The following is a 57,178-nucleotide window of genomic DNA, read 5'->3' on the forward strand; positions in this document are numbered from 1 at the left end:
TTCTTCGCGGATCCCGATGTGGTGAAGGCCCTGGCCGCCAAGGGCTACACCGTGAAGACCGAGGCCTCCGGGTCCTGGGCCATGGAAGGGCTGGACCTCAAGGGGTACGACTTCGCCTTTCCGGGGAGCCAGGCGCCGGCCGACGCGCTGGCCGCGAAGTTCCACGCGCAGGAGCCCCTGCCCCGGCCGTTCTACTCGCCGCTGGTCGTCGTGGCGCACCGGAGTGCCGCCGAGGTACTCGCGGCGAACGGGCTGGCCGTACTCGACGGCAAGAACCGCGGCACGCTCAGGATGGCCGCGTACCTGGACGCCGCCCGGCACGACCGGACCTGGCAGCAGCTCGAGGGGGCGAAGGCGCACGGGGAGTTGACCGGCACGCTCTACATCGCGAGCACCGATCCCGAGACCTCCAACTCCGGTGCGCTGTACCTCGCCGCCGCCTCCTACGTCGCCAACGGCGGCAAGGTGGTCGCGAGCCGGGCCGACGTCGACCGCACCGCGCCCCTGCTGCACAAGCTGGTCAGCGTCCAGGGCGCCCAGCAGTCCAGCAGCGACGCGGTGTACCGGGACTTCGTCAGCGGCGCCGGAAACCCGCTGGTGCTGGTGTACGAGGCGCAGGTCGCCTCCCTGCTCATCCAGCAGCACGGCACCGGGCCCGACGACCTCGTGGTCCTCTACCCCGACACCACCGTCAACAGCGACCACACCGTCGTACCGCTCGACGCGACCGGTCGTGCGCTGGGTGAACTGCTCAGCAGCGACCCGACGTTGCGCAAGCTCGCCGTCCGGCACGGATTCCGGCCGCAGGGCGACGCCGCCGAGTTCGTCGCGGCCACCGGCGGAAAGTCCGCATACCTGAACCAGACGCTCACCGGTGTCCGGCAGGCACCCGTGCCCACCTCCCAGGTGCTGCACGAGATGGCCCGCCGGGCGCGCGGATGACGGGGGGAAGCAACAAGTGATCAGCAACGGCAGTGAGTTCAGTCTTTCGCCGCCGGAGCCCGTGGCTGCCGTGCCGCGGGACAGGGCCGGCGGGCTGGTGCCCGTCGAGGACACGGTGCGCGAGGAGATGGCGCGCAAGGCCGCCGCCCACGTCGCCTCGCTCGCCTCGCTCGACGCCCGCTCACCCGAGTTCGCGGGCAAGGTCGGCGAGATCACCGCGCTCGGTTCCGGCGAGCTGCGCACCGCCGCCGCCCAGTCCAACCGGATGCTGGAGCGGACCCTGCGCAGCCTGCCCGACCGGGGCGGAGACGCCCAGGCGAAGGTCGCCGGCTCGCTCGTGGAGCTGCGCCGGGTCGTGGAGGACCTGGACCCGCGCGACCTGCCCGCGAGCAGGGGAAGGAAGCTGCTGTCCCGGCTGCCCGGCGGCAACAGGCTGCGCGACCACGTCGCCAAATTCTCCTCCGCACAGGGCGTGTTGAACGGGATCGTGGAGGCGCTGCGCGGCGGCCAGGACGAACTGCGGCGCGACAACGCCGCGTTGCAGACCGAGCGGGTCCGGCTGTGGGAGACCATGGGCAGGCTCCAGGAGTGCGTCGTCCTCACCGAGGCCCTGGACGGCACCGTGGAGGAGCACATCGCCTCTGTCGGCGACCCCCGGCAGGCCGACGCCCTCCGCGCCGACGTGCTCTTCCCCCTCCGGCAGAAGCACCAGGACCTGCTCACCCAGCTCGCGGTGTGCGCCCAGGGCTACCTGGCCATGGACGTCGTACGCCGCAACAACAACGAGCTGATCAAGGGCGTCGACCGGGCGGCCACGACCACCCTGTCCGCGCTGCGCGTCTCGGTGATCCTGGCCTCCGCGCTGGACCGGCAGAAGAAGGTGATCGAGCAGGTCGACGCCCTGCGCGGGACCACAGAGGAACTCATCCGGGGCAACGCCGAGATGCTCTCCTCGCAGGGCGAGGAGATCCAGCGGATCGCCGCCGACCCGGCCGTCGGCGCGGAGACGCTGCGCAGCGCGTTCCAGCAGATCTACCGCACGCTCGATGCGATCGACAGCTACAAGGCGCAGGCGACCGAGGTGATGGCCTCGACGGTCGCTTCGCTGACCGACGAACTGCACAGCGCCACCGCATACTTGGAGCGCAGCAGGTCCCAGGGCGCACTGGAGGGCCCGCCGGCATGAGACGACGACGTTCCGCACCCGCCCTGCTCGCCGTGACGGCCGTGACAGCGGCCCTGCTCGGCGGCTGCACGTCCGCGGACCACAAGGACGACCCGGCCGCGCCGCAGCCCGGCACCCTGCGCGTGCTCGCCTCCAGCGAGCTCAGCGACATGACCGCCGTCCTCGACCGGGTCCGCAGGGACACCGGCATCACCGTCCGGCCCACCTACATGGGCACCCTGGACGCCGTCGACCTGCTCGCCAGGGGCAAGGCCGACGGCCGTTACGACGCGCTGTGGCTGTCCTCGGACGACTATCTGCGGCTGCGGCCCGACGCGGCGAGGAAGGTGGTGTCCGAGACCCCGGTGATGTCCAGCCCGGTCGCCATCGGCGTCAAGCCGGCCACCGTAAGGGCGCTCGGCTGGCAGCCCCAGCAGGTGACGTGGGGGCAGATCGAGCAGGCCGTACAGGACGGGAAGCTGACCTACGGCATGACCGACCCGGCCCGCTCCAACTCCGGCTTCTCCACACTGATCTCGGTCGCCTCGGCCCTCTCGGGCGCCCAGTCCGCACTCACGGACGCCGATGTCGCCAAGGCCACACCGAAGCTGAAGGAGTTCTTCAAGGGCCAGAAGCTGACCTCGGGTTCCTCGGGCTGGCTGGCCACCGCCTACAAACGGCGCGGCACCGTCGACGCCCTGCTCAACTACGAGTCGGTGCTCAAGGGCATCCCGGGCCTCACCGTGATCCGCCCCCGCGACGGCGTCGTCACCGCCGACTACCCGCTCTCCTCGCTCGCCTCCACCGGCGCACGCACCCGCGAGGACGTCCGCAAGGTCACCGAGGACCTGCGCACCGACGCCGTGCAGAGGCTCATCACCGGCACCACCCACCGCCGCCCGGTCGTCGCCTCGGTCCCGCCCGCGCCCGGCCTGGACACCGGCCGCCGCCGCGAACTCCCCTTCCCCGGCAGCCGTTCCGTGGCCGACGGGCTGCTGCACGCCTACGAGAACGAACTGCGCCGCCCCTCCCGCACGGTGTACGTCCTCGACACCTCCGGCTCGATGGCGGGCGACCGGCTGAAGGCGCTGAAGAAGGCGCTGACCGGCCTCACCGGTGACTTCCGCGAACGCGAGGAGGTGACACTGATGCCGTTCGGCTCGGACGTGAAGAGCGTGCGCACCCATGTCGTCGACCCCAAGGACCCGAAGGCGGGCCTGGACGCCATCCGCCGGGACACCGACGCCCTCGGCGCCGACGGCGGCACCGCGATCTACACCTCGCTGGAGGAGGCGTACGACCATCTCGGCGACGGCAAGGACACGTTCACCTCGATCGTGCTGATGACCGACGGCGAGAACACCGCCGGCGCCGGGGCCGGCGACTTCGACGGCTTCTACCGCTCGCTCACCGGCATCCGGCGGGACACCCCCGTCTTTCCGGTCCTCTTCGGCGACTCCTCCCGTACGGAGCTGCAGCACATCGCCGACCTGACCGGCGGCCGTCTCTTCGACGCCCGGCAGGGCTCGCTGGACGGCGCCTTCGAGGAGATCCGTGGCTACCAGTAGGTTCCTCGGCTACCTGGAGTCCCGCAAGAACCTCACCGGCGGCGCCTGCGGGCTCGTCGGGCTGGTGCTGACGTTCACCGGGACCGCGGGAGCGTACTGGCCGGCCGTGGTCGCGGGCCTGTACGGCGCGGGCGCGCTGATCGCCCCGCCGGAACGGCCCGCCGTGCCCGACTTCCCGGGCCCGTCGGCCCAGCTGGACGCGATCCGGGCCGACTTCGGGAAGCTGCGCGGCTATCTCGGGGACGTCGAGCTGCCGGCCACGTCCGCCGACTGGCTCGCGGAGATCACCGAGCTGCTGACCGCGCTGCTGGAACCGGGCTGGGTCGCCGAGGCCCTGGCCCAGGACCCGGAGGGCGTGCACACGGTGTCCCGCGCGGTACGGCAGGACATCCCGGAGGCCGTCGACGCCTACGTGCACACCCGCTGGTGGACCCGGCTGACTCCGGGCACCGAGTCACCGGACGCGCACCTGGACCGCCAGCTGGCCCTGCTCCGCGAGGAGGCCGAACACCTGGCCTCGGCCCTGCGGGACAGGGAGGCGCGCAGACAGGAGTCGCACACGCGGTATCTGGAGGAGCGCAACAACTGAGGCCGGGGCCCCGCACGCCTTTCTGCGGGGCCCCGGTGGGTGGTCACCACGGCCGGTCGTGACGATCGCTGGTCAGGGCATCCGGACCGGCCGTGGAGTCTTCGACGGACTGTTCAGCCCAGGCGCTCCACCAGCGCGTGGTACTGGTCCCACAGCTCCTTCGGGGTGTGGTCGCCGAAGGTGTTGAGGTGCTCGGGGACGAGTGCCGCCTCCTCGCGCCAGACCTCCTTGTCGACCGTCAGCAGGAAGTCGAGGTCCGACTCGGAGAGTTCGAGGCCGTTGGTGTCCAGGGCCTCCTTGGCCGGAAGGATGCCGATCGGCGTCTCGACGCCCTCGGCCCTGCCGTCCAGGCGCTCCACGATCCACTTCAGGACGCGGGAGTTCTCGCCGAAGCCGGGCCAGACGAACTTGCCCTCGTCGTTCTTGCGGAACCAGTTGACGTAGTAGATCTTCGGCAGCTTGGACTGGTCCTTGTCCTTGGCCACGTCGATCCAGTGGGCCATGTAGTCGCCCATGTTGTAGCCGCAGAACGGCAGCATCGCGAACGGGTCGCGGCGCAGCTCGCCGACCTTGCCCTCGGCGGCGGCGGTCTTCTCGGAGGCCACGTTGGCGCCGAGGAAGACGCCGTGGTTCCAGTCGAAGGACTCGGTCACCAGCGGGACCGCACTGGCGCGGCGGCCTCCGAAGAGGATCGCCGAGATCGGCACGCCCTTGGGGTCCTCCCACTCGGGCGCGATGATCGGGCACTGGGAGGCGGGGGTGGTGAAGCGGGCGTTGGGGTGGGCGGCCGGGGTCCCGGACGCCGGCGTCCAGTCGTTGCCCTTCCAGTCCGTCAGGTGGGCCGGGGTCTCCTCCGTCATGCCCTCCCACCACACGTCGCCGTCGTCGGTGAGGGCGACGTTGGTGAAGACGGAGTTGCCCCACAGGGTCTTCATCGCGTTGGCGTTGGTGTGCTCGCCGGTGCCGGGCGCGACGCCGAAGAAGCCGGCCTCGGGGTTGATCGCGTACAGGCGGCCGTCCTCGCCGAAGCGCATCCAGGCGATGTCGTCGCCGATGGTCTCCACGGTCCAGCCGGAGACCGTGGGCTCCAGCATGGCGAGGTTGGTCTTGCCGCAGGCGCTCGGGAAGGCGGCGGCGACGTACTTGGACTCGCCCTGCGGCGGGGTGAGCTTGAGGATCAGCATGTGCTCGGCCAGCCAGCCCTCGTCACGCGCCATGACCGAGGCGATACGCAGCGCGTAGCACTTCTTGCCGAGCAGGGCGTTGCCGCCGTAGCCGGAGCCGTAGGACCAGATCTCGCGCGACTCGGGGAAGTGCGAGATGTACTTGGTGGAGTTGCACGGCCACGCAACGTCCTCCTGGCCCTCCTCCAGCGGGGCGCCGAGGGAGTGGACGGCCTTCACGAAGAAGCCGTTGTCGCCGAGTTCGTCCAGGACGGCCTGGCCCATGCGCGTCATCGTGCGCATCGAGACGGCGACGTAGGCGGAGTCGGTGATCTCCACGCCGGTCGCGGACAGCGGGGAGCCGAGCGGGCCCATGCAGAACGGGACGACGTACATGGTGCGGCCCCGCATGGAGCCCCGGAACAGGCCCTTCTCGCCGCTGAAGATCTCCCGCATCTCGGCGGGGGCCTTCCAGTGGTTGGTCGGGCCCGCGTCCTCCTCCTTCTCGGAGCAGATGAAGGTGCGGTCCTCCACGCGCGCGACGTCGGTCGGGTCGGAGGCGGCGTAGTAGGAGTTCGGGCGCTTGATCGGGTCGAGCTTCTTGAAGGTGCCCTTGGCCACGAGCTCGTCGCAGAGCCGCTCGTACTCCGCCTCGGAGCCGTCACACCAGACCACACTGTCCGGCTGCGTCAGTTCGGCGATCTCGTTGACCCAGGAGATCAGTTCCTGGTGGTTGGTGGGAACGCTGGAAGCCGAGTTGTCGCGCGCCACGGTTGCTCCTAAGTGAGGGATTTTGTCCTTGTGGCCCCGTGGGGGCTGCGACCCGGATGCTTCATGGTGCTCATCCGGTGCCGACCGCACTCATTTGATCATCCGTCGTGCATGCGCATATGTCCAGGGGGCCTCACAGGTGAGCGGAGTGAGGAAGACCACGGTTTCCAGGCCTGTTTGCGTTCCCTTTACGTCCAGGTTTGTGTCACCTGAAGGTCTTTTTGCGTTCGATCGACCAAGACCCGCGCTGACACCCGACTTACGGTGCCGTAGGTACCATGCCCCGCATGACTGCGTCCGTCCCCGACGCGCCCACGGACACGCCGGCCCCCGGCCGCGGTCCCGCGCTCTCGCTGCCGCAACAGGTCAAGCCGAAACTCCGCGGCTGGCTGCACCTCGGTATGTTTCCGGCCGTGCTCACAGCGGGCCTCGTGCTCACCGCCCTCGCCGACTCCACCAGAGGCCGCATCGCCTGCGGGATCTACGTCCTGACGGCCTGCCTGCTCTTCGGCGTCAGCGCGCTGTACCACCGGGGCAACTGGAGCCCCCGGATGGACGGCGTCCTGCGCCGCCTGGATCACGCCAACATCTTCCTGATCATCGCGGGCACGTACACCCCGCTGACCATGCTGCTCCTGCCCGCAGCCAAGGGCCAGTGGCTGCTGTGGGGCATCTGGGCCGCCGCCGCGGCCGGCATCGTCTTCCGCGTCTTCTGGGTGGGCGCCCCGCGCTGGCTCTACACGCCCTGCTACATCGCGATGGGCTGGGCGGCCGTGTTCTTCCTGCCCGACTTCCTGCGCACCGGCGGCATCGCGGTCCTGGTCCTGGTCGTCGTCGGCGGCCTGCTCTACAGCGCCGGCGGCGTGGTCTACGGCATCAAGCGCCCCAACCCGTCACCGCGCTGGTTCGGCTTCCACGAGGTCTTCCACTCCTTCACCCTCGCGGCGTTCGTCGTCCACTACGTCGGCATCTCGCTGGTGGCCTACCAGCACGCGTAGGCCCGACTCCCTCCCCCTCGCGGCCACGGCTCACCAGCCGTGGCCGTTTTCGTATGCCTGAAAGCAACCGAAGTCAACTGTCCATTGACAGTCGTGTGCTTTTGAGATCTACTCTCATTTCATGGTTACTGTCACTCACGCCGACGACGAGACGCGGCGCGACCCCCGCCGCTGGTGGGCCCTCGGAGCCCTGGTCGCGAGCATGCTGGTGCTCGCCTTCGACTCGACGATCCTCAACGTGGCCCTGCCGACCATGGCCGCACAGCTCGGCGCCACGACCGGGCAGCAGCAGTGGACGGCGGACGCGTACATCGTCGTGTTCGCCGCGCTGATGCTCCCGGCGGGCCTGCTCGGCGACCGGTTCGGCCGGCGCCGGATGCTCATCGCCGGACTCGCCGTCTTCCTGGGCGGCTCGGTGCTGGGCGCCCTGGCCGGTGACGTGAACGCCGTGATCGCCGCCCGCGCCGTGATGGGCGTCGGCGCCGCGCTGATCATGCCGCTGTCACTGTCCGTGCTGCCCGCGATGTTCGCCCCGGACGAGCGCGGCAAGGCCGTCACCCTGATCACCACCGCCTCGGCGCTCGGCATGCCGCTCGGCCCGCTGGTCGGCGGCTGGCTGCTGGGCCACTTCTGGTGGGGCTCGGTCTTCCTGATCAACATCCCGATGGCCGCGCTCGGCATCGCCGCCTGCGTGTTCCTGCTGCCCGAGACGCGCGACCCGGCGAGCCCGAAGGTCGACACCGCCTCCACCGCGCTCACCGCGACCGGCCTGGGCGCCCTCGTCTACGGAATCATCGAGGCCCCGGACCGTGGCTGGGGCGACGGCCCGGTGCTGGCGATGTTCACCGCGGCCGCCGTCCTGCTCACCGCGCTCGTCCTGCGCGAACGCCGGACGGCCCGGCCCATGCTCGACATGAGCCTGCTGGCCCACCGCGGCTTCCTGCTCAACGCCATCGCCGCGACCCTGGTGATGTTCGTGCTCTCGGGCCTGATGTTCACCGTGCCGACCTACCTCCAGGCGGTGCTCGGCCACGACGCCTTCGGCACCGGCCTGCGGCTGCTGCCGATGACCGGCGGACTGATGATCGCCGCGAAGGGCGCCCAGGGAGCCGTCGCCCGGTTCGGGGCGCGCGCAGTGGTGAGCGCGGGCCTGGTCGTGCTCGCCTTCGCCGCCCTGCTGGGCAGCCGTACCACCACCGACTCCGGTTTCGGCTTCACCGCCGTGTGGCTGACGATCACCGGCCTCGGCTTCGGCTTCGCGGTCGTCCCGGCGATGGACGGCGCGCTCGGCACCCTGCCCGCCGACCGGGCCGGCAGCGGCTCCGGGCTGCTCATGACGCTCCGCCAGGTCGGCGGCGCCATCGGCATCGCCCTGCTCGGCAGCCTCCTCGCGAGCGCCTTCCGGGACCGGCTCGACGTGACCGGGCTGCCGGGACAGGCCGCCCACACCGCCCGGGAGTCCGTGGTCGCCGCGCATGTGGTGGCCGCGCACACCGGCTCGGCCCACCTGGCGGCCTCCGCGAACAGCGCGTACGTCCACGGGATGACGGTGGTGCTGCTGGTGTGCGGGCTCGCCTCCCTCGTGGCGGCCCTGCTCGCGGCACTGCTGCTGCCGAACACCCCGCTCGTACGGGGTACCGAGCGGACGGAGACCCCGGCCGTGGCCGCCCCCGTCACGGATGCCGGACAATGACCGGCATGACGGCCGCACGTTCCCCCCTCCCCTCCGCCGACCGCCCGCAGCCGGGGCTGCGTGAACGCAAGAAGATCAAGACCCGGGAGGCGATCCGCGCGGCGACGTACGCCCTGGTCCGGGAGCAGGGCTACGACGCCACGACGATCGACCAGATCGCCGAGCGGGCCGAGGTGTCGCCGTCGACCGTCTTCCGGTACTTCCCGACCAAGGAGGACATCGTCCTCACGGACGAGTACGACCCGGTCATCCTGGAGGAGATCAAGGCACGGCCCGCCGACGAGCCCTGGTCCGAGACCATCCGGTACGTCCTGCACCGGGCCGTCGAGCTCGGCATGACCGACGACCTCGCGGTGTCCCGGCTGCGCACCCACCTCATGGTCCAGGTCCCCGCGGTGCGCTCGCGGATGATGGAGAGCATGTCGGCCACGGGCCGCATGCTCTGCCAGGCCATCGGCGAGCGCACCGGCCGCGACCCCGACGGCCTGGAGGTCCGCGTCTACGCCATGTCCCTGATCGGCGGCCTGATGGAGACCTCCATGTACTGGGCGGAGAACGACCACCGGGACGACTTCACGGCCCTGATCGACCGCGCCCTGGACGTCATGGAGCACGGCCTGCCCAGCGAAAACCGCTGAGGTGCGGGCGCCGTCCCGTGCGATGCTGACGGGGTGAACCGACCCGAGATCCACGTCGAAGTCGCCCCCGCACTGCACCTGTTCGTGCCGCACGCCCGGCGTGCCGGAGCCACGCCCCTGGCCACGGACGGCGTCTCGACGCTCGGCCATGTCATCGAGTCCCTCGGCGTCCCGCTGACCGAGGTCGGCGCGCTGGTCGTGGACGGCCGCGAGGTACCGGCCTCGCACATCCCGAAGGCCGGCGAGACGGTGCACGTACGCCCCGTCGAGCGCCCCCAGCGGATCCCCGGTGCGCCCCTGCGGTTCCTCCTCGACGTCCACCTCGGCACGCTCGCCCGCCGCCTGCGCCTGCTCGGCGTGGACACGGCGTACGAGTCGACGGACATCGGCGACCCGGCCCTCGCCACCCGCTCCGCGGCCGAGAAGCGGGTCATGCTCAGCCGCGACCGGGGGCTGCTGCGCCGCCGCGAACTGTGGGCCGGCGCGTTCGTCTACAGCACCCGCCCCGACGACCAGCTGCACGACGTCCTCGACCGCTTCGCCCCCGACCTGCACCCCTGGACCCGCTGCACCGCCTGCAACGGCCTGCTCAAACAGGCCACGAAGGCCGAGGTCGCCGACCAGCTCAAGCACGGCACCCAGCGCTCGTACGACGTGTTCGCCCAGTGCACGGACTGCGGCCGCGCGTACTGGAAGGGCGCACACCACGACAAGCTGGAGGCGGTCGTGGAGCGGGCGTTGAGCATGCGTACCCAGGGGGATTGAGTACGGCAGCCGATCTCCGCAACCGGCCGGCGCGGTGGGATGGCTTCATGAACCCCACGACCGAGCAGCACGTGACGCCGACCCCGCAGCAGAAGGACCGGTTCATCACCGGCTGGGCCGTCGCCGGACTGCTCTCGCTCCTGCCGATCGTCGCCCTGTCCTGGATCGTCGTGCTCTCCGGTGAGCGCGGCTCGAGGTGCCTGGAGTACGGCGAGCAGTGCTCGACGATCCCCGGCTACGCCCTCTACGACGCCTTCTGGCTGGCGGTGTTCGCCGGTCTGGCGGCACTGGTGTGGCCCAGAGCCCGGTGGACGTACGCCAGGCTCTGGGCCGTGTTCGTGCAGTGGGCCGCTCAGCTCACCCTCGGGGCACTGATCCTCAACGGCGCCTGACGTCGCCCTTTCCGCACGCCACCCCGTCCCGGTTCCGGTCCAGGCCCAGTGGGTCGTCGGAGCCGTTGACCTTCAGCCGGCCGTAGTCGTTGTGCTGAAGCCAAGCACAGCGCGCAGCGGCCGTCTTCTTCACCTCGGGCGGGAACGCCGTCGGCACGCACACGTTGGCCGAGCCGTAGTGCCGGTCGCAGCCGGAGAGGGTCGGGCTGACCTGCTGCGCGGTCCTCTTCCTGCCGGGGCCCGACACTGTGCCGGACAGGGAGTCGGCGAAGGCGTGGACGTGCGGGGACGCGGCGGTCAGGGCCGCCGGGCCCGTCAGGTGGACCCACTTGGCCACCGACGGCACCCCGTTCGCGTCCACCGCGAAGAGCATGTACCAGCCGGGCGGGGCGATGTTCGGGTTGTTCGTGACGTTCAGGTCGACGTTGTTGCCGTCCACCGACAGGGGCAGGTCCACGAACCGCTGGTTCGGGTCGGAGGAGTGGGTGACCGCCGCGGGACGGATCAGCTCCGCCTTGGCGATCGGGCGGTCGACCGTGATCCGCTGGGTGTCGCCGTACTTCCACTCCTGGTTGATCACCGAGGTGATCGTCGGGCGGGTGCCCTTGTAGAGGTACGGCGGGGTGTAGATCGACACGTTGTGGTTCCAGCTGCCGTTGCCCGGGTTGTCGCCGGTGGCCATCACCCGGCCGTCGGGCAGCAGGAACGCCGAGGAGTGGTAGCCGCGGGACTCGGGGTCGGCCGCGACCGGGTCGAAGGTGTTGGCGGACGGGTCGTAGAGCGAGGACTCGTACACCGGGTTGGCGCGGTTGTGCAGGGCGCCGCCGGTCTCCAGCACCTTGCCGTCGGGCAGCAGGACCGCGGAGACGTACATCTTGCCCTGGTTGCCGGTCTCCGGCTGCGGCCCGCCTCCCAGGTCGACGGTGCCCTGCGGGACCGGCGGGCCTGCCACGTACGACGGGTTGGCCTGCTTGAGGTCGATCAGGTCGGTGAGGCGGCCCGCGTCCGGGTTGGAGTCGATGTTGCCGCCGCCGATCGTCAGCACCCGCTGGTCCTGCGCCGGAGGCAGCAGCACGGACGCCGACTGGTCCCGCTCGTCCTTGTTCTGCAGCCCCGGGATCTGCGTGATCGTGTTGGCGTCGTAGTCGTAGATCGCCGAGCCCGTGCCGGGGATGTTGTTGCCGAAGACATGGCTGCCCGTGTAGAAGAGGCGGCCGTCCTGCATCAGGATCATCGCCGGGTACAGGCCCCAGTACGACCACGTCTGGTTGACCTGGGACAGCGGCAGCCACTGGTTCTGCGCGTAACTGAACTTCTCGGCGGTCACCGAGCCGGTGGAGTCCTCGCGGAGCCCGCCGAAGGAGATGACGTCACCGTTGCCGAGCTCGGTAGCCGACGGGTACCAGTGGCCGTCGTTGAGGTCGTTGGTCCTGGTGTAGGTCTCGGTCGTCGGGTCGAAGATGTACGAGTCCTTGAACCCCTCGTAGCCGTGCCCGCCCGCCACCGGGTACGCCTTGTTGCCGCTCAGGACCAGCACCCGTCCGTCCTGGAGCTGGACATGGCCCGCGCAGAACATGTCCTTCGGGGTGGGGATGACCTTGTAGTCGCCGGTCGCCGGGTCGTAGACCGCGCTCGTGAACGTGCCCGCGTTGAAGTTCTCCTCGCTGTTGCCGGAGCCCGCGATCAGCAGCACCTTGCCGTTGTCGAGCACGACCGAGTGCATGGAGCGGACCGGGTTCTGTGTCGGCAGAACTGACCAACTGCCGTTCGCGCACTGGTCGTTCGTGCCGGTGCACTGGGCCGGCGGGAGCGGGTCGGCCACCTGGTCCATGGTGTAGTCGTCGGTGGTCGCCGAGCCGGTGCCGTAGACGGAGACACCCCAGGTGATGCGGTCCGTGCCGGCCGGGACCTCGGGCGTGCGGACCGTGGCCTGCGTCCAGGCCGACGCCATGTCCAGGGTCTTGAGGTCGGTCCAGTACTGCCAGCCGGCGGCGGTGTCGTGCCGGAAGAGGGTGACGTTGGCGTCCGGGGTCGTGGTCTTGTACCAGAGCCCGAGGTCGTACTGCTTGCCCACGGTCACGGCGGGCGCGCAGTCGGCGGACTCCGTGATCATCGCCTTGCGGTCGCCGTCGACCCGGCGGGTCAGCGTGACCTTCATGGCCTTGGCCCCGGAGTGAGCGTCGGAGGTCGTCTCGAAGGTGAAGTCGTTGTCGCCCCAGCCCGACTTCTCCCAGCAGTACGGCATGTCGCCGCTGCCGGCGGTCTCGAAGCCGGGGTTCTTGATCAGGTTGGCGGCCTCCGCCGGCTGCGGCGCGGCGAGGAGCAGCCCGGCGGCCAGGGCGCCCACCCCGGCCAGCGCGGTCCGTCTGCGGCGTCTGCGATACGTCGTCGTACTCACACGGCTCTCCTTGCTCGGCTCCCCCGGCGCCGGGGGAGGTAGACCAGCGCCTCGGTGCCGGCGAAGCGCAGGACGAACGTCATGACCAGCGCGAGCGCGGTGGCGGGCAGGGCGTCCATGCCGAACCTGCCGACGAGCAGGGCGATCAGCGGGATGCGCAGCAGCAGATCGGCGTTGGCCAGCAGCGCGAACCGGCCGAGCCGGTCCCACCAGCGGCGGTGCGCACGCCGGTCGCGGAACAGCAGCTGCTCGATGAGCAGGAAGTTCCAGGCGACCCCGAACTGGTTGGCGAGGATCTCGGCGGGCAGGTAGTGCATCCCGAGGACGGTCAGCGCCCACAGCCCGACGAGGTTCGGCACGAACCCGCTCGCGCCGATCAGCCCGAAGCCGACCATGCGGGCGACCGGGGATGCGGTGCGCAGGCCCGCCAGGTGGCGCAGGAAGCGGAAGCCCTCGCGGGCGGTGGACTTGGACTCGCCGGCGAACCGGTCCTGGAAGACGAACGGCACCTCGGCGACCTGCCGGGGGCGGCTGCGTACGGCCAGTTCCAGCAGGATCTTGTAGCCGAGCGGTTTGAGTACGTCCGCCGTGACCGCGCTGCGGCGAACGGCGAAGAAGCCGCTCATCGGGTCGCTGATGCCGTGCAGTCTGCGCGGGAAGAGCACCTTGGTGAGCCAGGTCGCGCCGCGCGAGACGGCCACCCGGTAACCCCCGGCGAGCCCGGCCCGGCTGCCGCCCTCGACGTACCGGGAGGCGACGACGAGCCCGGCGTTCGCCCGTTCGCCGGTGGCCACCAGCTCCGGCACGAGGGACGGCGGATGCTGGCAGTCGCCGTCCATGACGACGATCCACTCGGAGGTCGCCGCCCGCAGCCCCTCGACGACCGCTCCGCCGAGCCCGTCGACGGGTTCCTCGCGGTGCAGTACGGCCACCGGGAACGGGCAGTCCCGGGCGGCCTCGCGGACGACCTCGGGGGTGTCGTCGGTGGAGTCGTCCACGAAGAGGACCTCGCAGGGCAGCCGCGCGGGCACCGACTCGATGATCTGGTGCAGCAACCGCCGGACGTTCGCGGACTCGTTGAAGGTCGGTACGACGATGGTGACGGCGCCGGGCTCGGGGACCTCTACGGCGTCGAGGCCCTGCGCCGGGGCGGTGTACTCGCTCATCGCGCCCCTCCCACGGCCTGGATCCGCCGGATCTCGATGCGGTCGGGTCCGTTGCCGAAGGTGGCGACCGGCGCGGAGTGCCGGATCGCGGCCCGTACATTGGGCAGGTCCTTGGCGTCCCGGCGGACGGTCGGCGAGGCGACGACATAGTCGACGTCCCGCCAGCCGTGCGGCATGGTCTTCGCGACGGCCGGGTCGAGGTCGGCCTTGTAGAACCAGATGGCACCGAGCCCGGGCCGGTATCCGGCGTGCACGAGGTCCAGCCAGAGGGCGTCGTCGACGAGCACACGGGTGTCCTTCGGGTCCGCCACCTCGGTGCTGAGCCAGCGGGAGGCCTGCCGGTAGGGCCGGTTGGCGTCGGCGGTGACGGCGGTGCGGTCGCCGTCGTACCAGTGCGGTACGACGTAGGCGCCGGCGGCGAGGGCGAGGACGGCGGCGAGCGCGTACCGGCCGCCGGTGAGGTACCGCTGCTCGCCCTCCGTGCGCCACCTGGTCATGACCGCGTGGGCGACGGAGGCGGCGCCGCCCGCGAGGACCAGGGCGAGGAAGGGCAGCGCGCCGATGACGTACATGGCGGGCAGGTAGCCGTTCGGGCGCAGGGCCACCGCGGCCAGGACGGCGACCGTGAGGGCCGGTCCGGCCAGGGCGCGGGCGGTGACCGACCAGCGCCAGGTGAGCAGCAGGAGCAGGGCTCCGGCGAGGCCGCCGAGGGGCAGGACGCGGTCGTAGTACAGCCAGGAGTGCAGGACGCCGTAGGAGCCGCTGTTCGGGTCGAGGACGAAGCCGGAGCCCGGCCTGGACATCTGGTAGGTGATGCCGTCCCAGAGGGAGACGTGCCCGGGGCCCGGCAGCAGCTCGCCCTTGAGCAGGGCGAACAGCGGGTAGGAGAAGCCGGTCAGGGCGCAGGCGGTGACGGCTCCGGTGAGGGCGAACTTGCGGGTGTCGCGGTGGCTGTGCCGCCACATGGTGACCAGCAGGGCGGGCAGGACGACGAGCATCGTCTCCTTGGTGAGCACGCCCGCGGCGGCGGCGAGGCCCGCCCCGAAGTGGTGCCAGAGGTGGCGGCTGGGCGAGGCGGCGAGGCAGAACGCCAGCAGCAGCCACATCACGGCGATGTTGTCGAGGAAGATCTCCCGGCTGAGGACGACCGCGAGCGGGGACAGCCCGAACAGGGCCATGCCGAGTCCGGCGGCCCAGCGGGGCAGCGAGAGCCGGCGGCCGAGGACGTAGACGAGGACCGCGCTGACGCCGCTGACCAGCAGCATGGTGAACCGCATGGTGCCGACGGTCATCGAGCCGGGGCTGATCGCCGCGGGGAGCCGGCTGAGCAGGGCTATCTGGATCCAGCCGAGCGGCGGGTGGTCGTACCAGTAGGTGTAGTGGGCGAGGCCCCGGCCCTGCTGGACGGCCCAGGCCTGGGCGAGGTAGGTGCCCTCGTCGTCGCTGAGGGTGGGGTAGTCGGCGATGTTCCAGCCCTGGACGACGAGGATCGCCGCAAGCAGGACGCCGCAGAGCAGCAGGTCGGGGCGGGAGGAGCGGAGTCGTGGCGGCGGGCCTGTCCGGCCCGTCGAACGGCCCTCCGGCACAGGTGGGCGCTGCGCGGGGACCTTCTCTGCGGTCACCGCGGGAAGTGTGGAGGTCACGCAGGAACGTCCTCTCGGATGGGCTCGGCCGCGGTGAGGTGTGCGCCGACGTGCGTGGTCAACTCCCAGTCGTTGCGGCCGCGTTGCTCGCGCCAGACGGCACGGATCGCGGCACCGGCGAGGAGGACCTGGTAGAAGGGGCCGCCCAGGATGAGCTTCACGTAGTGGACGAGGCGGACCTTCAGGCCGTACTGCTTGCCGAAGTCGTGCAGCCCGACCACCTCGAAGACGAAGGTGACGGCGGCGGTGACCAGCGGCAGGAAGGTGAGGAACGCGACCCCGACGGGCACGTCGAGGAAGAGCGCTACGGCCGCGTTGAGCGGGATGATCACGCCGGAGAAGGCCTGCATGAACGGGGTCATCAGGGTGTACCGGGCGAGCAACCGCTGCCCGAATCCCGGGAGTTGCCGCCAGTCCCGCTTCCGGTACACCTGCAGGAAGCCCTGGTTCCAGCGGGTGCGCTGCTTGAGCAGCGACATCAGGGAACCCGGGGTCTCCTCCTTGGTCACCATGTCGGAGTCGTAGGCGACGACGACCTTCTTGCCGACGCTGGACAGCCGGACGCCCAGGTCGCAGTCCTCGGCGAGGCAGTCGGGATCCCAGCCGTCCGCTTCCCTGAGGACGCCGGTCCGCACGAAGACGGTGTTGCCGCCGAGCGGGATGAAGCCCTTCTGCGCGTGCAGGTGCAGCCGGGAGCGGAACCAGAAGAAGTACTCCAGGCAGTTGCGCAGGCTGTACCAGCTGGAGTGGAAGTTGATCAGCTGGACCCCGCCCTGGACGACGTCCGCCCCGGTGGTGCGGAACGCGTGGTCGACGTGGGCGAGCAGCTCCGGATGGACCTGGTCCTCGGCGTCGAAGACCCCGACGACGTCACCGCGGCAGTGCGGCAGCGCCGTGTTCATGGCCTTCGGCTTGTTCTTCTTCTCGTGGGTGTCGACGACGACCCGGACGCGCGGGTCCCGCGCGGCGGCCCGCTCGGCCACCTCCGTGGTCTCGGGGTCGTCGTGCCCGACGATCACGATGATCTCGAAGTCGGTGTGCGTGGATTCCAGCAGCCGCTGGATGGTGTGGTCCAGCACCGCCTGCTCGTGCCGGGCGGGCAGCAGCAGTGAGAACGACAGGTGTTCGTCGCCGTCCGGCCTGCCGAACCGGGTGGAGGCCAGCACCTCGGGCGTGCGCCACGCGTGCATCTGCCACCACAGGGTGAACGCCGCCATCCAGAACAAGGCCAGTGAGACAGCGGCGATGAAGACAGACGTGAGCAAAAAGATCCCCCCAGATCCCCAATTACCCCCTGTGCGGGAGACGTTGAGTGACCACCCGTCGACCCGCTGTGGAGAGAGTAGGGGGGATCTGTGAAGTGCGGGAGCTCTTCCGATAAATAGCTTGTTTCGGAACGGTGGTGCGACTAGTGGGATCTATCCGAACACGTGCTCCGTTTCGGACAGTTCACACCTTCCACCGCTCTGGGTTCCGGATGCTCAGCGCCTGTTCAGGGCCACGCCGAGCCGTTCCGGATCGGTCGTCGGCGCGTCACACGTGAAGTTACGGCAGACGTACGCGGTCGGCTCGCCCTGCTGCAGGGGCCGGCCGGCGAGGAGCGGGAACTCGTCACTCTCCGCAGCGCCGACGGCTACGACAGCACCGGGGGCGGTGCCCAGAAGCGCCGTACGGTGCAGGACCGCCGTCTTCTCGTCCGCGAGGCCGGATCCGGGTCCTGGCCCGACGACGGCGACCTCCTTCGGCCCGTCGAGGAGGGCCTCGGCGACGGCGAGCCCCCAGCCGATGAACCGGGGCACGCGCGGCCCGAGGGCCGTCACGACCCCCAGCGCCCGCTCGGCGGCGCTCCGGTGCGGCTCGGACCCGGTGTGCGCGGCATAGCTCAGCAGGGCACCGGCCGCGGCGGTCCAGCCGGACGGGGTGGCGTTGTCGGTGGGGTCCTGCGGCCGGCGGATCAGCCGCTCGGCGTCGGCGGCGGTGTCGTAGAGAGCGCCGGTCCCGGGGTCGGTGAAGCGGGCGAGCACATGGTCGAGAAGCAGTCCGGCGAAATCCAGCCAGACGCCCTCGCCCGTCACGGACGCGAGCGCGAGGAAGCCCTCGGCGACGTCGGCGTAGTCCTCCAGCACGCCGGCGTTGGGGCCGACACGGCCGTCCTTGCTGGTGCGGGCGAGCCGTGCGTGCTCGTCGAGGTGCACCCGGACGAGCAGGTCGGCGGCGCCGAGAGCGGCCTCGACCAGGTCGGGCCGGTCGAAGTAGGCGCCGGTCTCGGCGAGCGCGGCGACGGCGAGGCCGTTCCAGGCGGCGACGACCTTGTCGTCCCGGCCCGGGGCGGGCCGTTCGGCGCGCTCGGCGAGGAGCCGATCCCTGATGGAGGCGATCTTCCCGGCGTCGAAGACCGTGCTGTTCTGCGGCAGTTGGAGGACGGACTGCCCGTGCTCGAAGGTGCCCTCGTCGGTCACGCCGAAGTACTGTGCGGCGAGGTCGCCGTCCGCGTCCCCGAGGACGGCACGCAGCCGCTCGGGTGTCCACACGTAGTACGCGCCCTCGACGTGCCGGCCCGTGCCGTCGTCGCTGTCGGCGTCGAGGGCCGAGGCGAACCCGCCTTCGCCGGTGCCCAGTTCGCGCACGAGGAAGTCGGCGGTCTCCAGGGCGACGCGCCGGGCGAGGTCCGATCCGGTGGCCCGCCAGAGATGGGCGTACACGCGGCAGAGCAGCGCGTTGTCGTAGAGCATCTTCTCGAAGTGCGGCACGACCCAGTCGCGGTCGACGGAGTACCGGGCGAAGCCGCCGCCCAGCTGGTCGTACATCCCGCCCCGCGCCATGCGCTCGCAGGTGTCGTGGGCCATCTGCAGCGCGCCCTCGGCACCGGTCCGGGCGTGGTGGCGCAGCAGGAACTCCAGCACCATGGACGGCGGGAACTTCGGCGCCCCGCCGAACCCGCCGCGCTGCGGGTCGTACTCACGGGTGAGCCCGAGAAGCGCCTGGGCGAGTTCCTGCTCGCCGGGCGGCTGCGCGCCCTGGTGGCTGATCTCCCGCTGGGCGAGATCCCGGACGATCTTCCCGGCGACCTCCGCGACCTCGTCACGACGGCTGCTCCAGGCGTGCTGCACACCCTCCAGCACCTGCCGGAAGGACGGCATGCCGTGCCGGGGCGCGGGCGGGAAGTAGGTCCCGAAGTAGAAGGGTTCGGCGTCCGGGGTGAGGAAGACGGTCATCGGCCAGCCGCCCTGCCCGGTGGCGGCCTGCACGGCCTCCATGTAGACGGCGTCCACGTCGGGGCGCTCTTCGCGGTCCACCTTGATGTTGACGAAGTGCTCGTTCATGAGGGCAGCGGTCACTTCGTCCTCGAAGCTTTCGCTCGCGAGTACATGACACCAGTGACAGCTCGAATACCCGACGCTCAGCAGAACGGGTCTGTTCGTCCTACGGGCCTCGTCGAACGCCTCGGCCGACCAGGGCCACCAGTCGACGGGGTTGTCGGCGTGCTGGAGGAGATAGGGGGACGTCTCGTGAGCCAGTCGGTTCGGCATACCCCCATCCTGCCCCACACGGTCAGGACAGTCCTGCGACGGCTCGGCCTTCCGGACAGGGCGGACTCGCGAGTAGTCCCAGGACGGGCTGCCCTTCACGCCCGGACCGATCACACAGCAGCCGAGGACGGACTTGACGAGCGCGCGACGCTCCGCCATGGGCATCCGCCCGGAGGTTGAGTGCATGTGCATGGCATCCGCGGCGGGGGCTGTCCCCGGCCGCGTCTCGGAACAGCAGGCGCTCCAAGGCTTGGCCTGACCCTGCCGGGCAGCACGGAGGTCGGCAACTGGCCCCTGGCCTGGATCGGCCTCGACGTCCTGATGGCGACGGGCTGCGCGACAACGGCCTTCCTCGGTCTGCGCGACGCGAGAGCCCGCCCGACGGCGTCGGCGACGGCGTCGGCCCTGGACGCGTGGCGTGTACCTGGCAGTGGGCAAGGGCCGGGGCCGCCGGCAGACACCCTGAGCTCTGCGCATGCTGCGGGTCCCTTGAACTGACGCCTGACACCCGGTACTCGACACCGCGGGCCGCGGCTCAGCCGCGCAGAGCGCAGAGACGGTCGCTCTCAGCGTCGGCGGCCGAACTCCCCTGGTAGCGTCGCGCATCCGGCCGCCCCTCGAGGACCGGGCACGAAACCCTCACCGCACCCACTGATCGTCACCCCCTCGCCATCCCGCCTCCCCCGAAGGACACTCGTGGACAAGGGAGTTGCCGCCGGAGGGGGACGGGACATGCGGGACGGCCATCGGGCGGAAGCCGAACGGCTGCTGGTACGGGCCGTCGAGGAGGAGGTACGGCGCTCGGGCGGGCGGATCGACGGACAGCTGCTGCTGTCGCGGGCACGCGACGCGCTCGACGCGATGGCGGGGGCGGCCGGCGAGGAGTACCAGGCCTACGTCCGCGCGCTGGACGAGACCGAGGCGAGCCGGCTGACCTTCGGGCAGCGCTACGCCCGCGAGGGCGCCGGAACGGCCCTGCTGGTGGCGGTGGTTGCCGCGGTGGCCGCGGCCGTGGCCGACCTCTTGCTCGGCACCGGCACCGCCGCCGCCGTCGGCGCGGGTGTCGCCGCGGGCGTGGTCGGCGCCGCCGCCTCCGTGGTGAAGGCGGCCGGTACCCATCTGCCCGCCGCGCACCACCGCGCGGGCGCCGCCGGCCAGCCCGGCGGGCCCGAGCAACTGCGGCTGCAGTGGCTGACCGCGCTGGAGGTGCGCGGCATCCGCCCGTTCCTCGACCAGCAGCGGGTGCTGACCGCCGCCACGGCCCCGAAGAAGAAGGGCGGACCGGCGCTGCGCGGCACGGACAAGAGCGCGGCGGCCCGCCGGCGTACGGTGCTGGAGCAGTCGTTCGGACAACTCCCCGACGCGGACGGCCCGTTCGCGGGACGCCGGGCGGAGCTGGCGCGGATCCGGCAGTGGGCGCAGGCCGCCCGTGCGGCCACCGAGACCCGGCCCACCGTGGTCGTGCTGCACGGCGAGCCCGGCTCGGGCCGGACCACGCTCGCGGTGCGCGCGGCGCACGAGCTGCGGGACCACTTCCGCGGCGCGGTGGTCGTGGATCTGCGCGGCGGCCGGCGGGAGGATGCGCCGCTTGCGACCCGGGACGCGCTGCTGCACCTGCTCAACCGGCTCGGCGCGCCCCGTGAGCAGCTGCTGTTCCGGGAGCGCTCCTCCCCCGACCAGCAGGTCAAGCGGCTCGGCGAGCTGTACCACCAGCATCTGTCCGGGCTGCCGGTGACGATCGTGCTGGACGACGCCTCGGACCCGGAGCAGGTGCGGGCGCTGGTGCCCGAGCGCTCCGACAGCCTGGTCCTGGTCACCGCCCGCACCGGCCTGGACCTGCCCGCGGACCTGCCGGCCTGGGTGCACCATCTGCCGGTCGAGGCGCTGGACGCGGCCGGTGCCGAGGAACTGCTCGGCACCGTCGCCGAGGATGCGTCGGGGCCGTACGACGCCGACTCCACCGACCGGATCCGGGACCTCACCGGCGGGCTGCCGCTCGCGCTCCGGATCGCGGGCTCCGCGCTCGGGCCGCGCTCGCCCCGGCAGCTGGCCACGGATCTCGCCGCGTACGGCCCGGTGGAGCCGGTGGAGCGTGCCCTGTGGCTGCGCTACACCGACCAGCCGGAGCCCGCGCGCCGGCTGCTGCGCCGGCTCGCGCTCGCGGGCCGGGCCTCGCTGGGCGCCGCGGCGGCCGCAGCGCTGCTCGCCACGGACGAGGCCGAGGCCACCCGCCATCTCGTCGCCCTCGCCCGGGCCGGCCTCCTCGACCATGTGCGCGGCAACCGCTACCGGCTGCACGACCTGGTGCGCGCCTTCGCGCAGGCGCGGCTGGTGGACGAGGAGGACCCGGCCGAGCGCACGGCGGCGCAGGAACGGCTGATCGTGAACTACGCGGACCTGGCCGACTCGGTGCTGCGCCTGGTCGACGGGAACATGTCGACGCGCTCGCACCAGTTCGGCCCGCACGGCTTCACCTCACTGGACGAGGCGCTGCGCTGGCTGGACGACGAGTCCAGCTTCATCACCGCGGCCCTGCGCCACACGGAGGGCGTGAACCAGAGGGCGGTGCAGAACCTGCTGGGCGCGCTGTGCGACTACTGCCTGCTGCGCGGCGACCTGTACCGGCTCGGCGAGATCAGCGAGCTGGCGCAGGCCGTCGACAAAGGACTGCTGGTGCGTTCGGTGCAGTGGCGCACCGGTATCGCGGCCCGGCAGCTGGGCGAGCTGGACAAGGCGCGCACCACGCTGGCCTCGGTGGTGGACCTGTACCGGGAGGCGCACCACGACGCGGGGGCGGCCCGCGCCCTGGCCTCGCTCGGGATCACCCTGCACCACCAGGGCAACCTCACCGAGGCCGCGGCCAAGCTGCAGGAGGCGCTGGAGCTGCAGGCGGCGCCGGAGCTGGCGACGGACCGGGCCTGGACGATGCACGCACTGGCCGCCGTCCAGCGCGACCGGGCCCGGCTGGCGGAGGCGCTGGACCTGCTCACCCGCTCCCTGGTCCTGCATCGCGAGGGCGGCTCGGTGCACGGCGAGGCATGGGCGCACTTCCAGCTCGGCCAGCTGGCGCTGCGGATGGGGGACGTACCGCGCGCGGAGACCGAGCTGCGGGCCGCCCAGGAGCGGTACGGCCGGACGCACGACGCGCGCGGCGAGGCTTGGGCGCTGACCCAGCTGGCCCGGGCCCGTCTGGTGGCCGGCGACGCCTCACCGGCCGTCGAGGGCCTGAGGCGGGCCGCCGCCCGGCACCGCGAGAACGAGGACGCGCGCGGCGAGGCGTGGACGCTGTACTACCTGGGCCAGGCGCTGGAGGAGGCCGGCGATCTGAGCCTGGCGGTGCGCGACCTGGAGCGGTCCCGCACGATGTTCTCCCGGATGCGGGACGTGTACGGCCTGGCCTGCGCCCGGCACCACTCGGCGCGGGTCACCCGCGACCAGCGGGCCGCACAGACCGGCTCGCTGCGCAACTCGGGCTTCGCCCGGCAGCTCCTGGCGGACGCCCGCGCCGACTTCCAGCGGATCGGCGTCGCCCACGGCGAGGCGTGGACCTGCCTGGAGCTGGCGGTGGTCGACGCGGGCAACGGTCGTACGCAGGCGGCACTGGCCCTGTGCGACGAGGCGCTGGACCTGTTCGCCTCCTACGGCGACCGGCGCGGCGAGGACTGGGCCCGCTTCCTGCGCTGCACCCTGCTGCCCTACGCGGCGCCCGGCGGGGCGGAGGTGGGCACGGCGGTCGCCCAGGAGGAGCTGGCCCAGCTGGCCCGCGCCGGCCATCCCCTGCGGGACGAGAAGCTGGCCGACTGCGTCCCGGCGTACGCCCTGCTGCTGGAACGCGGGGTCAGCCTGGAGGACGGCTGGCAGGCCTGGCGGCTGCGCATGACGCCGGACCGCCACGCCCGGGAGGTGATGGGGGTGGCGGTACCGGCGAGGCGCTGAGGCCCGGGTCAGCCTCGCTCGGCCGCGGAGTCGGCCTTCTCGGCCTTCGCTGCCTGCTCGGCCTCGGGGTCCGGGGACTCCTTGAAGTCGACCTTGTTCATGTGCTTGCTCATCGACTTCATCAGGCCCCACACCGCCAGGGCCATCACCGCGAAGACGATGAAGCCGAGGACGCCGGGGGTGACCTTGTTCTGGTCGACCTCCTTGGCGAGGGGGACCAGATGCGTCACTGCCAGGCTCACGCTTGCGCTCATGTCAGGCATTGTCCCGGATGCCCGCGAAGAGGTCGTCCTCGGGGAGGGAGGTGTCGACGAGAGACTTCGCCAGCTCGTACTCCTCCGTCGGCCAGACCTCCTTCTGCAGCTCCATGGGCACCCTGAACCAGCCGCCGTCGGGGTCGATCTGCGTGGCGTGCGCGATCAGCGCCTTGTCGCGGATCTCGAAGAAGTCCGCGCACGGAATGTGCGTGGTCAGCGTGCGCTCGGTGCGCTGCATCTCGCTCCAGCGCTTGAGCCACTCCCCGTACGGCGACTCCAGCCCGCGCTCCAGCATCGCGTTGTGCAGGGCCTCGGTGCGGGGGCGGTTGAAGCCCTGGTTGTAGTACAGCTTCAGCGGCTGGTGGGCGGGGCCGAACTCGGACTCCGGGTACTTCTCGGTGTCCGCCGCGCCCTCGAACGCCACCATGGAGATCTTGTGGGTCATGATGTGGTCGGGGTGCGGGTAACCGCCGTTCTCGTCGTAGGTGGTGATCACCTGCGGGCGGAAGGCGCGGATGCTGCGGACCAGCTCGCCGGCCGCCTTGTCGACGTCCTCCAGGGCGAAGCAGCCCTCGGGCAGCGGCGGCAGCGGGTCGCCCTCGGGCAGGCCGGAGTCGACGAAGCCGAGCCACTCCTGCCTGACCCCGAGGATCTCGCGGGCCTCGTCCATCTCCTTCTTGCGTACCTCGTGGATGTGCTCCTCGATGTACTTGTCGCCCTGCAGCTTCGGATTGAGGATGGACCCGCGCTCTCCGCCGGTGCAGGTCACCACCAGCACGTCCACCCCCTCGGACACGTACTTCGCCATGGTGGCCGCGCCCTTGCTCGACTCGTCGTCGGGGTGCGCGTGAACGGCCATCAGTCGCAGCTGGTCAGTCAAGACTCAATCCTCGGTAAGTCGGCGCCCCCGTGGCTCCGGGCGCATTCGGCGGCTTCTATAGTGACGGAAACGGGGGGCGAATAATTCCGGGTCCGGTTCCTGCCGAGAGGACGATCATGAGTACGGCGAGCACGCGGCTGCCCGAGGGCCGCTACGGCCGTTCCTCGGACGAGCGTGCGGACCGGCGGCTCAAGGTCGCGGGCACGGTGCTCGGCGCGGCCCTGCTCGCACTGGTCGGATACTTCGCCTACCACTATGTCGTCGAGAGCAGGATCAGCGCCCAGGTGATCGCCTTCGACGCCACGGACAACGCGGTCAAGGTGCACCTGGAGGTCCACAAGGACTCCGGCACCTCGGGCTACTGCACCCTGCGCTCCCAGGCGGCCGACGGCTCCGAGGTGGGCCGGGCCGACTTCCGCTTCACCGGGTCGGCCACGCGTATCGACAAGGTCGTCACGCTGCGTACGACGGCGAAGGGCACCACGGCCGAGCTGCTCGGCTGCCATACCGGCTGAACGGGACCGGACACCCCGGCTACACCCGGAATACATACCTGCTGACCTGCGTTGATGTGATTCTGATGGCTTATGTCCTCCCCCTTCCGGCCTTGAATTGTTAGGCTCGTGGTTTCGCCCATCCAAGAGGGAACATGCTTCTGGGTAGGGCGATGCTTTGTATTCCCAGTACCGACGAGGAGCACCCTGTGACCCAGACCAGCGAGAACGTCACCTGGCTGACCCAGGAGGCGTACAACAAGCTCAGGAACGAGCTTGAGTACCTTACTGGTCCTGCGCGCACGGAGATCGCCGCCAAGATCGCGGCCGCGCGCGAGGAGGGCGACCTGCGCGAGAACGGCGGGTACCACGCGGCCAAGGAGGAGCAGGGCAAGCAGGAGCTGCGCGTGCGGCAGCTGACCCAGCTTCTCGAGAACGCCAAGGTGGGCGAGGCCCCGGTCTCCGCCGACGGCGCCGTCGCGCCCGGCATGGTCGTCACGATCGCCTTCGACGGTGACGAGGACGACACCCTGACGTTCCTGCTCGCCTCCCGCGAGTACGCGAGCGCCGACATCGAGACGTACTCGCCGCAGTCCCCGCTCGGCGCCGGCGTCACCGGCCACAAGGTCGGCGAGGACGCGGAGTACGAACTGCCGAACGGCAAGAAGGCCTCGGTGCGGATCCTGAAGGCCGAGCCGTACTCGGGCTGATCCGCCCTTCCCATGTGACCTCGAGCCCCCGGTGCCCGGCGATCCAGCCCGACACCGGGGGCTTCGTCGTGCCTGCAGCCGTGCCTGCAGCCGTCAGGCGGTGGCCGAGCGGTACTTGCGGACCGCGAGCGTGCGGAAGACCAGGATGATCACGACCGACCAGATCAGCGAGGCCCACACGGGGTGCTGCATGGGCCAGGCGCTGGATGCCTGGAAGCCCGGGGGAAGGTTGCCGAACAGTTCGCGGCTCGCCTGCACGGTGGCACTGAACGGGTTCCACTCCGCTATGTGCCGCAGGAAGGACGGCATCTGGTTCGCGTCCACGAATGCGTTCGAGATGAACGTCAGCGGGAACAGCCAAATCAGGCCGCCCGAGGTCGCGGCTTCTGGAGTCCGAACGGACAGGCCGATGAGTGCGCCGATCCACGAGAACGCGTACCCGAGCAGCAGGAGCAGGCCGAATCCGGCGAGCACCTTGGCGACGTTCTCATGCGTGCGCCAGCCGACGATCAGGGCGACGACCGCCAGGACGACGAGGGTGAGCGCCGTCTGGACCAGGTCGGCGAGAGTGCGCCCGGTCAGGACCGCGCCGCGCGCCATGGGCAGGGAGCGGAAGCGGTCGATGAGGCCCTTGTGCATGTCGTCGGCGATGCCCGCCCCGGCGCCTGCCGTGGCGAACGTGACGGTCTGGGCGAAGATGCCGGCCATCAGGAACTCGCGGTAGGCCTGGGTGGAGTTGGACGAGCCGACCTGGATGGAGCCGCCGAAGACGTAGGTGAACAGCACCACGAACATGATGGGCTGGATCAGCCCGAAAACGAGCATCTCGGGAATCCGGCCCATGCGGATCAAGTTCCGGCGGGCGACGACCAAGGAATCGTTGACGGCGCTCATTTGACGGCCTCCTCGCCGTTCGCCTCGCCCTGGGCGGCGGTCTCGGCCACGTGTCCCGTCAGCGACAGGAAGACGTCGTCGAGCGTGGGGCGGCGCAGCCCGATGTCGTCTATCTCGATCCCGCGGGTGTCCAGCTCACGGATGATCTCGGCGAGCAGCTTGGCGCCGCCGGTCACCGGGACCGTGAGCTTGCGGGTGTGGTCCTCGACCGTGACCTCGCCCTTGCCGAAGCCGCGCAACACCTCGGCGGCGCTGGTGATGTGCTCGCGCTGGTGCACCACGACCTCGACGCGCTCGCCGCCGGTGCCGGCCTTGAGCTGGTCGGAGGTGCCCTTGGCGATCACCCGGCCGTGGTCGACCACCGCGATGTCGTGGGCGAGGTGGTCGGCCTCCTCCAGGTACTGCGTGGTGAGCAGCAGGGTCGTACCGCCGGAGACGAGCTGTTTGATGACCTCCCACAGCTGCTGGCGGTTGCGCGGGTCCAGGCCGGTCGTCGGCTCGTCCATGAACATCACCGGCGGCGAGGCCACGAGCGCCGCGGCGAGGTCGAGCCGGCGGCGCATGCCTCCGGAGTAGGTCTTGGCGGGGCGGTCGGCGGCGTCCGCGAGGTTGAACTGCTCCAGCAGCTCCCCCGCGCGCGCCTTCGCCGCGTTGCTCTTCATCTGGTACAGCTGCCCGACCATCTGGAGGTTCTCCCGGCCGGTCAGATACTCGTCGACCGCCGCGAACTGGCCGGACAGGCCTATGGAGCGGCGTACGGCGTCGGGGTCCTTCAGTACGTCCACGCCCGCGACCACGGCCTTGCCGCTGTCGGGGCGCAGGAGGGTGGTCAGGCAGCGGACGGTCGTCGTCTTGCCGGCGCCGTTCGGCCCGAGGAGGCCGAGGACCGTGCCCTCGGGCACGTCCAGGTCTACGCCGTCGAGAGCCCTTACGTCGCCGAAGGTCTTCACCAGGCCTTCGGCATGGATGGCGCCTGGCATGTCTGTCTCCACGTCGTCGGGGATGGCTCGAAAAGGCGGGGTTTGCATGTTCGGATACGCCTGCGGCTTTCCGGGCGAGGGTGGTGGTCCCGCAGCCGCCACGACACACCATAACGCGATGTATCGCGTTCCTCAATGGATTTCACCTGAACGGATGGCGAGGGGTGCGAAAGGGCGGCCGGGCCTCAGTCGATGACGGTGTAGCCCGCGTCCCGCAGGGCCTGGCCGACCTCGGCGCAGTGCACCGGGCCCTTCGTCTCGAGGTGCAGCTCCACCTCCGCCTCCGTGAGCCCGAGCCGGGGGTCGGTTCGAACGTGGCTCACGTCGAGGACATTAGCGTCGGCCACTGACAACACCCCGAGGAGCGTGGCGAGGGCGCCCGGGCGGTCCGTCAGCCGGAGCCGAACGGCCAGGTAGCGGCCCTGCGCGGCCATGCCGTGCCGCAGCACGCGCTCCATCAGCACCGGGTCCACGTTCCCGCCGGAGAGCACCGCGACGACCGGCCCCTCGAAGGTGTCCGACACGGCCAGCAGCGCCGCGACCGGGCTCGCCCCGGCCGGTTCCACGACCAGCTTGGCCCGCTCCAGGCACAGCAGCAGAGCGGCCGACAGCTGGTCCTCGCTGACCGTGCGCACCTCGTCGACCAGGTCCCTGACGATCCCGAACGGCACCAGGCCCGGCCGGCCGACCTTGATGCCGTCGGCCATCGTCGCCGGATTCCGCACCGACACCGGGTGCCCGGCGGCCAGCGAGGGCGGGTAGGCCGCCGCGCCCTCCGCCTGCACGCCGACGATCCTGACGTCCGGCCGAATGGCCTTCACCGCCACGGCGATCCCGGCCGCGAGCCCGCCGCCGCCGATGCCGACGACGATCGTGCGCACCTCCGGGCACTGCTCCAGGATCTCCAGGCCGACCGTGCCCTGACCCGCGATGATGTCCGGGTGGTCGAAGGGGTGGATGAACACCGCCCCCGTCTCGGCCGCGTACTCCTCGGCGGCGGCCAGCGTCTCGTCGACCACCTGGCCGTGCAGGCGCACCTCGGCGCCGTAGTCCCGCGTCGCGCTGATCTTGGGCAGCGGGGCGCCCTTCGGCATGAACACCGTGGAGTGCACCCCGAGCAGCGAGGACGCCAGCGCCACGCCCTGCGCGTGGTTCCCCGCGCTCGCGGCGACCACGCCGGCCGCCCGTTCCTCCGGCAGCAGCCCGGAGATGCGCACATAGGCGCCGCGCAGCTTGAACGAGCCGGTCCGCTGCAGGTTCTCGCACTTGAGATGCACCGGCGCGCCGACCAGCTGGGACAGGTGCCGGCTGCCCTCCATCGCGGTGACTCGTGCCACGCCCGAGAGCATCTTCTGGGCACCGCGTACATCGTCGAGGGTGACGGAACGCAAGGAGTCAGCCGTGTGGTAGCTCATGACTCCAGCATCGCAGTTCACGGTCGTACACGATGGTTGTGACCAAGCTCCGAGACCGGTTTGCGCAGCGCCGGTACGGCCCGCCGCCGGGCCGCGTACCCTGTCCCCCAACCCAGCAGCCCTTCATGAAGCGAGCCTCCGGCCATGCCCACAACACCCGAATTGTCGATGGACATGACGACCGTCGGTGACACCGGTCTTCTCGACACCCTTCAGCACGAGGTGGCGGTGTTCGCCCGCCGTGCCGAACAGACGCGGCTCGGCGGGGTCGGGCAGGTGCGCAACTCCATGGACCGCGCGGCGTATCTGCTGCTCAACCGCCTCGACAAGGAAGGCCCGATGGGCGTCAAGGCGCTCGCCGCGAGCATGGGCATCGACTCCTCCACGGTCACCCGGCAGGTGGCTCCGCTGGTCGACACCGGGCTCGTGAAGCGCACCTCGCACCCCGAGGACGGGCGGGCGGTGGTCCTTCAGCTGTCCCCGCGCGGGGCCGCCCGGCTGGAGGAGGTGCGCTCCTCCAGGCGTCAGCTGATGGCCGAGCTGACGCAGGACTGGGCACCGGAGGAGCGCGAGCAGTTCTGCACGCTCCTGACCCGGTTCAACCGCGCGCTGTCCGCGCGGATGACGGTGCAGGGGACCGCGCCGGTGGACCAGCCGCCGGTGTCCTGAGGACGGCCGCCCACCGAGGGCAGCCCGGCGCGGGCACGCAGCGGTCGGTGCCGGAGTCCTGCCGGTCGGTGCCGGAGTCTTGACCCCGGGCCGCCGCTGGCCTCATATGAGACCGGGTCCTGCGTCGTACGCGGTTCACCTGTCCCGTACCGGACAGGGCCCCTCTAGGGGGAGGCGCGGTGCGTGATCGGCAGGTGTCCCGAGGGGCCCGCCGGGCCCGGGAGTTCGAGGCGTTCGTCGCGGGCGCGGCCGGACGTCTGCTGCATGCCGCCACGCTGCTGACCGCGGAGGCGCCGAACGCCAACCCGCGCGCGCGACGCCTGCTGACGCTCGCGCTCGCCCACACCTACGCGCGCTGGGACGGGCTGCACGGCGAGGACCCCTACGACTGCGCCCGCCAGTACCTCGCCACCCGCTTCGCACGCGCAACGTGGCACCAGTACGGCGCCTTCGGCCGCACCCGCCCGGATCCGGACGGGCCGCTTGCCGCACTCACCCCACAGGAGCGGCTGATCCTGGTACTGCGCCTCTACGAAGGAGTCGCCGAGGAACAGGCAGCGGCCCTCCTCGGACTTCCACGGGAACGCGTCCACACCATCTGCGACCGCGCGACAGCCACCCTGCTCCACCCGGCAAGCCGCCCCGCGCCACGGAGCGCGGGCAGGGAGGTGGCGCCTTCATGAGGCGGTGGGAAGTGAACAGCGCGGTGAGTGCCAGGGGCGTGGGAAGCGTGCGGGGCGGCGGGAGCGCCGTGCGGGTGGACGGCCCCGCCGGCACGCGGACAGCAGGAACTCGGCGCGTCGGGAGGGCGGTGTGAACCGGCCCGAACGGGAGGCCGCCGCGCGGCAGATCATGGAGCAGACCCCGGCACCGGTGCCGCCGGACCTGTGTGCGGAGGCGGTGCGCCGCGGCGAACGCCTGCTGCGGCGCAGGCAGCTCGTCCGCCGGACGCTGTGGCTGCTGGCCTGCGCCGCAGTCGTCGCGTTCAGCGTGTGGGCGGCCCGAGTGCACCCCTGGGCGGAGCCGCCCTCCCAGACGACTCCGCCGATCACCGGCTGGTGAGCCGCCGGCCGGTGGCGTCGCTGGCGTCCAGGGCCGTCGGCTGGTACGGCCGCGGGAGGGCGGGGGGGGCGGCCCGCCCCGTACGGCGGCGGGCACCCGGGGCCGCGGCGGAGCCGCACATCGATACGGCCCCGCGCGTCCCCTTGCGGCCCGGCCGCGCCCCGCGTCGGGCGTCCGTTTCCGTCAGCCCAGCGCCTGCTGGAGGTCGGTCAGCAGGTCGTCGACGTTTTCGATGCCCACGGACAGTCGTACCAGGTCGCCGGGGACCTCGAGCGCGGAGCCGGCCGCGGAGGCGTGCGTCATCCGGCCGGGGTGCTCGATGAGGGACTCGACACCGCCGAGGGACTCGCCGAGGGTGAACACCTTCGCGCGGTTGCACACCTCGACGGCGGCCTCCTCGCCGCCCTCCACCCGGAAGGACACCATGCCGCCGAACGCCTTCATCTGCTTCGCGGCGACCTCATGGCCGGGGTGCTCGGGCAGGCCCGGGTAGAGCACGCTGGTCACGCGCGCGTGCCGGGTCAGCATGTCGGCGATCTTCGTGGCGTTCTCGCTGTGCCGGTCCATCCGCACCGCGAGGGTCTTGGTGCCGCGCAGCACCAGCCAGGAGTCGAAGGGGCCGGCGACGGCGCCCATCGCGTTCTGGTGATAGGCCAGCTCCTCGCCGAGGCCCGGGTCGGAGACGATCAGCGCGCCGCCCACGACGTCCGAGTGACCGCCCATGTACTTGGTCAGGGAGTGGACGACGACGTCCGCGCCGAGCGACAGCGGCTGCTGCAGATAGGGCGTGGCGAAGGTGTTGTCGACGACGAGCTTCGCGCCCGCGTCGTGCGCGACCTGGGCGACGGCGGCGATGTCGGTGATGCCGAGCAGCGGGTTGGAGGGGGTCTCGACCCAGACGGCCTTGGTCTTCGGGGTGATCGCGGCCCGTACGGCGGCCGGGTCGCTGGTGTCCGCGACCGACCACTCCACGCCCCAGCGGGTGACGACCTTGGCGAAGAGGCGGAAGGTGCCGCCGTAGGCGTCGTTCGGGATCACCACGTGGTCACCGGGGCTGAGCAGCGTGCGCAGCAAGGTGTCCTCGGCCGCCAGGCCGGACGCGAAGGCGAGACCTCGACGGCCGCCCTCCAGCGCGGCGAGGTTCTCCTCGAGGGCGGTACGGGTGGGGTTGGCGCTGCGGCTGTACTCGTAGCCGCCGCGCAGCCCGCCGACGCCGTCCTGCTTGTAGGTCGAGACCTGGTAGATCGGCGGGACGACCGCGCCGGTGAGGGGATCCGCGGTGTTGCCCGCGTGGATCGCGAGGGTCTCGAAGTGCTGACTGAAATGCCTGTCGCTCATGTGCACCGAGCGTAATGCGCCTGACCGGGTCCTGTGGCCCGCAGAGCAACCCGGCACGCTGACCTGTCATGAACGGGACCTGAGTTTTCCACAGCCCCGCGGTGGGGTTGGCCAATTGTCGGCGGCGTCTGGTTCGCTTGACGCATGGCGATTCTCTGGCTGGTCATGGCGCTGCTCATGCTGAGCTTCGTGCTGCTCCCGTTCATGCGGCGCAGGCGCGGGATGATCGAGCAGGTTCCCCCGGGACACCCGGACGCCGCCGACCCGGCGGCCTACGGCTTCGTGCGCCAGGAGGAGCTGGACGTGCGCATGCCCGGCACGGACCAGGACCTGCTGGAGGTCCTGGAGTTGGTGCAGCGCACGCAGGACTATCGCGCGGCTTCCCAGTTGCTGGCCGGCACCGAGACCGAGGGCGAGCTGCGCTGGCAGCGGGTACAGGCGTTCGCGGGCGCGGCCGCGCTGGAGCTGCAGCAGCGGCCCGGCGGGGTGCACGAGACGCCGGGCGGCCAGTGGCTGCGGGTGTGGCGGGCCGAGCAGCCCAAGGACGCGGGCTGCGCCGCCGTCTACGCGGAGTTCCTGGTGCAGCAGGCCTGGCGGACGTCGACGCCGGGCACGGACGACTTCCGGATCATCATGGAGGAGGCCCGGGACGCGTGCGCTCAGGCCGCGCTGCTGGCCCCGGGTGACCCGGTGCCGTACATCGTCGGGCTGTCCATCGCGCGTGGACTGGCCTATTCCCAGGCCGAGTTCGATCAGCTGTGGCTGAAGATCCTCGACCGCGCCCCGCATCACATGGGCGCCCATCTGGCCGCGCTGCACTACTGGTGCGAGAAGTGGCACGGCTCGCGCGAGCAGGCGTACGCCTTCGCCGAGGCCGCCGCGACACGCGCCCCGCAGGGCTCGCTGCTCGCCGCGCTGCCCCTGTTCGCGGTCTTCGAGCACCTCCCCGAGGTGAACCTGGTGGCGGGCTTCTACCAGAGCGAGGTCGTCACCAAGGCGATGCACGGCGCCCTGCACGCGGTGCACTCGGCCCGCCCCGACGATCCCGTGCTCGCGCACGTCCGCCATCTGCTGATCTTCTTCCTGGTCCGCGCCGAGCGCTGGCAGGAGGCCATGCACCAGCTGATACACGTCGACGGACACGTCGGGGCGCTGCCGTGGACGCTGTCCGCCGACCCGGCCGCCGAGTTCGCCCTCTACCGCGCCCTGGCGGTGGCCGGTTACGAGGCCAACGGCGGTAACCCGGCCACCCTCCCCGGCTGAGTCATCGGCCCCGGCCGGCCACCTTCCCGGAGGGCAAGGTGGCCGCCGAACGGGACGGGCAGGCCGGGAGTTCGCCGCCGGCCCGGCCGCCGCGCGGATCGCCGGACGCGACGGCGTGAACCCGACCTACGAGGAGGTCTGCTCGGGCCTGCCAGCCACGTGGAGGGGATCCTCCCGGGCGGGTACTGCGGACCGGGCGGGACGGGGCCCAGGCCGAGTACCGGTGTCGTCGCGCGCGGCCCACAGACCGCCTGCCTCTGGCAGATCCCCCACCCCACCCCACCCCACCCCACCCCACCCTCGCCGAGCTGTACACGCAGTACCCGCGCTGGGGGCACTTCGCTCTCGACTTCGAGCCGCGCCTGACCCGGCTGCTACAGGCCACCGCGACCGGCCTCGCTGCGGGCGGCGCAGCTATGGAAGCCATTTGATGTTTTCGCCCGGTGTGGGTGCGCCCCAGCACCACCCGCCCTCCGAGCCGATTTGGCGGTTGCCGTGAAGGAGGGTGGCGGCGAGTTAGGCCGGCGTGGCGGCTTTGGGACTCTCCTGCCGGAGCACGAAGGGATCGATGCACTCATCAGCCTGCCCAAGACTCCGCCCGGCTGGGAGACCCGGGACCAGCACTCCCCCTGTTCCCATCCGTGTGCGGCGACCGACCGAATGGTCCACTGAACAGGTCCGCCGATCACCAAGGACATGCACGGGACTGATCGAGAGTGCCGATACTCCCGCCGACCTGCCAGGACGCACTCCGCGAAAAGGGCTGTGAGCACGGCTTGACGTCTCCATCTGCGACGTGACTCCGCTCGCTCACGAGATCCACGCACTCGTCAACAGCGTCGGCCTGGGCTCCGCGACCCGACTGCAGCCCAAAGAGCTGCCGTACCCGCCGAGGACGCGCTACTGGCCCACCTGCGCTCGTGATCGTACGCACTCGCCCAGGAGCCGGCTGCCGCCAAGGGGTACACGCGCCGAGCGTGGCCATGGCATTCCTGCCGGAGCTCCGGGCCCGGGAGGAACGGGAGAGTCGCGGGCGGAGACCACCGGGAGGAACATCGGAGTCACGGAGGCAAGGTGGTGGCTATGGGGACGCCGTCGATGCATTTCAGCGAGAGTCCTGAGGATCCTTTCGCCATCGGGCGTGGCGCCGCGGCCGTGCTCGACGATCAGGGCACCGTGGTCGGCTGGGGTGCACGCGCACAGGAACTGCTCGGCTATCCGGCCAAGGAAGTGATCGGACGCGCGTGGCAGGACCTCCTGATCGACAGCCGTGACCTCCCGCTCGCGCGGTCCGTCGTCGTGGACGCCGTGAAGGCGGGGGGATGGTTCGGGGTCCTGCCCGTCCGGCACCGCGACGGACGCCGCGTGGAGATGGGTTTCCGGGTCCGTGCGGTCACCCGCGAGGGGGGCGGTCAGGAGTGGCTCCTGGTCGGTGCTCCTGCCACCGAGGTCATTGCCTGGCAGCGGGACCGTGCGCTGCTGGACGGTCTGTACCGGCGGTCCCCGATCGGTCTGGTCACTTACGACCCGGACAGGAGAGTGATCAGGGTCAACCGTGCGGTCGAAAAGGCAAGCGGCGTCCCGGCCGAGGCGCCGGTGGGCCACCGACCCCGTGAATTCATGATCGACGAGGACGCGGGTCCGGCCGATGAACGGGTACGGCACGTCTTGGAGACCGGCGAGCCGTTGATCTTCACGGAGCAGTCCGCCCGGGCACGCCACGATCCGGGCCGGGAACGGATCGTGTCCGTCTCGGCATTCCGGATGGAAGACCCCTCCGGCCGGGTTCTCGGCGTGGCCGAGACGATCGAGGACGTGACCGACCGCCACCGGGCGCAACGCAGACTCGCGCTGCTGAACGAGGCGAGCGCCCGTATCGGAACCTCACTGGACGTGGCACAGACCGCTCGGGAACTGGCCGAAGTGGCCGTCCGCGGCTTGGCCGACCACTGCTCGGTGGACCTCCTCAAGTGCGTGACACTGGGTGACGAACCCGTTTCCGGTACAGCGGGTCCGTTGCTCCGGACCGCCCTCTCACCACCGGAACACCGTGTCCCGTTCCGGGAGGGCGATGTGGTGCCGCTGCTGCCGGAATCCGCGCAGGCGCGGTGCTTGGCCGAGCGTCGCCCGATTCTCGAGGGGCGGCTGTGCCTCCGCCCCGAGTGGTACGCCATGGACCGGCGGCGGATCGAGCTCGCCCTGGGTCTCGGCGTTCATTCGCTGATCGCGGTGCCCCTGGTCGCGCGCGGCCTGGTACTGGGCGTGGTGAGCCTGTGGCGGTCGCGCAATTCGGAGCCGTTCGAGGACGATGATGCGGCGGTGGCTCAGGAGCTTTCCTCGCGTGCGGCCGTCTGTATCGACAACGCGCGCCGCTTCACCCAGCAGCAGAACACCGCTCTGACTCTTCAGCGCAGTCTGCTGCCGAGCACGCTGTCCGACCTGCCGGCCGTGGAGGTGGCCTGCAGATACCTCCCAGCAAGCGGTGAACCGGGTCTCGGGGGTGACTGGTTCGACGTGATCCCGTTGTCGGGGGCCCGGGTCGCCCTCGTCGTCGGAGACGTGGTCGGTCACGGGATCCACGCCGCGGCCTCGATGGGTCGGCTGCGCGCCGCCGTGCGCACCCTGGCCAGCCTCGACCTGGAACCGGACGAGGTGGTGGCGCGGCTGGACGATCTGGTCAGTCTGCTGGCCGCCGAGCTGGAGGCGAACGCCGACGACAACCCGTGGGCGATCGAGCAGGTGCTCGGGGCCACCTGCCTCTACGCCGTCTACGATCCGGTCTCCCAGCGCTGCTCCCTGGCACGGGCCGGTCACCCGGCGCCGGTCGTGTCCACCCCGGACGGCGAGGTGACCGTGCTCGATCCGCCCGCGGGTCCGCCACTGGGCCTGGGCGGGCTGCCCTTCGAAACGTACGACCTGGACCTCCCCGAGGGGAGCCTGCTCACGCTCTACACCAACGGCCTCCTGGAGGCGGGGAACGGCGACGTGTACACCGCGCTGGAGAACCTGCGCGCATGTCTCACCGGCACCACGGAGCCTCTGGACCAGGACTGCCACGCCGTGGTCGAAGCGCTGCTGCCCAAGGGCCACCTCCCCACCGACGACGTCGCGCTGCTCATCGCCCGTACCCGCGTGCTGCGGCCGGAGAACGTCGCCTCGTGGCAGCTGCCGCTGGACGCGACCTCAGCCGCCCGCGCCAGGGAGCTGACCACGGCGAAACTCGACGAATGGGGGCTGACCGAACTGGCCTTCACCACCGAGCTGGTCGCCAGCGAGCTCGTCACGAACACCTACCGCTACGCGGCCGGCCCCGTCACCCTGCGCCTCATCCGTACGCACAGCCTGATCTGCGAGGTGTCCGACACCAGCCACACTTCCCCCCACCTGCGACGGGCCCTCAGCACGGACGAGGGCGGACGCGGGCTCTTCCTGGTCGCGCAGCTCACAGAGCGGTGGGGCACCCGCTACACCCACGACGGCAAGACCGTCTGGACGGAGCAGCCCCTGCCGCCCGCATGACACGCGGCCCCACAACCGCAATCAACGGCGAAGAGCCGATCAGCGGCGGGTCACACGGCAGCACAGGCTCTCCGGGACAGGGGTGTCCTGCCCGATCCGTGTGATCAGGGCGGACGGCTGAGCCTCGGCTGCCGAAAGGCCTCCATGACAGTCGCGTTCCGGAGATTCTCGTGCGAGGTCACACCGGGGGTAGCGCGAAGACGTTCCCCGCAGTGCAGGCGACGATGTAATCGCCTCCGTCGGCCAGTTCCCATATGCCTTTCGTCGTCGAGATCTGGCTGGTACGAAAGTTCCAGACCTGTTTCCCCGTACGGCGGTCAAGGGCGTAAACGCCACTGCTCTGGTCGCCGCTGGCGACGTACACGGCGGTGTCGGTCACCACCAGGTCGTTGCCGTTGGCACCTCCGTCGATGCTCTTGGACCAGATGTGCCGGCCGTCGGAGGCGTCGAGAGCGTGTACGCCTCGGTCGCTGTCGCCGATGTACAACACGCCGTCCTTGACCCGCGGGGCGCTGAAGAACCCTGCCGAGCTGTGGCTGAGTGCCATCCACTTCTTTGCGCTCGTAGCCAGATCGCGAGCGACGATGTGCCGGTCGGCCACGAAAACGGTGCCGTTGTCCACTGCCGGAAGAGTGTCGTTGCCCGAATCGGGAAAATTCGCGGACCAGGCCAATCTGCCGTCGGCGGTGTCACGGACGTTCAATGCGTTGGTGGCGTCGTCCGTATAGACCAGGTAGCTGCCCGACACGGCACCCAGGGAAACCGTGACAGGCTTCCTTCCGTCGAGCGCCATGCGCCAGCGCTCGCGCTTCGTACGGATGTCGATGCTCAGCAGCACCGTACGGCGCTTGCCCGGCCCCGGATCGGGACCGTCGGCGGTGGGACTGCCCGAGCCGAAGGCGTAGATGGCCTTGTCGTCGGCGGCGACGAACGCCGAGATGCCGACCAGGTTCGAAGGCAGGGACCACTGCCACGTCGGCTTGCCGGTGGCCGGATCCACCTGCATGACGTGTGCCTTCTGGTCCAGGGCGACGAAGGCGCTCCCGTTCACGAACATGGGGATCAGCCCCGTCGGCCGGCCGAAGGTGCCTGACCCCGACCACTTGGGCAGGCCCGTGGCCACGGCAAGGCCGACCGGCTGGCCCTGCGGCAGGATCACCGTGCTTCCCGACACAGTCACGAGCGAGTTCTTCGGGTCGCCGCCGGTGTATGCCCACAGGGCCGGTGCCACACCACCCGGCCATTGGGTACGCCGCGGAGTCGGTGTGCCGGTGTCTGTCGGGGAGGGCTTCGGCCCCGGCTTGTCGCCGGGCATCAGCGCGATGGCAGCCCCGGCACCTGCAAGGCCCACCGCCCCGGCCGTGGCTGCGACGGCCAGGAACCGACGCCGTGAAGGTGCTGCTTTGGCAGACCCGGCGCTCACCGGCCCGCCCGGGGGAGAGACCATGGATCCCGCAGCTTAGCCAACACAGTCGCCGGACTGTCCGCCGAGACCATGCAGCGCCGGTGCGGCCCGCCCGCGTGACTCAGGTCAACTCTGCGATGAGTCGCCGCAGTTCGGCTCGCTCGGCCTCCAAGCGTGCGGCCCTGTCGTCGAGTTCGGCCAAGCGGCGGCGCAGGGTTTCCGGGATGCCGGGGCAGGGGCGAGGGTCGGGCCGGGTGTGGTGTTGTCGGCCGTGCAGGGCAGCAGAGCGGCCACCACCCGGGTGGGCAGGCCCGCCGCGAGGAGGGTGCGGATGCGGCGGACCCGGGGGATGTCCGCCTCCGTGTACTCGCGGTAGCCGTTGGCGCGGCGGTGCGGGATCAGCAGGCCGGTGTGTTCGTAGTGACGCAGGAGGCGGGGGCTGGTGCCGGTGCGGGCGGAGAGTACGCCGATCAGCATCCCCGCCGCCCCCTTCTCGTACCGCCCGCCGCTTGACCTTGTCACCGTGTCAGGCTGCGACCCTCCCCCGGCGATCACTATTCCGCGACCCCGAGGAGAGCGATGATCATCGATGCGCACGGCCACGTGCACGACCCGGTCCGTCTTCACCTGGGCGCCCTCGATGCCGCCGGCGTCGACAAGGCCGTCCTGTTCCCCACGCGCCCCCACCCCGAGCGCGCCACCGATCTGGCCGGTCTTCGCCGTGAGTTCGCGGTGCTCGACAGCGCGCTCGGCGGGACGGCCGGGTCACGGGAGGCCTTCGCGGGTGCCCTGGACGAGGTGAGCGCGGCGGTCGCGGACCATCCGGAGCGGTTCGTCGGATTCGGATCCGTACCCCTGGAGTTGCCGGACGCGGAAGTGGAACGGGCCGTAGCCGAGGACGTGGTGGGGCGGGGGCTGTGCGGCATCGGTGAGCTGACGCCCGCTCCGGGGCGGGCGGGCCGGCTGGAACCGGTGCTGCGGGCCGCCGCCGACCACGGCGGGCTGCCGGTCGCCGTGCACGGGTTCGCCCCCACCACCGCCGAGGACCTGCGCACGCTCGCCGCCCTCTCCCGCCGCCACCCGCGCGTCCCCCTCGTCATCAGCCAGCTCGGCGGTCTGCACTGGATGGAGGCCGTCGAGCTGGTCCGGGACACGCCGGGCATGTACCTGGAACTGTCCACCGCGTTCCTGGTCATCGCCGTACGGCTCGCCGTCCGCGAACTTCCCGAGCGCACCCTCTTCGGCTCCGACGCGCCCTACGGGGACCCGGTCGTGGCCCGCGTGACGGTGGAGCGGGCGACGGACTCCGTGGAGGTCCGGGAGCGCGTCCTCGGCGGGAACGCGGCCGAACTGCTCGGGCTCGTGGCGCAGGCCGGGTAAGCAGGCCGGGTAATTCCGGCGACGGGGGCGGGGCCTGCCCCGTACATTCCTTCCGGTGAGCACATTTCTGATCGGTGGTGGGTGGGACACGGCCGAGGTGTACGAGCCGTTCGTCCGTACGGTCGGGGGAGACCGGCGCATCGGGTGTCTGATCGTCGACGAGGGGGACGGGGCGGCCCAGTTCGAGCGGTATGCCGAAGTGCTGGGGAAGGCGGGCCCGGCCACGCCCGTGCCCTTGCTCGTGCCGCTCGGTGGCCGCTTCGAGCCGGAGGCGGCGCTGGACGGGGTCGACGGGCTGCTGGTGTGCGGTGGGCTGACGCCCGCGTACCAGGAGGCACTCGAGGGGTGTCTGGAGCGGCTGCCGGCGCTGCTCGCCGGACGGCGGATGCCTTACGCCGGGTTCTCCGCCGGTGCCGCCGTCGCCGCGCGGCGGTCCGTGGTCGGCGGGTGGCTGGTGGACGGGGTGCCGGTGTGTCCGGAGGAGACCGGGGAGGACCTCGCGGAGGTCGAGGTGCGGGCGGGGCTCGGGCTGGTGCCGTTCGCGGTCGACGTCCACGCCGCCCAGTGGGGCACGCTCGCGCGGCTGGTCGCGGTGGTCGGGCGGGGCGCGGCGCCGTACGGGGTCGCATTGGACGAGAGCACCCTGCTCCACGTGGTGGGCGGCGAGGTCCGGGTGGCCGGGCTGGGGCGCGCCCATGTCGTACGGCCGGGCGGGGACGGGGGTGTGCTCGTGCGGGCCTACCGCGCGGGGGAATCCTTCTCGATCGGCTAGGGCCGGATTCGCTTACCCGACGGACAGCCGCCCCAACGGCCGGCCGGATCAAGACCAGCCGTCCCGACGGCGATGCGCGGCGCAGTCGCCACACCAGGCCCAATCGCCACAATAAACCCAATGGCGACACTGCCCCAAAGGTCACACCCGGCCCACGGCGACACCCCGTTCCGTCGGTGTCGCGCCGGCCCCCGCCCCCGACCGGATCGGACCGGACCGGACCGGACCGGACCGGTCAGATCGTCGTCGTGTCGATCACGAAGCGGTAGCGGACGTCGCTCGCCAGCACCCGCTCGTACGCCTCGTTGATCTCCCCGGCGCCGATCAGCTCGATCTCGGCGCCCAGTCCGTGCGCGGCGCAGAAGTCGAGCATCTCCTGGGTCTCGGCGATGCCGCCGATCATCGACCCGGCGAGGGTCTTGCGGCCGCCGATCACCGAGAACAGGTTCAGGGCGATGGGCTCCTCGGGCGCACCCACGTTGACCAGCGCGCCGTCCACCTTCAGCAGCGACAGCAACGCGCCGAAGTCCATCGGTGCCGAGACGGTGGAGACGATCAGGTCGAAGGTGCCGGCCAGCTGCTCGAAGGTCTTCGGGTCGCCGGTGGCGTAGTAGTGGTCGGCGCCCAGCTTCAGACCGTCGTCCTTCTTGCGCAGGGACTGCGAGAGGACGGTCACCTCGGCGCCCATCGCGTGCGCGATCTTGACGGCCATGTGGCCCAGGCCGCCCAGTCCGACCACGGCGACCTTCTTGCCGGGGCCCGCGTTCCAGTGCTTGAGCGGCGAGTAGGTGGTGATGCCGGCGCAGAGCAGCGGGGCGGCCACGTCCAGCGACAGGCCGTCGGGGATGCGCACGACGTAGTTCTCGTCGACGACGACCTTCTCGGAGTAGCCGCCGTAGGTGGGCTTGCCGTCCTTGCCGACGGCGTTGTACGTGCCGACCATGCCCTTGAGGCAGAACTGCTCCAGGCCCTTGAGACAGTTCTCGCACTCACGGCAGGAGTCGACCATGCAGCCGACGCCCACCCGGTCGCCGACGGCGAACCTGGTGACACCGGGGCCGACCTCGGAGACCACGCCCGCGATCTCGTGGCCGGGCACCATCGGGAAGATGGCCTCGCCCCAGCCCTCACGGGCCTGGTGGATGTCGGAGTGGCAGATGCCGGCGAACTTGATGTCGATCAGGACGTCGAACTCGCCGACCTCGCGCCGCTCGATGGTCGTCCGCTCCAGCGGGGCCTTCGCGGCGGGCGCGGCGTACGCAGCAACAGTGGTCATGCCGGGGTTCTCCTAGCAGGTGTTCCGTGCCCGGTTGCCTTCCGACCGGGTACGGCCCCAGCCTGCCGCGATCCGGTCCGGCCACCCAGACCACGCCTTTGCGTACGACCGCCGTGCCTACCACTGTCGGGGTCAGTTTCCTGTGCGTACGACGATGAATACTGGATGTATGGACAACCAGCCCCTGCCCTCGTCCCCGCCGCTGGACCGGCGTGCCGAGCTGAGCGAGTTCCTGCGCAGCCGGCGGGCCCGGCTGAAGCCGGAGGACGTGGGGCTGCCCGATTTCGGCCGGCACCGGCGGGTGCCGGGGCTGCGCCGCGAGGAGCTGGCGCAGCTGGCCGGGGTGTCGGTGGCGTACTACACCCGGCTGGAACAGGGCAACGGGCGGAACGTCTCGGCGGAGGTCCTGGGCTCGATCGCCAGGGCGCTCAGGCTGTCGGACGCCGAGCACGCGCATCTGACGCATCTGGCCAAGCCGACGTGGCACAAGAAGAAGCCGGCGGCGCGGCAGCAGCAGGTCCGCGTCACGCTGCGGCAGCTGCTGGACACGATGGACGGCGTACCGGCGTACGTCGTCGGGCGCCGCTCGGAGATCCTCGCCTGGAACCGGATGGCGGAGGCGGTCTTCGGTGACTGGGCGGAACTGCCGGCGGCCGAGCGCAACTGGGCCCGTCTGGTGTTCCTGCGCCCGGACTACCGTGAGCTGTTCGTCGACTGGGAGCAGAAGGCGATCGACATCGTCTGCGCCCTGCGCATGGACGCGGGCTGCCACCCGGACGACCCGAGGCTGTCGGCACTCGTCGGTGAACTCTCCGTCAAGAGCGAGGAGTTCCGCCGTCTGTGGGCGACGCACGACGTCAAGGAGAAGAGTCATGGCGTCAAGCACCTGCAGCACCCGCTGGTCGGCGGCCTCGCCTTGAACTTCGAGTCCTTCCGCCTGACGGGCGACGCGGACCAGTCCCTGGTCACCTACCACGCCGAACCGGGCTCCCCGTCCGCCGACTCCCTGCGCCTGCTGGCCAGCTGGGGCACGGACGCGACCCGCGCGGTGCCGTCGGCGTAGGCCTTCTCACAACGCCCTCGTGCGACGCCTTCGGAAGACGCCTTCGGAAGACCGAGGGGCACCCGGAGCCTTGCTCCGGGTGCCCCTCGCCCGTTCAGCGGGCGCTACGGCTCACTTGCCGAAGTACGCGTCGTAGACCGTGATCTGCGAGGTGTTGCCCTGCTTGTCGGTGATCACGGAGCGGAACGAGACGGACTTGCCCTTCGCCGGGCTCTTCACGCTGATCCTGCCGCCTCGGACGTCGACCTTCGTGAAGGTCTTGCCGTCGTAGGAGACGTACACCGCGAGGGACTTCAGGTTCCCGCCCGCGGCCGAGCCCTCGACGGTGACCGGGAAGCCGACCGTCCGGCCGGCCGGGACCCGGCTGTCCAGGCCGGTCGTGACGCCGTAGTGCAGGACGGAGGCCGGGAGCTTCACCGCGGTGCCGAACACGTTCTTGGAGCGGAAGGTCCAGGCCGCGTCGATCCGCGAGGAGGCCGGGGCGACGCTCGCCGAGCGCTTGACCGAGGTGGTCAGCTTGTACGCGGCGTCACCGGCCGGGACCTTGAAGGCCTCGGTGCCGAACAGCGGGTCCGCGTTGGAGCCGACCTTGGTGCCGTCGCGGTACAGGGTCGTGTTCACCGAGGTGAACTCCGAGTACCCGGCGTGCCTGCCGCAGTCGCTGAACAGGGGCAGCGAGCCGTAGATCTCGTTGCCGCTGCGGAACAGCCCGAGGTCCTTGTCGACGTGCGGGCCGAAGACCGCGGTGTTGACCGTCCTGGTGTAGCTGTGGCCGGCCTTGAAGGTGGACTGACCGAGCGTGTAACTCGCCTCCCGGATCGGGAAGCCGTCCTGGTCGCGCCCGCCGTACTGGCTGAAGTCCAGGTCCCACAGGACGCCGCCGCCCGCGGACACGTGCAGGGTGCGGGTGCCGGGCAGCTTCTGCGGGATGTCGATGGAGGAGGCGCCGGAGCTGCCGGGCAGCCAGCCGATGGGGCTGATCGAGCCGGTCTTGCCGCGCGCGGCGGCGCCGAGCCGGGCCTTGACGGTGGCCAGCTCACTCGCCTTGTAGTGCTTGGTGTAGCCGGTGGCGAGCTGCTTGACCGGGCCGCCGAACGTGACGTCGTACTCCTCGCCCGCGCCCTTGGTCCAGTGGCCGTCCCACTGCTGGAACAGCCGGCCGGCGGGCAGCCCCGGGCCCAGGTGGGCGGTGCGGAAGTTCTTGTACGAGTCCAGGAACCAGTTGTAGCTGAACTCGCCGTCGCCGATCGTCAGGGAGTACCCAGGCGCGGCGAACTGCGACTTCACTCCCGTGGCCGGGACGGTGATGTCCACCGGCCTGGCCCTGCGCGCGTCGATCGTGACGGTCTGCTTCTTGGAGACGGTCAGCTTCGGCTGGGCGATCCAGTCGGTGCCCTTGGTGCCGTCCTTGTCCACGAAGACGGCGGAGTTCAGGATGTACGTGCCCTTGGGCGCGCGCACCTTCACCGTGCCGGAGGGGTCGTACGGGCTCAGCTCCGTGCCGCTCGCCAGTCCGGTCACACCGCTGAGGCCGGCGTTGTAGAACTTGGCCGGCTTGCCGTCACGGCCGATGACCTTCAGCGTGATGTCGTACGACTCCACCTCGCGCTGCACCGCGGCGGCCGTGCGGACCGTCTGGCCGGCGCCGGTCGCGGTCACGTAGGCGGAGTAGGCGCCGTCGAGGGTGCCGCCCAGCCTGGTGTCGGCCATGAGGTCGACGGAGGCCCTGCCGTGCGCGGGGACCGTCAGCCTGGTCGCACCGAGCCGGAAGAAGCCCGAGGGGGCCGCGTGGCCCTTGGGGTCGAGTGCGGTGCTGCTCAGGGTGAGCGTGACGTCCTTGTCGCCGAGGTTGCGGTAGGTCACCTTCTTGGTGACGGGCTTGTCGTCGGTGTGCGGCCACTGCTGCAGCCCGAAGTTCACCGAGACCGGATCGGCGATCACGGACTGGCCGATGGCCCTGTCCACCGCGATACGGCCCGAACCCTGCTGGTACGGCGTGTAGTTGCCGCCCTTGGCGGAGCCGGTGAGCGCGCCCTTCAGCTCGGCGTAGCCCCAGTCGGGGTGCTCCTGCTTCAGGATCGCGGCGGCGCCCGCGACGTGCGGGGTGGCCATGGAGGTGCCGGAGAGGGTCAGGTAGCCCTCGGGCTTCTCGCCGACCTCCTGGTCGACGACGCTGCCCTTGGCCGCCGCGGCGGTGATGTCCACGCCGGGCGCGGTGACGTCGGGCTTGATGGCGTAGTCGCCGAGGCGCGGGCCGGTGGAGGAGAAGTCGGCGAGCTTGTCCTTCTTGTCGACGGCGCCGACGGTGAGCGCGGCGTCCGCGCTGCCCGGCGAACTGATCGACTGAGGGCCGTCGTTGCCGGCGGCGATCGCGAACAGGACGCCCTTGGTGGCGGACAGTTTGTCGACCTCGGCCTCGAGCGGGTCGATGCCGGGGCTGTCGTAGCCGCCGAGGCTGAGGTTGACGACGGAGGCGCCCTGCTGGGCCGCCCACTCCATGCCGGCGAGGATGCCGGAGTCGTCACCGGAGCCGGTGTCGTCGAGGACCTTGCCGTTGAGGATCTTGGCGTCCGGGGCGACCCCCTTGTACTTGCCGCCGGACCCTGCGGGAAATGCAGCGCCGGTGCCCGCCACGATGGAGGCGACGTGGGTGCCGTGCCCGTAGTGGTCGGTGGCATCGGCGGCGCCGGAGAAGTTCTTGGCCGCGATCACCTGGTTCTTGAGGTCCGGGTGCCGGGTGTCCACACCGGTGTCCAGGACGGCGACCTTCACGCCCTTGCCGGTGTAGCCGGCCTTCCAGGCGACCGGGGCGCCGATCTGCGGCACGGACTTGTCGAGGGAGGCCTTGCGGACACCGTCGAGCCAGACGTGCGCGATGCCGGAGGCGGTGTCGTTCCCGTGGGTGACGGCGTGCCACAGCCCGGCGGTGTTCTTGACCGGCGCCTGTACGGCGTCGGCGTCGAGGGCGCTCAGGCTGCGCCGCAGACGGCCCGCGTCCCGGACGTCCGCCCTGGCGGCCTGCGCGGCCCGGGCGGAGCCGGTGTAGGCGACGATGACCTTCAGGCCGTCCTTCTGGGCCCGGCGGGTGGCCGCCTTGTTCAACTCGGTGATGTCGAACAGGCGCTGGTCCAGCTTGCCGGAGGCCACCAGGTGGGCCGCGTCGACCGGGACGACCAGGGTGTGGCCCTCGGTCCTGCGGACCTGGACGGGTATGTGCTCGCGGCCCCTGGCCCGCTGCAGGCCGACGATGCGGCCCTTGGCGTCGAGGGCTACGCGGTCTCCGGTGATGAGCGTGACGTGGGTCTTCGCGGTGAGCGCGGAGGCGGCGGTCGGCGCGCGCTCCGCGGGCTTCGCCGACGCCGGGCTGGTCATACCCGCTGCGAGGGCGACGGCTGCGGCCGTGGCGACACTGGCCGCAGCAGCTCTTTTCACTTGTCTGCGCAAGTTCTCCCCCTGGAGATGGAGTGCCGGGCGAATTCCCCGTTCGCCCGGCCGGAGGCGGCCTCGTACGTGCACACGTCGCTGGCACGTCGAACCCCCCGGATCACGCAGTATGCCGGGGGGTGATCAGTCGTCTCAATGGATGAGAGGACGGTAAGAAAGAGCGACGGAAAACTGTTACGCCGCGGGCGGAGCGCTGTTACAAACCGTCAGGCGCCGGCGTTCTCCCTTACCGTGATCTTTCCCTTGCGGATGGTGGCCAGCCGTGGGGCCTTCTTCGCGATCGCGGAGTCGTGGGTGACCATGATGAAGGTCAACCCGTGCTCCTTCCACAGGCGTTCGAGCACGTCCATGATCTCGTCGCGCATGCCCTCGTCGAGGTTGCCGGTCGGTTCGTCGGCGAGCAGCACCTTGGGCTTCTTGACCACGGCACGGGCGATGGCGACGCGCTGCTGCTGTCCTCCGGACATCTCACCGGGGAGGTGGGAGAGACGTTCGCCGAGGCCGACGGACTTCAGTGCGTCGGCGGCGAGTTCGCGGCGTTCCTTGACCTTGATGCCGAGCGGGACGAGGGCCGTCTCGACGTTCTCCTGGGCGGTGAGGGTGGGGATGAGGTTGAAGGACTGGAAGACGAAGCCGATGTTCTCGCTGCGGACCCTTGTCAGCCGGGCTTCACTGAGCTTGGCCAGGTCGATGCCGTCCAGGACGACTTCGCCGGAGGTGGGGCGGTCGAGGGCGCCGAGCATCTGCAGGAGGGTGGATTTTCCGCCACCGGTGGGGCCTTGGATGACGAGCCGGTCGCCGTCGGGGATGGTGAGGTCGACTCCGTCGAGGGCGTGGATGGTGTCTTTGCCCCTTGCATAGCGCTTGGTCACGTTGGTCAGTTCGTACATGGTGGCTCCTGGGGAGGGTTCGGGGGGCCTTCGGGGGCGCTGCGCGGTCGGCCTCGGCTACTCGACTCGACGCAGCGCATCCGCCGGGCGGAGCCTGGACGCGCGCCAGCCGCCGAAGGCACCGGCGATGAGGCCACCGGTCACCGCCAGGGCCACCGCCAGCGCGATCGTCGTGACGCTGACCGGGGCCGTCAGGGCGACCTCCAGGGACTTCGCCGCCTGGCGGCCGGGGCCCCCGAAACCGCCGCCACCGGGCCCGCCGCCGAAGCCGCCGCCGCCGGCGCCGCCCAACTGGGCCTGCAACGTCGGGCTGACGGCCGTGACCGCGTACGCGCCCGCGAGGCCCAGAGCGATGCCGAGGGCCCCGCCGACCAGGCCGTTGACGACGGCCTCGCCGACCACCTGCCGGGTCACCCGGCCCGACTTCCAGCCGAGCGCCTTCAGCGTGCCGAACTCGCGGACGCGGCGGGAGACCGCGGAGGACGTCAGCAGGCCCGCGACCAGGAACGCAGCCACCAGCACCGCGATGGACAGCCACGTGCCGACCTTGGTGGCGAGGGAGGAGGCGGTGGAGAGCGAGCCCGAGACCGTCTTGGCGAGGTCGGAGGAGGTGGTGACCGTCGTACCGGAGACGTTCTGCTGGATGGCGCTCTTGACCGAGTCGATCTTCTGCGAGTCGGTCGCCTTGACGTAGATCGTGGTGACCTTGTCCTTCTCGTCGGCGAGGGTCTGCGCCTGCTTCAGCGGGATGTACAGGTCGGCCGCCGAGTCGCCGCTGTTCGCGGTGGCGATGCCGATGACCGTGAACTTGGTGCCGCTGATGGTGACGGTGGAGCCGACCTTGTACTTCTTCGTCTTCGCGTACGCCGAGTCCGCCACGGCCACCTTGGCGTCGGTCTCGGTGGACTTGAAGCTACGGCCGCCGGTGATCTTCGAGGAGGTCAGCGGGCCGAGCCCGATGTGGGTGACGTCGGTGCCGTAGACCGTGTACTGGTTGATATCGAAGTCGGCGCCGCCGCCCTTGACCTCGCCCTGCGGCTGCCCGCCCTCGCCGCCGCGCTGGAAGCCACCACCGCCGCCGCTCTGCTGGAACTGGCCGCGGGTGAAGGAGCCGTCGACCCGGAAGACGTTGAGGCTGAGCCCGCCGACGGCCTGCGAGACGCCCTTCTGGCCCGCCACCTTGTCGACGGTGGTGGAGGCCAGGGTGGTGAAGCCCTGCACCCGGACCCGGTCGCTGCTCTGGGAGGACTTGTCGTCGTTGTTCCGGGCGTCGAAGCGGAAGCGGGGCTGCCCGGAGCTGTCCGCGGTCGGAGTGGCCGCCTTGGTGACGGTCATGTCCGTACCCAGGCCGTAAAGCGACTGCAGGACCTTGTCCTGGGCCTTCCCCATGCCGCTGGACACGGAGTTGACCACGATGACCAGCGCGATGCCCAGCGCGAGGCCGGAGGCGACGACGAGGGCCGCCTTTCTGCGGCGGCGCAGTTCGCGCCTCAGGTAGGTGAAGAACATGGCCCGCAAGCTAGGGGCGGACCGTGACTGCACCCTAAGGCCGGCATAAGAGATGCATGAGAAGGCTGTGTCCGGACCCACAGCCGGCCCCAAAACGCCGGTGCCGCCCTCGAAGGGCGGCACCGGGAGCTGTGCAACGGGTCGTCGGACCGGCGAACCGTCGGACGGCGGAACCGTCAGACGGCGGAACCGGCCTTCCACTGGGCCCAGTCCATGTTCCAGCCGTTGAGGCCGTTGTCCGGGGAGACCGTCCTGTCGCCGGTGTTCTGGACGACGACCACGTCACCGATCAGGGAGTGGCCGTAGAACCAGGCGGCCGGGGTGTTCGCGTCACCGGCGCCCTTGACGTCCTGCAGGCCGACGCAGCCGTGGCTGGTGTTGACGTTGCCGAAGACGGACGGCGCGCCCCAGTAGTTGCCGTGGATGAAGGTGCCGGAGGTGGTCAGGCGCATGGCGTGAGGCACGTCCTTGATGTCGTACTCGCCCTTGCCGTCGGAGTCCTTGAAGCCGACCGTCGCGCCGTTCATGCGGGTCTGCTTGAACTTCTCCGAGATCACCATCTGGCCCTGGTAGGTGGTGTGGTCGGGGGCGCCGGCGGAGATCGGGATGGTCTTGACGACCTTGCCGTCCTGCGTGATCTTCATCTGCTTGGTCTTCGCGTCGACGTAGGAGACCTGGTTGCGGCCGATGTGGAAGGTGACCGTCTTCTGCTGGACGCCGGTGACGCCGGGCGCGCCCTGGACGCCGTCGAGGGCGAGCTTCAGGGTGACGGTGGAGCCTGCCTTCCAGTACTGCTCCGGGCGGCAGTCCATGCGGTTGGCGTTGAACCAGTGGCAGGCGACCTCCTGGCCGCTGCTGGAGGTGACCGTGACGCCCTTCTGCACGGCCGACTTGTTGGTGATCGCCTTGTCGAAGTTGATCGAGACCGGCATGCCGACGCCGACCGTGGCGCCGTCGTCCGGGGTGAAGGTGCCGATGAAGCTGTTGGCCGGGGAGACGGTGGTGAAGGACGCGTTCTCGTTGGCTATGCGGCCCTGGGCGTCCTTGGCCTCCGCGGCGACCTTGTAGGTGGTGGAGCGCTGCAGCTGGACGGTGGGCTTCCAGCTCGTCCTGTCGGCGGAGAGCTGACCGGCGACGGCCTTGCCGTCCTCGGTGGTCATGGTGACGCCGGTGAGGGTGCCCTTGCTGACGGTGACGGTGGCGGAGTTGTTGATCGACGCGTTGTTCGAGCCGTCCTTCGGCGTGATCGTGATCTGCGCCTGAGAGGACTTCTTCGCCGCCGCCGCGTCGGCCTGGGCCTGGGAGGACCCGCCCTTGTCGGACGACTTGGCCTTGCCGCCGCCGGAACAGCCGGTGAGGGCCAGGACACCGCCGAGCAGTGCGGACGCGGCCATCAGGCCCTTGCGCCGCTTACTGTCCGTCATCACACGCTTCTCCATCGTTGCCGAGTCGCCAGAAATCCCGAGAGTCCCCCGCAGGAACCTTCAACGCTACGGCCGTGCCGTCCCGTTCCACATCCAGTGGATCTGTGGGGCACACCACGTCGGCGGTGCGCGGGTGGTGCGGGAGTCGGTCCGTGCGTCCCCTGAGGCGACGAAACCCCGGACGGCGGTTGCCGTCCGGGGTCAGGAGTGCCCCGTGACGCTCAGCCGATGCCGTCCTCTTCTTCGTCGTCGGCCCCATCTTCCTCGTCCAGGTCCCAGTCGGGCGAGTCCGGGTCGTAGTCGGTCCGCTCACTCGACCAGGACGCCTGCTGGAGCTCCACCCCGGGCACCTCGCTGACCAGGTCGAAGGGGTCCACGAGATACGCCAGGGCCTCCGCGGTGTCTTCCGTCACAGCGCCCTCGGCCTGGGTCCGCTCCGCCGCCGGCAGCTCCGGATCGGCGGCGAGCCGGCGCAGCGCGGCCTTGGTGACCTCGCCCTCGTCCTGCACCTCGAGGACCAGCTCCACCCGAAGCCGTACAAAACGTGATGTGTCTTCAGCGTTCATGGCGTGAGCGTACGACCGAAACCTCCCGTGACTTTCCTGTGACCCGCCACTTTCACTAACATCGCTGCCCACGGCCAATTCGCCAGCGTCACAAGGGGATCGATATTCCGTGTCATCCGCTCGCCGTCCGCTGCTGACCGCCACCGCCGCGGGCACTCTGCTGTGCGCGCTGTGGTTCGTCCCGTCCGCGAACGCATCGCAGGGCTCCTCGGCGGACTCGACGGCGAGAGCGAGTACGGAAACCTCCGCCGCGCACCTGACCCAGCAGGCCAGGGCGGTGTCGCAGGCGACCGCCGAGACCGCGCGGGAGGCGGCGGACGACACCGAACTCGCCGACACCGGAAGCATCGACACCACGCCGTACGTCGTCGGCGGCACCCTCTTCCTCGGCGTGGGCGCCGGCTTCGTGGTCTATTCGGTGCGCCGCGAACGCATGGGCTTTTAATTTCCCTTGACGGTCCTTTGACGGTTCCCACATAGTTCGCCCATGAAGAGATCATCGGGTGTACGGCCGTGCGCCGCAGCAGTTGTCGGTGCGCTGTCGTTCGCCCTTGTCACGGGCTGTTCCGGCGGGGATTCGTCCGGCGGGGACGCGAAGCACTCCGGTACGGCCGCGAAGGCGCTGAGCGCCGCGGAGTTGAAGAAGCTGATCATCACCGAGGGCGAGGTGCCCGGGTTCACGGTGGGAGCCGTGCCCGCCGCCCGCGCCAAGGCGATCACCACCGACAGCGCGCCGTGCCGGCCGCTGGTCCGCGTGCTGAGCGGGCTCCCGCCGGTCGACGCGCCGGCCAGGACCGACCGGCTGGCCACGGAGAAGCAGAAGAAGGACCCCAGCGCCAAGCCGACCTCCCTGGACGACCTCGACGAGGGGAAGTTCGAGGAGGCGATGCACAGGTCCCTGGACCGGGACCTCACCACGGTCACCCTGGCCTCGTACGACGGGGACGGCGCCGCGAAGGCGCTCGCGTCGGTCTCCACCGCGGTGAAGGACTGCGCGAGCGGCTTCCCCGCCCAGCAGGCGGGCACGAAGGTGCGGTTCACCAAGGTCGCCGAGGAGAGGGCGACGGGCACCGGGGACGGGGCGGTGGCGTTCACCGCGACCATGGACTCGGACGACGGGGACGCGGCCCCCGTCCATGCCGAGGTGCTCCGGCTGGGGAACAACCTGTCGGTCTACTTCACCTCGAACCTCGGCGCGATGATGGCCAAGAAGGCGTACGCGGTGTCGCCCGCGGTCGTCAAGGCCCAGCAGGCCAAGCTGAAGTGACATGACAACAGGGGCCCTGCACACGGCGGGGCCCCTGTTCTCGTGCTGAGACGTTACTGCGGAGGCGTCACTGCAGCGGGCCGGTGACCGACTCCGCCGCCGCGACGAGGTGGCCGCCGCGCACGAACGCGTCGGCGGCGGCCAGGTCGGGCGCCAGGAACCGGTCCGGGCCCGGCCCTTGCACACCGGCGGCGCGCACGGCCTCGATCACGGCCCGGGAGGCGGGCGCCGGGGTGAGGCCCTCACGCAGCTCGACGGCGCGCGTGGCCGCGTACAGCTCGACGGCGATGATCCGGGTGAGGTTGCCGACGGCGGTGCGCAGCTTGCGCGCGGCCGACCAGCCCATGGACACGTGGTCCTCCTGCATGGCGGAGGACGGGATGGAGTCCGCGGAGGCCGGTACGGCGAGCCGCTTCATCTCGCTGACCAGCGCGGCCTGCGTGTACTGGGCGATCATCAGCCCGGAGTCGACACCGGCGTCGTCGGCGAGGAACGGCGGCAGGCCGTGGCTGCGGTTCTTGTCCAGCAGCCGGTCGGTGCGGCGCTCGGCGATGGAGCCGAGGTCGGCCGCCGCGATGGCGAGGAAGTCCAGGACGTAGGCCACGGGCGCGCCGTGGAAGTTGCCGTTGGACTCCACGCGGCCGTCGGGCAGCACGACCGGGTTGTCGACGGCGGAGGCCAGCTCCCGCTCGGCGACCAGCCGGGCGTGCGCCATGGTGTCGCGCCCGGCACCGGCGACCTGCGGGGCACAGCGCACGGAGTAGGCGTCCTGGACGCGCGGGGCGTCGTCCTGGTGGTGCCCGGTGAGCTGCGAACCCTTCAGCACCGCCAGCATGTTGGCGGCGGAGGCGCCCTGCCCCGGGTGCGGGCGGATCGCGTGCAGCTCGGGCGCCAGCACCTTGTCGGTGCCGAGCAGCGCCTCCAGGCTGAGGGCGGCGGTGACGTCGGCGGACTTGTAGAGGGTGTCGAGGTCGGCGAGGGCCATGACCAGCATGCCGAGCATGCCGTCGGTGCCGTTGAGGAGGGCCAGGCCCTCCTTCTCGCGCAGCTCGACCGGCTTGATCCCGTGCGCGGCGAGCAGCTCACCGGCGGGCGCTACGACCCCGTCGGGCCCTTCCGCGTCTCCCTCTCCCATGAGGGTCAGGGCGCAGTGGGACAGCGGGGCCAGGTCGCCGGAGCAGCCGAGCGAGCCGTACTCGTGCACGACCGGGGTGATCCCGGCGTTGAGCACGTCCGCCATGGTCTGCGCGACCTCGGGCCGTACGCCGGTGTGTCCGGAGCAGACGGTCTTCAGCCGCAGGAACATCAGGGCCCGTACGACCTCGCGCTCCACCCGCGGGCCCATGCCGGCGGCGTGCGAGCGGACGATGTTGCGCTGCAGCTGGGCGCGCAGTTCCTGGCTGATGTGCCGCGTCGCCAGGGCGCCGAAGCCGGTCGACACGCCGTAGACCGGGTCCGGCTTGGCCGCCAGCGCGTCCACGATCTCGCGGGCCGCCGCAAGGGCGGCCACCGCCTCGGCCGACAGCTCGACGCGGGCACCGCCTCGCGCCACGGCGAGCACGTCGGACGCCGTGACACCCGACGTCCCCACCACCACAGTGTGCATATCCATATTCAGGAGCGTACGCATTGAATGCAGAGATGTCACTAGTGGAGTACGGGAGCGACCCTTACCGATCCGTGTGGGCTTCGCCTCAACCGTGGGCGCCTCGGCCTATGGCCGGCGCCCGCGGAACCGGCGCCGTTCGGAAGGCACCATGTGCGGCGGCTCGTCGGCCAGCCGTACGACCGGATCCTCCGGCCCCTCCCGCCCCGCCACCACCGGCCGGTCGGCGCTCAGGGCCTTGGCCCGGTACTGGGCGGCGTCGGCGAGCCGGAACAGCCGCCGAGCGTCCCGCACCTCCCCGATCGGATCCTGGGTCGAGGCGACCCCGCACGCCACTCCCTCCCCCAGCTCCAACGCCCCCGCCCTGCGGCACAGTTCATCGGCGGCTTTGACCACGTCGTCGGCGGCCGGCCCGACGGCCAGCAGACAGAACTCGTCCCCGCCGAGCCGTGCGACCAGCGCACCCGGCACCATGGCGCCGCACAGCGACAGCACCGAGCCGAAGCGTTCCAGCAGCCGGTCGCCGACGGCGTGCCCGAGCGTGTCGTTCACCCGCTTCAGCCCGTTCAGGTCGCAGACGACGAGGCTGACGACCACGCCCTCCGTACGGTGCCGCTCGACCGCCTCCTCCAGACGCACGTCGACGGCCCGGCGGTTGGCGAGCCCCGTGAGCGGGTCGGTGTACGCGAGCCGGCGGGCCTCCTCCAGCCGCTCGGTCTGCGCCAGCCCCGCGGCGACGACGGCGGCCAGCACGGTCGCGAAGTCGGCGTCGGCCCGGTCGAACACGGGGGCCCGGACCGCACGGGCGACGTACAACTCGCCCCAGGCCCTGCCGTGCAGCACGACCGGCGCGACCACACAACAGCCCCGGCCGCGGCGGCGCAGGGCGGCGACCCGCTGATGGAAGTAGCCGGGGGTGCCGGCGGCGGTCCCCTCGGCGGTCTCCACCCACGCGTTCGCTCCACCCCCTCCGGCCCACCGCTCGTGCAGGAACTCGGTGATCTCCGGGAACTGGTGCACCGGGTAGGCCTCGGACTCGGGGAACTCCTCCTCGTCCGGGCGCCGGTCCCCCACGTTCACCAGGACGCGCAGTCGGCCGAGCTCCCGCTCCCACACCGACAGCGCGGCGAAGCTGCCGTCCAGCGCTCGGCAGGCGCCGAGCGCGGCGGCCTGCCATGCCCCTGCCGAGGTGTGCGCCGCCGCCATGCCCTGCGCCAGCGCCACGACTGCGGCCAGCCGCTTGTCCTCGCCCATTACTCCAGGTTAGGGATGATTTAAGGGATTCGGGACATTGGTGGGGCGATCAGGTGGATGCCTGTACGGCAGCGCCCCTCGGGGCGCTGCCGTACCCGGCGTTCTACTCGCCCGGCCACTCCGGCCTGCGCTTCTCGTTGAAGGCCGCCACGCCCTCCGCGCGGTCTCCCGAGAACGCCACGGTCCGCCACGCGGCGTCCTCGACCTCCAGCCCCGCCCGCAGATCAAGTCCGTGCCCCAGCCGCAGTGCCCGCTTGGCGGCACGCAGCCCGACCGGCGAGTTGCCGGCGATACGGGTGGCCATGGACAAAGCCTCCTCGCGGTCCCGGCCCTCGTCCACCACCCGGTCGACCAGCCCCAGCTCGGCCGCCTCCGCCGCCTCCACCCGCCGCGCGGAGAAGATCAGCTCGGCCGCGCGCGCCGCCCCGACCCGGCGCGGCAGCAGCTGCGTACCGCCGCCGCCGGGAATCACGCCCACGGACACCTCCGGCAGCCCCACCACCGCCGTACGGTCGGCCACGATCAGGTCGCAGGACAGGGCCAGTTCGAAACCGCCGCCGAGCGCGAAGCCGTGTACGGCCGCGATCGTCGGCATCGGCAGCTCCAGTACCCCGGTGTACGCACCGCGCGTCACCGGCCGCTGGCGGCGCAGGTCCGCGTCGCTGAAGGAGTTGCGCTCCTTCAGGTCCGCGCCGACGCAGAACGCCCGCTCGTGGGACGAGGTCAGGACCACCACACGCGCCTCCCGGTCCCCGGCCAGCGCCGTGCACGCGGCGGAGAGGGAGCGGGCCATCTCCGTGGAGACGGCATTCATGGCCTTGGGCCGGTCCATGACCAGCTCCGCGACGTGACCGTGCCGCCGCACCAGCACGAACTCCCCGAACCGCTCCTCGCTCATGACAACCCTCCGCCGACCTGTTAACGCGGGTTAACGCACTGACGGCCCGATCATCGCAGCCGTACCCGATTCCGGGAAAGTCCAGGGGGCTACGCCCGTTCGAGTGACATCCCGGCCGTCTCACCCCACATCGCCCACAGGAGCGCATAGCGTGCGTCCGCCACGGCACGCCCGCGGCGCGGCCGACAGGGGAACCGAGGAGGGGAACCATGGCACCGATACGTGCACAGGCCCGCACGGAAGACGGGCAAGAAGAGCCCGTACGGCGCGGACGGCACCGCAAACCGCGCCCCCGCAAGGTGCTGCTCGCCGCCGGCGGTCTCGCTCTGGCGGCGGGTGTGCTCAGCCTGGTCCGGGTCGCGTCGGAGCCGGGAGTCGGCGCCCCGGGCACGGCGGAGGCCGAGCCCCGCGGCGGCGCGGGCGGGGCCGCCACGGACCACGCGGCGCACACCGACGCCACGGTCCTCGCCGGTCCCACCGCCCCGCCCTCGGCGACGTCCGCCATGGGCGGCAGAAGCCTCGCGCCGACACCCTCGGCCGCACCCACCGGTCCGGCCGCGCCTACGACATCGGCGGGAGGCACCGCCGTCCCGACCGCGACCGGCCTCCCGGCCGCTCCGGACTCCACCCCGGGCACCACACCGCGCCCCCCGGCGACGACGTCCGCCCCGCGCCCGGCCCCGACGACGCCCGGGCCCGCACCCACCACCCCCGCGCCCACCCAGAGCACGACGGACCCGGAGGGCCCCGGCGGGCTGTGCGTACCGGTGCTGGGCCTGTGCGTGGACGCAGTCGACGACACCGGGCGCTAGGCCCTGTCCAGCGGACCACAGGGTGTCTACGGCCGGCCGTCGCGGCGGGCCAGCAGCCACGGCTCGACCACGCCGAGCCCACGCACCGGGCGCTGCCACATCGGCTGGAGCGCGAAACGGTACTTCGGCGGCTCCTCGCCCTCCTTCTCGGCGGCCGCCGCGGCCTCGGCCGCCTCCGCCTCGGAGGCGGGCGCCTCGCCGGTGCGGATCAGCTCCTCGGCGAAGGCGCTGTCCACCAGCACGGCGTCCCGGGGGGCTATCGACGTCAGCCGGGAGGCCAGGTTCACCGTCGTACCGAACACGTCGCCCATGCGCGTGGTGACCGTGCCGAACGCCATGCCGACCCGCAGCTCGGGCATCGTCTCGTCGTTCGCCAGCGTCTCCACCAGGCGCAGCGCGATGTCCGCGGCCGTACCGGAGTCGTCCGCCGCGTACAGCACCTCGTCGCCGAGGGTCTTGATGAGCCGTCCGCCGCGCGCGGCCACCAGGTCGGCGGCGGTGGTCTCGAACGCCTCGACCAGCTCGCCGAGCTCTTCCTCCTCCATCCGGCGGGTCAGCCGGGTGAACCCCACCAGGTCGGCGAAGCCGACGGCGAGCCGCCGGTCGACCATCTCCTCGTCGTCCGCCGACTGCACGACCCGCCCGGCGGAGGCGGCGAGCTGGCGCCGCCAGACGTAGACCAGGAACTCCTCCAGCTCGGGCAGGAGCAGCTCGACGATCGGGTACGTCACCTCGGTGCGGGTCATCCCGGGCTCGGGCGGCTCGGTCAGGCCC

General features: G+C 71.1%; 47 protein-coding genes (2 of these 47 running past the window's edge). 23 read left to right on the forward strand and 24 right to left on the reverse strand.

Annotated features, from left to right (window positions below; translation table 11 throughout):
- The 4 genes in view from ACWGJ5_RS24720 to ACWGJ5_RS24735 are tightly spaced (at most 16 nt apart) and all read left to right on the forward strand, a layout consistent with a single transcriptional unit that may run on beyond the window.
- Positions 1 to 942, forward strand: the 3' portion of a protein-coding gene (locus ACWGJ5_RS24720; RefSeq protein ID WP_453311840.1) for a hypothetical protein. Its footprint begins 141 nt before the window's first position; the window shows 942 of its 1,083 coding nt (coding positions 142-1,083); its start codon lies beyond the left edge, outside the window; it ends in the stop codon at positions 940 to 942.
- A 16-nt stretch (positions 943 to 958) separates the two neighbouring features.
- Positions 959 to 2,128 carry a toxic anion resistance protein gene (locus tag ACWGJ5_RS24725; RefSeq protein ID WP_453311841.1) on the forward strand — a complete coding sequence of 390 codons (1,170 nt, stop codon included), beginning with the start codon at positions 959 to 961 and terminating at the stop codon, positions 2,126 to 2,128.
- Positions 2,125 to 3,675, forward strand: coding sequence for a substrate-binding domain-containing protein (locus tag ACWGJ5_RS24730; RefSeq protein ID WP_453311842.1), 1,551 nt, complete (start codon positions 2,125 to 2,127; stop codon positions 3,673 to 3,675). Before ACWGJ5_RS24725 ends, ACWGJ5_RS24730 begins: the two co-directional genes overlap by 4 nt.
- A complete protein-coding gene (locus ACWGJ5_RS24735) occupies positions 3,662 to 4,264 on the forward strand; it encodes a hypothetical protein (protein WP_453311843.1) in 603 nt (200 codons plus the stop codon). The genes ACWGJ5_RS24730 and ACWGJ5_RS24735 overlap by 14 nt, the downstream gene beginning before the upstream one ends.
- A gap of 113 nt (positions 4,265 to 4,377) precedes the next feature.
- On the opposite strand, the gene ACWGJ5_RS24740 is transcribed toward ACWGJ5_RS24735, so the two are convergent.
- On the reverse strand, positions 4,378 to 6,198 hold the full coding sequence (locus ACWGJ5_RS24740) for a phosphoenolpyruvate carboxykinase (GTP) (protein ID WP_453311844.1): 1,821 nt from the start codon (positions 6,196 to 6,198) through the stop codon (positions 4,378 to 4,380).
- Between the two features lie 287 nt (positions 6,199 to 6,485).
- Here ACWGJ5_RS24740 and trhA point away from each other — a divergent pair, with 287 nt between their 5' ends.
- The 5 genes from trhA (at position 6,486) to ACWGJ5_RS24765 (ending at position 10,684) form a co-directional block, all read left to right on the forward strand.
- A complete protein-coding gene (trhA, locus tag ACWGJ5_RS24745) occupies positions 6,486 to 7,196 on the forward strand; it encodes a PAQR family membrane homeostasis protein TrhA (RefSeq protein WP_453311845.1) in 711 nt (236 codons plus the stop codon).
- Positions 7,197 to 7,317: 121 nt separating this feature from the next.
- Entirely contained in the window at positions 7,318 to 8,889 is a 1,572-nt protein-coding gene (locus ACWGJ5_RS24750; protein ID WP_453311846.1) for a DHA2 family efflux MFS transporter permease subunit, read from the forward strand.
- A 5-nt stretch (positions 8,890 to 8,894) separates the two neighbouring features.
- Positions 8,895 to 9,527, forward strand: a complete 633-nt coding sequence (locus ACWGJ5_RS24755; RefSeq protein WP_453311847.1) for a TetR/AcrR family transcriptional regulator — start codon at positions 8,895 to 8,897, stop codon at positions 9,525 to 9,527.
- A gap of 33 nt (positions 9,528 to 9,560) precedes the next feature.
- A complete protein-coding gene (locus ACWGJ5_RS24760; RefSeq protein ID WP_453311848.1) occupies positions 9,561 to 10,292 on the forward strand; it encodes a Mut7-C RNAse domain-containing protein in 732 nt (243 codons plus the stop codon).
- Between the two features lie 47 nt (positions 10,293 to 10,339).
- The gene (locus ACWGJ5_RS24765) at positions 10,340 to 10,684 is read left to right on the forward strand and encodes a hypothetical protein (RefSeq protein ID WP_453311849.1); all 345 of its coding nucleotides are present in this window, start codon (positions 10,340 to 10,342) and stop codon (positions 10,682 to 10,684) included.
- Here the strand turns inward: ACWGJ5_RS24765 and ACWGJ5_RS24770 are convergent.
- From ACWGJ5_RS24770 to ACWGJ5_RS24790, 5 genes are all read right to left on the reverse strand, one after another.
- Positions 10,671 to 13,082: a galactose oxidase-like domain-containing protein gene (locus ACWGJ5_RS24770; RefSeq protein WP_453311850.1), complete on the reverse strand. Its 2,412-nt coding sequence runs from the start codon at positions 13,080 to 13,082 to the stop codon at positions 10,671 to 10,673. The two genes, ACWGJ5_RS24765 and ACWGJ5_RS24770, sit on opposite strands and share 14 nt — an antisense overlap.
- Positions 13,079 to 14,248, reverse strand: a complete 1,170-nt coding sequence (locus ACWGJ5_RS24775; RefSeq protein WP_453311851.1) for a glycosyltransferase — start codon at positions 14,246 to 14,248, stop codon at positions 13,079 to 13,081. The genes ACWGJ5_RS24770 and ACWGJ5_RS24775 overlap by 4 nt, the downstream gene beginning before the upstream one ends.
- The gene (locus ACWGJ5_RS24780; protein WP_453311852.1) at positions 14,245 to 15,891 is read right to left on the reverse strand and encodes an ArnT family glycosyltransferase; all 1,647 of its coding nucleotides are present in this window, start codon (positions 15,889 to 15,891) and stop codon (positions 14,245 to 14,247) included. The genes ACWGJ5_RS24775 and ACWGJ5_RS24780 overlap by 4 nt, the downstream gene beginning before the upstream one ends.
- A complete protein-coding gene (locus ACWGJ5_RS24785) occupies positions 15,888 to 17,156 on the reverse strand; it encodes a glycosyltransferase (RefSeq protein ID WP_453311853.1) in 1,269 nt (422 codons plus the stop codon). Before ACWGJ5_RS24785 ends, ACWGJ5_RS24780 begins: the two co-directional genes overlap by 4 nt.
- A 216-nt stretch (positions 17,157 to 17,372) precedes the next feature.
- Entirely contained in the window at positions 17,373 to 19,421 is a 2,049-nt protein-coding gene (locus ACWGJ5_RS24790) for a thioredoxin domain-containing protein (protein ID WP_453311854.1), read from the reverse strand.
- 732 nt (positions 19,422 to 20,153) lie between these two features.
- Between ACWGJ5_RS24790 and ACWGJ5_RS24795 the strand changes: the two genes are divergently transcribed.
- The gene (locus ACWGJ5_RS24795; RefSeq protein WP_453311904.1) at positions 20,154 to 23,357 is read left to right on the forward strand and encodes a tetratricopeptide repeat protein; all 3,204 of its coding nucleotides are present in this window, start codon (positions 20,154 to 20,156) and stop codon (positions 23,355 to 23,357) included.
- An 8-nt stretch (positions 23,358 to 23,365) separates the two neighbouring features.
- On the opposite strand, the gene ACWGJ5_RS24800 is transcribed toward ACWGJ5_RS24795, so the two are convergent.
- Positions 23,366 to 23,620, reverse strand: a complete 255-nt coding sequence (locus ACWGJ5_RS24800) for a hypothetical protein (RefSeq protein WP_453311855.1) — start codon at positions 23,618 to 23,620, stop codon at positions 23,366 to 23,368.
- Positions 23,613 to 24,494: a mycothiol conjugate amidase Mca gene (mca, locus tag ACWGJ5_RS24805; RefSeq protein WP_453311856.1), complete on the reverse strand. Its 882-nt coding sequence runs from the start codon at positions 24,492 to 24,494 to the stop codon at positions 23,613 to 23,615. Before mca ends, ACWGJ5_RS24800 begins: the two co-directional genes overlap by 8 nt.
- Positions 24,495 to 24,610: 116 nt before the next feature.
- Here mca and ACWGJ5_RS24810 point away from each other — a divergent pair, with 116 nt between their 5' ends.
- Together ACWGJ5_RS24810 and greA are read left to right on the forward strand one after the other, a co-directional pair.
- On the forward strand, positions 24,611 to 25,009 hold the full coding sequence (locus ACWGJ5_RS24810; protein WP_228621010.1) for a DUF4307 domain-containing protein: 399 nt from the start codon (positions 24,611 to 24,613) through the stop codon (positions 25,007 to 25,009).
- Between the two features lie 188 nt (positions 25,010 to 25,197).
- Entirely contained in the window at positions 25,198 to 25,698 is a 501-nt protein-coding gene (gene greA, locus ACWGJ5_RS24815; RefSeq protein WP_453311857.1) for a transcription elongation factor GreA, read from the forward strand.
- 93 nt (positions 25,699 to 25,791) lie between these two features.
- On the opposite strand, the gene ACWGJ5_RS24820 is transcribed toward greA, so the two are convergent.
- From ACWGJ5_RS24820 to ilvA, 3 genes are all read right to left on the reverse strand, one after another.
- Entirely contained in the window at positions 25,792 to 26,592 is an 801-nt protein-coding gene (locus ACWGJ5_RS24820; RefSeq protein ID WP_453311858.1) for an ABC transporter permease, read from the reverse strand.
- Entirely contained in the window at positions 26,589 to 27,572 is a 984-nt protein-coding gene (locus ACWGJ5_RS24825; protein WP_453311859.1) for an ATP-binding cassette domain-containing protein, read from the reverse strand. The genes ACWGJ5_RS24820 and ACWGJ5_RS24825 overlap by 4 nt, the downstream gene beginning before the upstream one ends.
- Positions 27,573 to 27,757: 185 nt before the next feature.
- Positions 27,758 to 28,987 carry a threonine ammonia-lyase gene (gene ilvA / locus ACWGJ5_RS24830; protein WP_453311860.1) on the reverse strand — a complete coding sequence of 410 codons (1,230 nt, stop codon included), beginning with the start codon at positions 28,985 to 28,987 and terminating at the stop codon, positions 27,758 to 27,760.
- 144 nt (positions 28,988 to 29,131) lie between these two features.
- Here ilvA and ACWGJ5_RS24835 point away from each other — a divergent pair, with 144 nt between their 5' ends.
- From ACWGJ5_RS24835 to ACWGJ5_RS24845, 3 genes are all read left to right on the forward strand, one after another.
- Complete coding sequence (locus ACWGJ5_RS24835) at positions 29,132 to 29,656, forward strand: MarR family winged helix-turn-helix transcriptional regulator (protein ID WP_453311861.1); 525 nt, start codon at positions 29,132 to 29,134, stop codon at positions 29,654 to 29,656.
- Positions 29,657 to 29,835: 179 nt separating this feature from the next.
- Positions 29,836 to 30,339, forward strand: coding sequence for a sigma factor-like helix-turn-helix DNA-binding protein (locus ACWGJ5_RS24840; protein WP_453311862.1), 504 nt, complete (start codon positions 29,836 to 29,838; stop codon positions 30,337 to 30,339).
- 130 nt (positions 30,340 to 30,469) lie between these two features.
- Positions 30,470 to 30,718, forward strand: a complete 249-nt coding sequence (locus ACWGJ5_RS24845) for a hypothetical protein (protein WP_453311863.1) — start codon at positions 30,470 to 30,472, stop codon at positions 30,716 to 30,718.
- Positions 30,719 to 30,901: 183 nt separating this feature from the next.
- Here the strand turns inward: ACWGJ5_RS24845 and ACWGJ5_RS24850 are convergent, their stop codons facing one another.
- Positions 30,902 to 32,056: a cystathionine gamma-synthase gene (locus ACWGJ5_RS24850; protein ID WP_228621018.1), complete on the reverse strand. Its 1,155-nt coding sequence runs from the start codon at positions 32,054 to 32,056 to the stop codon at positions 30,902 to 30,904.
- A 144-nt stretch (positions 32,057 to 32,200) separates the two neighbouring features.
- On the opposite strand from ACWGJ5_RS24850, the gene ACWGJ5_RS24855 reads away from it, so the two are divergent.
- Positions 32,201 to 33,319, forward strand: coding sequence for a hypothetical protein (locus tag ACWGJ5_RS24855; RefSeq protein ID WP_453311864.1), 1,119 nt, complete (start codon positions 32,201 to 32,203; stop codon positions 33,317 to 33,319).
- 1,083 nt (positions 33,320 to 34,402) lie between these two features.
- Positions 34,403 to 36,838 carry a SpoIIE family protein phosphatase gene (locus ACWGJ5_RS24860; protein WP_453311865.1) on the forward strand — a complete coding sequence of 812 codons (2,436 nt, stop codon included), beginning with the start codon at positions 34,403 to 34,405 and terminating at the stop codon, positions 36,836 to 36,838.
- Between the two features lie 178 nt (positions 36,839 to 37,016).
- On the opposite strand, the gene ACWGJ5_RS24865 is transcribed toward ACWGJ5_RS24860, so the two are convergent.
- Together ACWGJ5_RS24865 and ACWGJ5_RS24870 are read right to left on the reverse strand one after the other, a co-directional pair.
- Positions 37,017 to 38,153 carry an outer membrane protein assembly factor BamB family protein gene (locus ACWGJ5_RS24865; RefSeq protein WP_453311866.1) on the reverse strand — a complete coding sequence of 379 codons (1,137 nt, stop codon included), beginning with the start codon at positions 38,151 to 38,153 and terminating at the stop codon, positions 37,017 to 37,019.
- Positions 38,154 to 38,369: 216 nt separating this feature from the next.
- Positions 38,370 to 38,765, reverse strand: coding sequence for a MerR family transcriptional regulator (locus tag ACWGJ5_RS24870; protein WP_453311867.1), 396 nt, complete (start codon positions 38,763 to 38,765; stop codon positions 38,370 to 38,372).
- A gap of 57 nt (positions 38,766 to 38,822) precedes the next feature.
- Here ACWGJ5_RS24870 and ACWGJ5_RS24875 point away from each other — a divergent pair, with 57 nt between their 5' ends.
- Both ACWGJ5_RS24875 and ACWGJ5_RS24880 read left to right on the forward strand, forming a co-directional pair.
- Positions 38,823 to 39,623, forward strand: coding sequence for an amidohydrolase family protein (locus ACWGJ5_RS24875; RefSeq protein ID WP_453311868.1), 801 nt, complete (start codon positions 38,823 to 38,825; stop codon positions 39,621 to 39,623).
- 55 nt (positions 39,624 to 39,678) lie between these two features.
- On the forward strand, positions 39,679 to 40,395 hold the full coding sequence (locus tag ACWGJ5_RS24880; protein WP_453311869.1) for a hypothetical protein: 717 nt from the start codon (positions 39,679 to 39,681) through the stop codon (positions 40,393 to 40,395).
- A 235-nt stretch (positions 40,396 to 40,630) separates the two neighbouring features.
- On the opposite strand, the gene ACWGJ5_RS24885 is transcribed toward ACWGJ5_RS24880, so the two are convergent.
- Positions 40,631 to 41,671 (reverse strand): NAD(P)-dependent alcohol dehydrogenase, encoded by a 1,041-nt coding sequence (locus tag ACWGJ5_RS24885; RefSeq protein WP_453311870.1) that lies wholly within the window; start codon positions 41,669 to 41,671, stop codon positions 40,631 to 40,633.
- 169 nt (positions 41,672 to 41,840) lie between these two features.
- On the opposite strand from ACWGJ5_RS24885, the gene ACWGJ5_RS24890 reads away from it, so the two are divergent.
- On the forward strand, positions 41,841 to 42,734 hold the full coding sequence (locus ACWGJ5_RS24890) for a helix-turn-helix domain-containing protein (protein WP_453311871.1): 894 nt from the start codon (positions 41,841 to 41,843) through the stop codon (positions 42,732 to 42,734).
- Positions 42,735 to 42,845: 111 nt separating this feature from the next.
- Here the strand turns inward: ACWGJ5_RS24890 and ACWGJ5_RS24895 are convergent, their stop codons facing one another.
- The 5 genes from ACWGJ5_RS24895 to ACWGJ5_RS24915 all read right to left on the reverse strand — a co-directional run bounded on the left by ACWGJ5_RS24895 (position 42,846) and on the right by ACWGJ5_RS24915 (position 50,567).
- Entirely contained in the window at positions 42,846 to 46,106 is a 3,261-nt protein-coding gene (locus ACWGJ5_RS24895) for a S8 family peptidase (protein ID WP_453311872.1), read from the reverse strand.
- Between the two features lie 278 nt (positions 46,107 to 46,384).
- The gene (locus tag ACWGJ5_RS24900) at positions 46,385 to 47,068 is read right to left on the reverse strand and encodes an ABC transporter ATP-binding protein (protein WP_453311873.1); all 684 of its coding nucleotides are present in this window, start codon (positions 47,066 to 47,068) and stop codon (positions 46,385 to 46,387) included.
- A gap of 57 nt (positions 47,069 to 47,125) precedes the next feature.
- Complete coding sequence (locus ACWGJ5_RS24905) at positions 47,126 to 48,577, reverse strand: ABC transporter permease (protein ID WP_453311874.1); 1,452 nt, start codon at positions 48,575 to 48,577, stop codon at positions 47,126 to 47,128.
- A gap of 176 nt (positions 48,578 to 48,753) precedes the next feature.
- Positions 48,754 to 50,001: a L,D-transpeptidase gene (locus ACWGJ5_RS24910; protein WP_453311875.1), complete on the reverse strand. Its 1,248-nt coding sequence runs from the start codon at positions 49,999 to 50,001 to the stop codon at positions 48,754 to 48,756.
- A 221-nt stretch (positions 50,002 to 50,222) separates the two neighbouring features.
- Positions 50,223 to 50,567, reverse strand: coding sequence for a hypothetical protein (locus ACWGJ5_RS24915; RefSeq protein ID WP_453311876.1), 345 nt, complete (start codon positions 50,565 to 50,567; stop codon positions 50,223 to 50,225).
- A 109-nt stretch (positions 50,568 to 50,676) separates the two neighbouring features.
- Between ACWGJ5_RS24915 and ACWGJ5_RS24920 the strand changes: the two genes are divergently transcribed.
- Entirely contained in the window at positions 50,677 to 51,012 is a 336-nt protein-coding gene (locus ACWGJ5_RS24920) for an LPXTG cell wall anchor domain-containing protein (RefSeq protein WP_453311877.1), read from the forward strand.
- Between the two features lie 42 nt (positions 51,013 to 51,054).
- Positions 51,055 to 51,834, forward strand: coding sequence for a hypothetical protein (locus ACWGJ5_RS24925; RefSeq protein ID WP_453311878.1), 780 nt, complete (start codon positions 51,055 to 51,057; stop codon positions 51,832 to 51,834).
- A gap of 67 nt (positions 51,835 to 51,901) precedes the next feature.
- On the opposite strand, the gene hutH is transcribed toward ACWGJ5_RS24925, so the two are convergent.
- From hutH to ACWGJ5_RS24940, 3 genes are all read right to left on the reverse strand, one after another.
- Positions 51,902 to 53,440, reverse strand: coding sequence for a histidine ammonia-lyase (hutH, locus tag ACWGJ5_RS24930; RefSeq protein WP_453311905.1), 1,539 nt, complete (start codon positions 53,438 to 53,440; stop codon positions 51,902 to 51,904).
- 108 nt (positions 53,441 to 53,548) lie between these two features.
- Positions 53,549 to 54,694, reverse strand: a complete 1,146-nt coding sequence (locus tag ACWGJ5_RS24935) for a diguanylate cyclase domain-containing protein (RefSeq protein ID WP_453311879.1) — start codon at positions 54,692 to 54,694, stop codon at positions 53,549 to 53,551.
- A 103-nt stretch (positions 54,695 to 54,797) separates the two neighbouring features.
- Complete coding sequence (locus ACWGJ5_RS24940; RefSeq protein WP_453311880.1) at positions 54,798 to 55,592, reverse strand: enoyl-CoA hydratase/isomerase family protein; 795 nt, start codon at positions 55,590 to 55,592, stop codon at positions 54,798 to 54,800.
- Positions 55,593 to 55,801: 209 nt separating this feature from the next.
- On the opposite strand from ACWGJ5_RS24940, the gene ACWGJ5_RS24945 reads away from it, so the two are divergent.
- A complete protein-coding gene (locus tag ACWGJ5_RS24945) occupies positions 55,802 to 56,404 on the forward strand; it encodes a hypothetical protein (RefSeq protein WP_453311881.1) in 603 nt (200 codons plus the stop codon).
- 26 nt (positions 56,405 to 56,430) lie between these two features.
- On the opposite strand, the gene ACWGJ5_RS24950 is transcribed toward ACWGJ5_RS24945, so the two are convergent.
- A protein-coding gene (locus ACWGJ5_RS24950; RefSeq protein ID WP_453311882.1) for an adenylate/guanylate cyclase domain-containing protein crosses the window boundary here: on the reverse strand, positions 56,431 to 57,178 show its 3' portion. 398 nt of this gene lie beyond the right edge of the window; only the last 748 of its 1,146 coding nucleotides appear in the window; its start codon lies off the right edge, out of view; its stop codon occupies positions 56,431 to 56,433.

This window comes from Streptomyces sp. NPDC054783 (genome assembly GCF_053611725.1).

What these genes read in the sequence shown, in the direction of transcription:
- ACWGJ5_RS24730 (WP_453311842.1), top strand. Translation starts at nt 2,125, where the DNA reads ATGAGACGACGACGTTCCGCACCCGCCCTGCTCGCCGTGACGGCCGTG.
- trhA (WP_453311845.1), top strand. Translation starts at nt 6,486, where the DNA reads ATGACTGCGTCCGTCCCCGACGCGCCCACGGACACGCCGGCCCCCGGC.
- ACWGJ5_RS24750 (WP_453311846.1), top strand. Translation starts at nt 7,318, where the DNA reads ATGGTTACTGTCACTCACGCCGACGACGAGACGCGGCGCGACCCCCGC.
- ACWGJ5_RS24755 (WP_453311847.1), top strand. Translation starts at nt 8,895, where the DNA reads ATGACGGCCGCACGTTCCCCCCTCCCCTCCGCCGACCGCCCGCAGCCG.
- ACWGJ5_RS24765 (WP_453311849.1), top strand. Translation starts at nt 10,340, where the DNA reads ATGAACCCCACGACCGAGCAGCACGTGACGCCGACCCCGCAGCAGAAG.
- ACWGJ5_RS24775 (WP_453311851.1), bottom strand. Translation starts at nt 14,248, where the DNA reads ATGAGCGAGTACACCGCCCCGGCGCAGGGCCTCGACGCCGTAGAGGTC.
- ACWGJ5_RS24790 (WP_453311854.1), bottom strand. Translation starts at nt 19,421, where the DNA reads ATGCCGAACCGACTGGCTCACGAGACGTCCCCCTATCTCCTCCAGCAC.
- ACWGJ5_RS24795 (WP_453311904.1), top strand. Translation starts at nt 20,154, where the DNA reads ATGCGGGACGGCCATCGGGCGGAAGCCGAACGGCTGCTGGTACGGGCC.
- ACWGJ5_RS24800 (WP_453311855.1), bottom strand. Translation starts at nt 23,620, where the DNA reads ATGCCTGACATGAGCGCAAGCGTGAGCCTGGCAGTGACGCATCTGGTC.
- ACWGJ5_RS24810 (WP_228621010.1), top strand. Translation starts at nt 24,611, where the DNA reads ATGAGTACGGCGAGCACGCGGCTGCCCGAGGGCCGCTACGGCCGTTCC.
- ACWGJ5_RS24820 (WP_453311858.1), bottom strand. Translation starts at nt 26,592, where the DNA reads ATGAGCGCCGTCAACGATTCCTTGGTCGTCGCCCGCCGGAACTTGATC.
- ACWGJ5_RS24825 (WP_453311859.1), bottom strand. Translation starts at nt 27,572, where the DNA reads ATGCCAGGCGCCATCCATGCCGAAGGCCTGGTGAAGACCTTCGGCGAC.
- ilvA (WP_453311860.1), bottom strand. Translation starts at nt 28,987, where the DNA reads ATGAGCTACCACACGGCTGACTCCTTGCGTTCCGTCACCCTCGACGAT.
- ACWGJ5_RS24835 (WP_453311861.1), top strand. Translation starts at nt 29,132, where the DNA reads ATGCCCACAACACCCGAATTGTCGATGGACATGACGACCGTCGGTGAC.
- ACWGJ5_RS24850 (WP_228621018.1), bottom strand. Translation starts at nt 32,056, where the DNA reads ATGAGCGACAGGCATTTCAGTCAGCACTTCGAGACCCTCGCGATCCAC.
- ACWGJ5_RS24855 (WP_453311864.1), top strand. Translation starts at nt 32,201, where the DNA reads ATGGCGATTCTCTGGCTGGTCATGGCGCTGCTCATGCTGAGCTTCGTG.
- ACWGJ5_RS24860 (WP_453311865.1), top strand. Translation starts at nt 34,403, where the DNA reads ATGGGGACGCCGTCGATGCATTTCAGCGAGAGTCCTGAGGATCCTTTC.
- ACWGJ5_RS24865 (WP_453311866.1), bottom strand. Translation starts at nt 38,153, where the DNA reads ATGCCCGGCGACAAGCCGGGGCCGAAGCCCTCCCCGACAGACACCGGC.
- ACWGJ5_RS24875 (WP_453311868.1), top strand. Translation starts at nt 38,823, where the DNA reads ATGATCATCGATGCGCACGGCCACGTGCACGACCCGGTCCGTCTTCAC.
- ACWGJ5_RS24885 (WP_453311870.1), bottom strand. Translation starts at nt 41,671, where the DNA reads ATGACCACTGTTGCTGCGTACGCCGCGCCCGCCGCGAAGGCCCCGCTG.
- ACWGJ5_RS24890 (WP_453311871.1), top strand. Translation starts at nt 41,841, where the DNA reads ATGGACAACCAGCCCCTGCCCTCGTCCCCGCCGCTGGACCGGCGTGCC.
- ACWGJ5_RS24895 (WP_453311872.1), bottom strand. Translation starts at nt 46,106, where the DNA reads ATGACCAGCCCGGCGTCGGCGAAGCCCGCGGAGCGCGCGCCGACCGCC.
- ACWGJ5_RS24900 (WP_453311873.1), bottom strand. Translation starts at nt 47,068, where the DNA reads ATGTACGAACTGACCAACGTGACCAAGCGCTATGCAAGGGGCAAAGAC.
- ACWGJ5_RS24905 (WP_453311874.1), bottom strand. Translation starts at nt 48,577, where the DNA reads ATGTTCTTCACCTACCTGAGGCGCGAACTGCGCCGCCGCAGAAAGGCG.
- ACWGJ5_RS24910 (WP_453311875.1), bottom strand. Translation starts at nt 50,001, where the DNA reads ATGACGGACAGTAAGCGGCGCAAGGGCCTGATGGCCGCGTCCGCACTG.
- ACWGJ5_RS24915 (WP_453311876.1), bottom strand. Translation starts at nt 50,567, where the DNA reads ATGAACGCTGAAGACACATCACGTTTTGTACGGCTTCGGGTGGAGCTG.
- ACWGJ5_RS24925 (WP_453311878.1), top strand. Translation starts at nt 51,055, where the DNA reads ATGAAGAGATCATCGGGTGTACGGCCGTGCGCCGCAGCAGTTGTCGGT.
- hutH (WP_453311905.1), bottom strand. Translation starts at nt 53,440, where the DNA reads ATGCACACTGTGGTGGTGGGGACGTCGGGTGTCACGGCGTCCGACGTG.
- ACWGJ5_RS24935 (WP_453311879.1), bottom strand. Translation starts at nt 54,694, where the DNA reads ATGGGCGAGGACAAGCGGCTGGCCGCAGTCGTGGCGCTGGCGCAGGGC.
- ACWGJ5_RS24940 (WP_453311880.1), bottom strand. Translation starts at nt 55,592, where the DNA reads ATGAGCGAGGAGCGGTTCGGGGAGTTCGTGCTGGTGCGGCGGCACGGT.
- ACWGJ5_RS24945 (WP_453311881.1), top strand. Translation starts at nt 55,802, where the DNA reads ATGGCACCGATACGTGCACAGGCCCGCACGGAAGACGGGCAAGAAGAG.